General features: G+C 62.9%; 56 protein-coding genes and 1 pseudogene (1 of these 57 only partly in view). 30 read left to right on the top strand and 27 right to left on the bottom strand.

What is annotated here, in order from left to right; translation table 11 throughout:
• On the bottom strand, positions 1-43 hold the start of the coding sequence (uraD, locus tag AB0O81_RS07770) for a 2-oxo-4-hydroxy-4-carboxy-5-ureidoimidazoline decarboxylase (protein WP_363582937.1). Its footprint begins 488 nt before the window's first position; only the first 43 of its 531 coding nucleotides appear in the window; its start codon is at positions 41-43; the stop codon falls past the left edge of the window.
• Between the two features lie 176 nt (positions 44-219).
• On the opposite strand from uraD, the gene allB reads away from it, so the two are divergent.
• From allB to AB0O81_RS07745, 5 genes are read left to right on the top strand one after another with little or no spacing between them, the layout of a single operon-like run.
• Positions 220-1602, top strand: a complete 1383-nt coding sequence (gene allB / locus AB0O81_RS07765; protein ID WP_363582935.1) for an allantoinase AllB — start codon at positions 220-222, stop codon at positions 1600-1602.
• A 47-nt stretch (positions 1603-1649) separates the two neighbouring features.
• Positions 1650-2747: an acetamidase/formamidase family protein gene (locus AB0O81_RS07760; protein ID WP_363582933.1), complete on the top strand. Its 1098-nt coding sequence runs from the start codon at positions 1650-1652 to the stop codon at positions 2745-2747.
• Positions 2740-4428 (top strand): AtzH-like domain-containing protein, encoded by a 1689-nt coding sequence (locus AB0O81_RS07755; protein WP_363582931.1) that lies wholly within the window; start codon positions 2740-2742, stop codon positions 4426-4428. Before AB0O81_RS07760 ends, AB0O81_RS07755 begins: the two co-directional genes overlap by 8 nt.
• The gene (locus AB0O81_RS07750; RefSeq protein WP_363582929.1) at positions 4425-5642 is read left to right on the top strand and encodes an alanine--glyoxylate aminotransferase family protein; all 1218 of its coding nucleotides are present in this window, start codon (positions 4425-4427) and stop codon (positions 5640-5642) included. The genes AB0O81_RS07755 and AB0O81_RS07750 overlap by 4 nt, the downstream gene beginning before the upstream one ends.
• Positions 5639-6937, top strand: coding sequence for an allantoate amidohydrolase (locus AB0O81_RS07745; protein ID WP_363582927.1), 1299 nt, complete (start codon positions 5639-5641; stop codon positions 6935-6937). Before AB0O81_RS07750 ends, AB0O81_RS07745 begins: the two co-directional genes overlap by 4 nt.
• 158 nt (positions 6938-7095) lie before the next feature.
• Here AB0O81_RS07745 and AB0O81_RS07740 read toward each other — a convergent pair whose 3' ends face one another.
• The 14 genes from AB0O81_RS07740 to AB0O81_RS07675 all read right to left on the bottom strand — a co-directional run bounded on the left by AB0O81_RS07740 (position 7096) and on the right by AB0O81_RS07675 (position 23120).
• Entirely contained in the window at positions 7096-8505 is a 1410-nt protein-coding gene (locus AB0O81_RS07740; RefSeq protein ID WP_363582925.1) for a DUF222 domain-containing protein, read from the bottom strand.
• A 90-nt stretch (positions 8506-8595) separates the two neighbouring features.
• The gene (locus AB0O81_RS07735) at positions 8596-9795 is read right to left on the bottom strand and encodes a DUF697 domain-containing protein (protein ID WP_363582923.1); all 1200 of its coding nucleotides are present in this window, start codon (positions 9793-9795) and stop codon (positions 8596-8598) included.
• 275 nt (positions 9796-10070) lie between these two features.
• The gene (locus AB0O81_RS07730; RefSeq protein ID WP_363582921.1) at positions 10071-10976 is read right to left on the bottom strand and encodes an ABC transporter permease subunit; all 906 of its coding nucleotides are present in this window, start codon (positions 10974-10976) and stop codon (positions 10071-10073) included.
• Positions 10973-11779 carry an ABC transporter permease subunit gene (locus AB0O81_RS07725; RefSeq protein ID WP_363582919.1) on the bottom strand — a complete coding sequence of 269 codons (807 nt, stop codon included), beginning with the start codon at positions 11777-11779 and terminating at the stop codon, positions 10973-10975. The genes AB0O81_RS07730 and AB0O81_RS07725 overlap by 4 nt, the downstream gene beginning before the upstream one ends.
• Positions 11779-12600, bottom strand: a complete 822-nt coding sequence (locus AB0O81_RS07720) for an ABC transporter ATP-binding protein (protein WP_363582917.1) — start codon at positions 12598-12600, stop codon at positions 11779-11781. The genes AB0O81_RS07725 and AB0O81_RS07720 overlap by 1 nt, the downstream gene beginning before the upstream one ends.
• Positions 12601-12605: 5 nt before the next feature.
• Complete coding sequence (locus AB0O81_RS07715) at positions 12606-13709, bottom strand: ABC transporter substrate-binding protein (protein ID WP_363582915.1); 1104 nt, start codon at positions 13707-13709, stop codon at positions 12606-12608.
• Positions 13710-13833: 124 nt separating this feature from the next.
• The gene (locus tag AB0O81_RS07710; RefSeq protein ID WP_363582913.1) at positions 13834-15057 is read right to left on the bottom strand and encodes a Dyp-type peroxidase; all 1224 of its coding nucleotides are present in this window, start codon (positions 15055-15057) and stop codon (positions 13834-13836) included.
• Positions 15057-15650, bottom strand: a complete 594-nt coding sequence (locus tag AB0O81_RS07705) for a copper chaperone PCu(A)C (protein ID WP_363582911.1) — start codon at positions 15648-15650, stop codon at positions 15057-15059. The genes AB0O81_RS07710 and AB0O81_RS07705 overlap by 1 nt, the downstream gene beginning before the upstream one ends.
• Positions 15651-15684: 34 nt before the next feature.
• Positions 15685-16281 (bottom strand): copper resistance CopC family protein, encoded by a 597-nt coding sequence (locus AB0O81_RS07700; protein WP_363582909.1) that lies wholly within the window; start codon positions 16279-16281, stop codon positions 15685-15687.
• Positions 16282-16384: 103 nt separating this feature from the next.
• Positions 16385-16993 (bottom strand): hypothetical protein, encoded by a 609-nt coding sequence (locus tag AB0O81_RS07695; protein ID WP_363582907.1) that lies wholly within the window; start codon positions 16991-16993, stop codon positions 16385-16387.
• A gap of 18 nt (positions 16994-17011) precedes the next feature.
• Positions 17012-19765, bottom strand: a complete 2754-nt coding sequence (locus AB0O81_RS07690) for a molybdopterin cofactor-binding domain-containing protein (protein WP_363582905.1) — start codon at positions 19763-19765, stop codon at positions 17012-17014.
• Positions 19762-20586: an FAD binding domain-containing protein gene (locus AB0O81_RS07685; protein WP_363582903.1), complete on the bottom strand. Its 825-nt coding sequence runs from the start codon at positions 20584-20586 to the stop codon at positions 19762-19764. Before AB0O81_RS07685 ends, AB0O81_RS07690 begins: the two co-directional genes overlap by 4 nt.
• The gene (locus AB0O81_RS07680; RefSeq protein WP_363582901.1) at positions 20586-21944 is read right to left on the bottom strand and encodes an 8-oxoguanine deaminase; all 1359 of its coding nucleotides are present in this window, start codon (positions 21942-21944) and stop codon (positions 20586-20588) included. Before AB0O81_RS07680 ends, AB0O81_RS07685 begins: the two co-directional genes overlap by 1 nt.
• Before the next feature lie 63 nt (positions 21945-22007).
• On the bottom strand, positions 22008-23120 hold the full coding sequence (locus tag AB0O81_RS07675) for an XdhC family protein (RefSeq protein ID WP_363582899.1): 1113 nt from the start codon (positions 23118-23120) through the stop codon (positions 22008-22010).
• 49 nt (positions 23121-23169) lie between these two features.
• On the opposite strand from AB0O81_RS07675, the gene AB0O81_RS07670 reads away from it, so the two are divergent.
• Positions 23170-23739, top strand: a complete 570-nt coding sequence (locus tag AB0O81_RS07670) for an NTP transferase domain-containing protein (protein WP_363582897.1) — start codon at positions 23170-23172, stop codon at positions 23737-23739.
• Positions 23740-23747: 8 nt separating this feature from the next.
• On the opposite strand, the gene AB0O81_RS07665 is transcribed toward AB0O81_RS07670, so the two are convergent.
• Positions 23748-24674, bottom strand: a complete 927-nt coding sequence (locus tag AB0O81_RS07665) for a 2-hydroxyacid dehydrogenase (protein WP_363582895.1) — start codon at positions 24672-24674, stop codon at positions 23748-23750.
• 91 nt (positions 24675-24765) lie between these two features.
• Between AB0O81_RS07665 and AB0O81_RS07660 the strand changes: the two genes are divergently transcribed.
• Positions 24766-25203: a DUF1761 domain-containing protein gene (locus tag AB0O81_RS07660; protein WP_363583366.1), complete on the top strand. Its 438-nt coding sequence runs from the start codon at positions 24766-24768 to the stop codon at positions 25201-25203.
• A gap of 7 nt (positions 25204-25210) precedes the next feature.
• Here the strand turns inward: AB0O81_RS07660 and purQ are convergent, their stop codons facing one another.
• Complete coding sequence (gene purQ, locus AB0O81_RS07655) at positions 25211-25918, bottom strand: phosphoribosylformylglycinamidine synthase subunit PurQ (RefSeq protein WP_363582893.1); 708 nt, start codon at positions 25916-25918, stop codon at positions 25211-25213.
• Positions 25915-26163, bottom strand: a complete 249-nt coding sequence (gene purS, locus AB0O81_RS07650) for a phosphoribosylformylglycinamidine synthase subunit PurS (protein WP_363582891.1) — start codon at positions 26161-26163, stop codon at positions 25915-25917. The genes purQ and purS overlap by 4 nt, the downstream gene beginning before the upstream one ends.
• 271 nt (positions 26164-26434) lie before the next feature.
• Here purS and AB0O81_RS07645 point away from each other — a divergent pair, with 271 nt between their 5' ends.
• The 7 genes from AB0O81_RS07645 to AB0O81_RS07615 all read left to right on the top strand — a co-directional run bounded on the left by AB0O81_RS07645 (position 26435) and on the right by AB0O81_RS07615 (position 33695).
• Positions 26435-27715 (top strand): ABC transporter substrate-binding protein, encoded by a 1281-nt coding sequence (locus AB0O81_RS07645; RefSeq protein ID WP_363582889.1) that lies wholly within the window; start codon positions 26435-26437, stop codon positions 27713-27715.
• An 84-nt stretch (positions 27716-27799) separates the two neighbouring features.
• Entirely contained in the window at positions 27800-28828 is a 1029-nt protein-coding gene (locus AB0O81_RS07640; RefSeq protein WP_363582887.1) for a sugar ABC transporter permease, read from the top strand.
• Complete coding sequence (locus tag AB0O81_RS07635; protein WP_363582885.1) at positions 28825-29739, top strand: carbohydrate ABC transporter permease; 915 nt, start codon at positions 28825-28827, stop codon at positions 29737-29739. The genes AB0O81_RS07640 and AB0O81_RS07635 overlap by 4 nt, the downstream gene beginning before the upstream one ends.
• A 66-nt stretch (positions 29740-29805) precedes the next feature.
• Positions 29806-31248, top strand: a complete 1443-nt coding sequence (locus tag AB0O81_RS07630) for a GH1 family beta-glucosidase (RefSeq protein ID WP_363582883.1) — start codon at positions 29806-29808, stop codon at positions 31246-31248.
• 32 nt (positions 31249-31280) lie between these two features.
• On the top strand, positions 31281-32294 hold the full coding sequence (locus AB0O81_RS07625; RefSeq protein ID WP_363582881.1) for a LacI family DNA-binding transcriptional regulator: 1014 nt from the start codon (positions 31281-31283) through the stop codon (positions 32292-32294).
• A 109-nt stretch (positions 32295-32403) separates the two neighbouring features.
• Complete coding sequence (locus AB0O81_RS07620; RefSeq protein ID WP_363582879.1) at positions 32404-32946, top strand: thioredoxin family protein; 543 nt, start codon at positions 32404-32406, stop codon at positions 32944-32946.
• A complete protein-coding gene (locus tag AB0O81_RS07615; protein WP_363582877.1) occupies positions 32946-33695 on the top strand; it encodes a cytochrome c biogenesis protein CcdA in 750 nt (249 codons plus the stop codon). Before AB0O81_RS07620 ends, AB0O81_RS07615 begins: the two co-directional genes overlap by 1 nt.
• 38 nt (positions 33696-33733) lie before the next feature.
• Here the strand turns inward: AB0O81_RS07615 and AB0O81_RS07610 are convergent, their stop codons facing one another.
• Positions 33734-34639, bottom strand: a complete 906-nt coding sequence (locus AB0O81_RS07610; RefSeq protein ID WP_363582875.1) for a phosphoribosylaminoimidazolesuccinocarboxamide synthase — start codon at positions 34637-34639, stop codon at positions 33734-33736.
• A gap of 169 nt (positions 34640-34808) precedes the next feature.
• Between AB0O81_RS07610 and AB0O81_RS07605 the strand changes: the two genes are divergently transcribed.
• Entirely contained in the window at positions 34809-35996 is a 1188-nt protein-coding gene (locus tag AB0O81_RS07605; protein WP_363582873.1) for a mechanosensitive ion channel domain-containing protein, read from the top strand.
• 57 nt (positions 35997-36053) lie between these two features.
• On the opposite strand, the gene purD is transcribed toward AB0O81_RS07605, so the two are convergent.
• A complete protein-coding gene (gene purD, locus AB0O81_RS07600) occupies positions 36054-37319 on the bottom strand; it encodes a phosphoribosylamine--glycine ligase (RefSeq protein ID WP_363582871.1) in 1266 nt (421 codons plus the stop codon).
• A 65-nt stretch (positions 37320-37384) separates the two neighbouring features.
• Here purD and AB0O81_RS07595 point away from each other — a divergent pair, with 65 nt between their 5' ends.
• Together AB0O81_RS07595 and AB0O81_RS07590 are read left to right on the top strand one after the other, a co-directional pair.
• Positions 37385-37753: a sterol carrier family protein gene (locus AB0O81_RS07595; RefSeq protein ID WP_363582869.1), complete on the top strand. Its 369-nt coding sequence runs from the start codon at positions 37385-37387 to the stop codon at positions 37751-37753.
• A 38-nt stretch (positions 37754-37791) separates the two neighbouring features.
• Positions 37792-38115 carry a potassium transporter Trk gene (locus tag AB0O81_RS07590; RefSeq protein ID WP_363582867.1) on the top strand — a complete coding sequence of 108 codons (324 nt, stop codon included), beginning with the start codon at positions 37792-37794 and terminating at the stop codon, positions 38113-38115.
• A gap of 5 nt (positions 38116-38120) precedes the next feature.
• On the opposite strand, the gene AB0O81_RS07585 is transcribed toward AB0O81_RS07590, so the two are convergent.
• Entirely contained in the window at positions 38121-38726 is a 606-nt protein-coding gene (locus AB0O81_RS07585) for a zinc-binding alcohol dehydrogenase (RefSeq protein WP_363583364.1), read from the bottom strand.
• Between the two features lie 100 nt (positions 38727-38826).
• On the opposite strand from AB0O81_RS07585, the gene purM reads away from it, so the two are divergent.
• On the top strand, positions 38827-39975 hold the full coding sequence (gene purM, locus AB0O81_RS07580) for a phosphoribosylformylglycinamidine cyclo-ligase (protein ID WP_363582865.1): 1149 nt from the start codon (positions 38827-38829) through the stop codon (positions 39973-39975).
• A gap of 6 nt (positions 39976-39981) precedes the next feature.
• Complete coding sequence (purF, locus tag AB0O81_RS07575) at positions 39982-41442, top strand: amidophosphoribosyltransferase (protein WP_363582863.1); 1461 nt, start codon at positions 39982-39984, stop codon at positions 41440-41442.
• 140 nt (positions 41443-41582) lie between these two features.
• On the opposite strand, the gene AB0O81_RS07570 is transcribed toward purF, so the two are convergent.
• Entirely contained in the window at positions 41583-42143 is a 561-nt protein-coding gene (locus tag AB0O81_RS07570; RefSeq protein WP_363582860.1) for a DJ-1/PfpI family protein, read from the bottom strand.
• A gap of 123 nt (positions 42144-42266) precedes the next feature.
• Between AB0O81_RS07570 and AB0O81_RS07565 the strand changes: the two genes are divergently transcribed.
• The 3 genes from AB0O81_RS07565 (at position 42267) to AB0O81_RS07555 (ending at position 44798) form a co-directional block, all read left to right on the top strand.
• Positions 42267-43046 (top strand): IclR family transcriptional regulator, encoded by a 780-nt coding sequence (locus tag AB0O81_RS07565; RefSeq protein WP_363582858.1) that lies wholly within the window; start codon positions 42267-42269, stop codon positions 43044-43046.
• A gap of 71 nt (positions 43047-43117) precedes the next feature.
• Positions 43118-44359: an MFS transporter gene (locus AB0O81_RS07560; protein ID WP_363582856.1), complete on the top strand. Its 1242-nt coding sequence runs from the start codon at positions 43118-43120 to the stop codon at positions 44357-44359.
• A 70-nt stretch (positions 44360-44429) separates the two neighbouring features.
• Positions 44430-44798, top strand: coding sequence for a TIGR02611 family protein (locus AB0O81_RS07555; RefSeq protein WP_363582854.1), 369 nt, complete (start codon positions 44430-44432; stop codon positions 44796-44798).
• Between the two features lie 7 nt (positions 44799-44805).
• Here the strand turns inward: AB0O81_RS07555 and AB0O81_RS07550 are convergent, their stop codons facing one another.
• Complete coding sequence (locus AB0O81_RS07550; protein WP_363582852.1) at positions 44806-44988, bottom strand: DUF3073 domain-containing protein; 183 nt, start codon at positions 44986-44988, stop codon at positions 44806-44808.
• A gap of 156 nt (positions 44989-45144) precedes the next feature.
• On the opposite strand from AB0O81_RS07550, the gene AB0O81_RS07545 reads away from it, so the two are divergent.
• Positions 45145-45684: a universal stress protein gene (locus AB0O81_RS07545; RefSeq protein WP_363582850.1), complete on the top strand. Its 540-nt coding sequence runs from the start codon at positions 45145-45147 to the stop codon at positions 45682-45684.
• A gap of 24 nt (positions 45685-45708) precedes the next feature.
• Here the strand turns inward: AB0O81_RS07545 and AB0O81_RS07540 are convergent, their stop codons facing one another.
• On the bottom strand, positions 45709-46317 hold the full coding sequence (locus tag AB0O81_RS07540) for a PadR family transcriptional regulator (protein ID WP_363582848.1): 609 nt from the start codon (positions 46315-46317) through the stop codon (positions 45709-45711).
• Entirely contained in the window at positions 46314-47198 is an 885-nt protein-coding gene (locus AB0O81_RS07535; RefSeq protein WP_363582846.1) for a DUF4097 family beta strand repeat-containing protein, read from the bottom strand. The genes AB0O81_RS07540 and AB0O81_RS07535 overlap by 4 nt, the downstream gene beginning before the upstream one ends.
• A 168-nt stretch (positions 47199-47366) precedes the next feature.
• Here AB0O81_RS07535 and AB0O81_RS07530 point away from each other — a divergent pair, with 168 nt between their 5' ends.
• The gene (locus tag AB0O81_RS07530; RefSeq protein WP_363582844.1) at positions 47367-48125 is read left to right on the top strand and encodes a TipAS antibiotic-recognition domain-containing protein; all 759 of its coding nucleotides are present in this window, start codon (positions 47367-47369) and stop codon (positions 48123-48125) included.
• Between the two features lie 68 nt (positions 48126-48193).
• On the opposite strand, the gene AB0O81_RS07525 is transcribed toward AB0O81_RS07530, so the two are convergent.
• Positions 48194-48358 carry a hypothetical protein gene (locus AB0O81_RS07525; RefSeq protein WP_363582842.1) on the bottom strand — a complete coding sequence of 55 codons (165 nt, stop codon included), beginning with the start codon at positions 48356-48358 and terminating at the stop codon, positions 48194-48196.
• 239 nt (positions 48359-48597) lie between these two features.
• Here AB0O81_RS07525 and AB0O81_RS07520 point away from each other — a divergent pair, with 239 nt between their 5' ends.
• From AB0O81_RS07520 to AB0O81_RS07500, 5 genes are all read left to right on the top strand, one after another.
• Positions 48598-48867: a Rho termination factor N-terminal domain-containing protein gene (locus tag AB0O81_RS07520; RefSeq protein ID WP_363582840.1), complete on the top strand. Its 270-nt coding sequence runs from the start codon at positions 48598-48600 to the stop codon at positions 48865-48867.
• Positions 48868-48878: 11 nt separating this feature from the next.
• Positions 48879-49856, top strand: a complete 978-nt coding sequence (locus tag AB0O81_RS07515; RefSeq protein WP_363582838.1) for a DNA topoisomerase IB — start codon at positions 48879-48881, stop codon at positions 49854-49856.
• A 9-nt stretch (positions 49857-49865) separates the two neighbouring features.
• Positions 49866-50273 (top strand): CrcB family protein, encoded by a 408-nt coding sequence (locus tag AB0O81_RS07510; RefSeq protein ID WP_363582836.1) that lies wholly within the window; start codon positions 49866-49868, stop codon positions 50271-50273.
• Positions 50270-50659: a CrcB family protein gene (locus AB0O81_RS07505; protein WP_363582834.1), complete on the top strand. Its 390-nt coding sequence runs from the start codon at positions 50270-50272 to the stop codon at positions 50657-50659. The genes AB0O81_RS07510 and AB0O81_RS07505 overlap by 4 nt, the downstream gene beginning before the upstream one ends.
• 83 nt (positions 50660-50742) lie before the next feature.
• Positions 50743-54411 (top strand): efflux RND transporter permease subunit, encoded by a 3669-nt coding sequence (locus AB0O81_RS07500; RefSeq protein WP_363582832.1) that lies wholly within the window; start codon positions 50743-50745, stop codon positions 54409-54411.
• Positions 54412-54472: 61 nt separating this feature from the next.
• Here AB0O81_RS07500 and AB0O81_RS07495 read toward each other — a convergent pair whose 3' ends face one another.
• Positions 54473-55084 carry an antibiotic biosynthesis monooxygenase gene (locus AB0O81_RS07495; protein WP_363582830.1) on the bottom strand — a complete coding sequence of 204 codons (612 nt, stop codon included), beginning with the start codon at positions 55082-55084 and terminating at the stop codon, positions 54473-54475.
• A 293-nt stretch (positions 55085-55377) separates the two neighbouring features.
• Here AB0O81_RS07495 and AB0O81_RS07490 point away from each other — a divergent pair.
• Positions 55378-55950: pseudogene (locus AB0O81_RS07490) on the top strand (ATP-dependent helicase); the annotation flags it as partial.

Below are 55950 nucleotides of genomic sequence, written 5' to 3'. Positions count from 1 at the left end.
TCGCGTCGGCGGCGGCCATGACGTTGAAGTCGTCGATGTTCACAGGGCTCCTCTCTGGCTTTGACGCTACCGCCGGTAGTGACGCACGAAGTTTTCGTCAGGAAAAATTCTTGTTTCGTGCACTGCGGCAGCCGTGTTGCGATCGCGCGTTACACGGCTGAAACGAACGACGCGTGCAGCGGCAATATCGTAGGAGGCGAGCAATAGACAGGAGCCTCTGTGGTAGCCAAGCGAACCGTCCTTCGGGCGGGAAGAACGTATCTTCATGGGTACTTTCAGCCCGCGGCAATCGTCATCGAAGACCGTCGCATCGTTGACATCGTTTCGGTCGGTGCCAGAGTTCACGGTGCCAGCACCACCGTCGTGCCAGACGACGCCGTGCTGTTGCCAGGACTCGTCGACTCTCACGTGCACGTCAACGAACCGGGCCGCACCGAATGGGAGGGTTTTCGCTCGGCCACGCTTGCCGCGGCTGCGGGTGGCGTGACAACCATCGTCGACATGCCGCTCAATTCACTGCCGCCCACCACGACAGCTTCCGCCCTTGAGATTAAGCGTGCCGCGGCTGCGCCTGCGTCGTACATCGATGTGGGTTTCTGGGGAGGGGCGATACCCGAGAACCTCGGCCAGCTCGCGCCGCTTCACGCTGCGGGTGTGTACGGCTTCAAATGCTTTCTTTCGCCGTCAGGCGTCGACGAGTTTCCACACCTCGATCGTTCGGAGCTGCTTTCAGCAATGGAAGAGATCGCATCGCTCGGCTCGAAGATCATCGTGCACGCCGAGGACCCGGCGTTGCTCGCTGACCACGATGCGCTCGGCCACGACTACGACACGTTTCTCGCCACGAGGCCGGCAGCAAGCGAGGCGTCGGCGATCGAGACCGTGATCGACGGGGCGCGACGCACCGGGGTGCGCGCACACATTCTGCACCTGAGCGATGCCAGCTCGCTGCCGGCAATCCGCGCGGCGAAGGCCGAGGGCGTGGCGCTGAGCGTAGAAACCTGCCCGCACTATCTGACCATCGCTGCCGAGGAGATTCCCGATGGGGCGAGTGAGTTCAAGTGCTGCCCGCCCATCCGTGACGCATCCAATCGCGATCTGCTCTGGCAAGGGATCACCGACGGAACCATCGACGCCATCGTCAGCGATCACTCGCCCTCGACGGTCGATCTCAAGCGTTCCGGGAACGGCGACTTCGGACTTGCCTGGGGCGGCATTGCTGGACTGCAGGTCGGGCTGTCTGCAGTGTGGACCGAGGCGCGCAGTCGCGGCATTTCGCTCGAGAAGATCTTGCCGCTCTTCACGACCGGGCCAGCGTCTATCGCGGGCTTGCCGGGCCTCGGCGTGATCGAAATCGGGGCACCTGCGCACCTCGCGGTCTTCGGCATCGACGACCCATTCGTCATCGACGCCGACCGTCTGCTGCACAAAAACCCCATCACCGCCTATGACCGGCGCGAGTTGCAGGGCAAGGTTCGCCGCACCTGGTTGCGCGGACGCTCGGTCTACAACGTCACCGAGGGCGGTGCTGGCGAGGCTCCGCAATTTCGGGGTTTGCCGACCGGTAGATTGCTGACTGCCTCTGCGTCGACAGCGAACTGATGCCGTCACGACACACGAACGCAACAGCAATCGGCTTTGATGGGGGCATGAGCGTGCAGTTCGAAATCCTTCAGCCAGGGCAGGGCGCCATCGGCGGCGACCACTATCTGCCATCCACCCCTTCGACAGTGCGCTGGGGGAGGCTCCCCTGCGCGGCCGATGAGGCAGTGTTGAGAATCGCCGCCGGTGAGACGGTGACGATCGACACCATAAGCCACGAGGGCATTCTCGAAGACCAGGGTAAAGATCCCCTCGCCTACTTCACGGGCAAGGGGGTGGATGCTGATGACGTACTCGACGACGCCATTGCGGTCGCCCGCACCATGGCACGCGACACGCTCACGGATGGACCCCATGTGGTCACGGGGCCGATTCACGTTGACGGAGCGATGCCGGGCGATCTGCTGAAGATCACGGTCGTGACGCTGCTTCCGCGCGTGCCTTACGGCGTCATCTCGAATCGTCACGGCAAGGGTGCGTTGCCCGGTGAACTGCCCCGTGGCGAGCACAACGTGAGCGTGTTCACGCCCGTCGAGCAGCGCGAGAGCGGGCTCGTGGGTCTACTGCCCGTCACCGAGGGTGGCCCCCGGGTTGTGGAGTTTCCTCTGGCACCGTTTCTTGGAACGATGGGTGTGGCTGTCGCGTCTGACGTGCACCCCCACTCGGTACCGCCAGGAACTCACGGCGGCAATATCGACATCAACCTTCTTGTCGAAGGAACGGTGCTCTACCTCCCCGTACAGGTAGCGGGTGCACTCGCATACGTCGGTGACCCTCACTTCGCGCAGGGCGACGGCGAGGTTGCGCTGACGGCGCTTGAAGCCTCGTTGCGCGCCACCCTTCGATTCGAGGTGGTGCCCAAGGCCGAAGCGCTCGCCGAGTTTGGCGAGATCATCGGGCCGATGGTGCGCGCCGATGGCTACCTGGTGCCGACCGGCATGGACCCTGACCTGGGCGAGGCGATGCGCCACTGCGTGCGCGCCGCGCTCTCGCTGATCCAGGCACGCTGGGGTCTCGACGAGCACCTCGCCTACGCGTACCTCAGCGCCGCCACCGACTTCGACATCTCGCAGGTTGTCGACATCGTGTGCGGGGTACATGCCCGCATTCGCGAAGCAGACTTTGCAGGCATCGATCGTGGCTGATCTTCCAATCGGGGCGCCCTCACCCGCTTCGGCTCTCTATGGCGTTATCGGTGCTGCGGCAGTGCCCATCGACCTGCTGGCGGCGTTTGAGAAGTATGAGGCCGCGATTCTCGCCAACGACCTCGAGCATCTCGACGCGGCCTTTGCCCCCGGCCCCGACACCATGCGAGGCGACGCCGCCGGGCTTCTCGTGGGCCGTGATGCGATCTCGTCTTTCCGCAGCGCACGCGGCGGTGTCGCTACTCGAGTGATCGAGCGCATTGAGCATCGGCCGATGGGTGTGGATGCTGCGCTGCTCATCTCGGTGTCGCGATATGTCGACGGCGGCACCGGTTTGCAGACGCAGGTGTGGGAACGCGTCGATGGACACTGGCTGATTACGGCTGCTCACGTCACACCTCGCGCTCAGGCCTTCGACAAGTCGGTGTGGCGAATGGTCGGCGATCCGCTCTTCCAAGGTGCCTGGGAGGGCCCGCTTGCAGGGCTCACGGTTGCCGTCAAGGATCTGTTCACGATCAAGGGATACCGCGTCGGAGCGGGAAACCCGACCTACCTCGAAAGTCAACGCGCCGAGTCGACCACCGCACCCGCGGTCAGCGACCTGTTGCACGGCGGTGCGTCGCTGCGCGGCATCGCGCGCACCGACGAGTTTGCCTACAGCGTCGCTGGCGACAACGTGCATTACGGCACTCCGCCCAACGGCGCTCTGCCCGGCGCTCTGCCCGGAGGTTCGTCCAGCGGGCCGGCCACGGCCGTCGCGACTGGTCAAGCCGATGTCGGTCTCGCCACCGATACCGCCGGATCTGTGCGAGTTCCCGCTTCGTATCAGGGCCTGTGGGGTTTGCGCACAACTCACGGACTGGTGCCGCGCCAGGGGTTGTTGCCGCTTGCGCAGTCATTCGACACCGTGGGTTGGTTGACCCGCGACGGCGACACGTTGCGCCGTATCGCCGAGTGGTGCCTGAGCTACGACAGTTCGGAGTCGACTGAGAAGGTCTTGGGCGAGTCAGACGACGAACTGCCCTGGTGCTTCATCGTTCCCACCGAAGCACTCGCGAGTGCCGAACCGGCTACTGCTGAAGCCTTTGCCGAGATGCTCGCGGCCTTGGCCACCGTTGATGATGCGCCACTCGTCGAAGAAGTATCGCTTGGCGACCTCGACGACTACCTGACGCCTTTCCGCACCGTGCAGGGAGCGGAAGCATGGCGCAACAACGGCGAGTGGGTCGGCAAGAACGCTAACGCGCTTGGCGCCGCTGTCGCTGAGCGCTTCCGCACCGCTGCTGCCGTGACCGCAGAAGAAGAGTCGGCCGCACGCCAGACGCTGACTCCGCTCCGTGAGCGCTTGCACGGGGTGGTGCGAAATGCGGTGCTGCTGCTGCCAACGGTTCCTGGGCCTGCGCCGGCGCGCACCGCGACCGGTGAGCGTATCGACGCCTTGCGTGCCGCAACGCTGCGCATGACGACACCCGCCGCTGTCGGAGGGCTGCCCGCGATGTCGGTGCCGCTGCTCACCGTCGATTCCGATCTGGGCCGCGCCCCAGTGGGCGTCAGCCTCATTTCGCGCGAAGGAACTGATCTCGCGCTCGTGCGTCTCGCGCAGCGCCTCGCGGCAGCGCTTGATGCGGCACGTGCAGCATCCACTTCACTTTCTGCCGTCACCGAAGGAGACTTGGCATGATTCCCGGCCCCATTGACCCGCCCGCGCGCCTGCTCATGGGCCCCGGCCCCATTGCTGCGTATCCGAGCGTGCTTGAGGCACTCGGCGCTCCGCTGGTGGGACAGTACGACCCGTTCATGACTGCCACGATGAACGAGACACAGGAGCTCTATCGCGGCGTGTGGGCGACCAGCAACGAAGCGACGATGCTGGTGGACGGCACGTCGCGCGCGGGGATTGAAGCGGCGATTGTGTCGTTGATCCGCCCGGGCGATCGCGTTCTTGTGCCCGTTTTCGGCCGGTTCGGTCATCTGCTTGCCGAGATTGCCGAGCGTGCGATGGCCGAAGTTCACACGATCGAAGTGCCGTGGGGGCAGGTTTTTCCGGTCTCGGTGATCGAAGAAGCGATCGTGCGTGTGAGGCCCACGTTGCTCGCGCTCGTGCAGGGCGACACCTCAACCACGATGCTGCAACCGCTCGACGAGGTGGGTGCGATCTGCGCCGCGCATGGCGTGCTCTTCTACTCTGATGCGACCGCGTCATTGGGGGGCAATGCGTTCGAAGCCGATGCCTGGGGGTTGGATGCTGCCACCGCCGGACTGCAGAAGTGCTTGGGCGGCCCTCCCGGATCCGCCCCCATCACGCTGTCCGAGCGTGCCGTCGAGGTGATTCGTTCGCGAGGTCGGGTGGAAGCGGGCATTCGTGAAGACGGCGACCCCGAGGCCACTGACTTCGTGCGCTCGAACTACTTCGACCTCGGGATGATCATGGATTATTGGGGTCCGCGCCGGCTGAATCACCACACCGAAGCCACCTCGATGCTTTACGCGGCTCGTGAGTGCGCGCGAGTGATTCTGCTCGAAGGGCGCGACGCTGTGATTGAGCGTCACCGCATGGCCGGTGAGGCGATGCTCGCTGGTGTGCGCGCGCTCGGTTTTGTCACCTTCGGCGACCTTTCGCACAAGATGACCAACGTGGTGGCGGTCGAGATTCCCGAGGGCGTGCCCGGCGACGAGGCGCGTGGAGCGATGCTGACAGATTTCGGAATCGAGATCGGCACGTCATTCGGTCCGCTGCACGGCCGCGTCTGGCGCATCGGAACCATGGGTTACAACGCTCGGCAAGAGGCGGTGACGACGACGCTCGCTGCTCTCGAAGAGGTGCTTGCTCGCTACGGGGTGTCGGTGCCGGTTGGCGGTGGGGTCGACGCGGCGCTCGACGTGTACCGCGCATGACTCCCATGCTGTTGAGCGTTGAACGTGACGCGATTGCCACGGCCGCACGCCGGGTGATGGCGCGGTGCGACGAGCTTGCGCGCATGACCTCATCGACCGAGGGCATCGAGCGGGTGTATCTTTCGCCCGAGCACGCGAGGGTGAACCGGCTTGCTGCCGAGTGGATGCGTGAGGCGGGCATGTCGACGAGGCAAGATGCTGCAGGCAACCAGATTGGCCGTCTTGCCGGAGCATCTGGCCGTGATGCCCCCGCGTTGATGATGGGCTCGCACCTCGACACCGTGCCTGATGCCGGTCGCTTCGACGGGATCGTCGGAGTGCTGATGGCTCTCGAAGTGGTCAGGATGCTGCGCGTGCCGACCGCTGACGGCAGTTTTCGCTCGCCGTTTCCGTTCGCGCTCGAGGCGATCGCCTTCTCAGACGAAGAAGGCACCCGTTTCGGCAAGGCGCTGCTCGGTTCGTCGGCGGTGGCGGGCACGTGGGATGCGGAGTGGTGGAACCTCACCGACGAAGAGGGCAACACGCTTCGTGAGGCGTTTCGTGAGTTTGGTCTTGACCCCGGTCGCGTGGGCGAAGCCGCACGCAGGCCAGAAGAGTTGGTCGGCTACCTTGAGGCGCATATTGAGCAGGGTCCGCAGCTCGATGAGATGGGTGAATCGCTCGCAGTGGTCTCGTCTATCGCTAGCGCTCGTCGTTTTCAGCTGATCGTTGAGGGTGAGGCTCGTCATGCTGGCGGCACTCCCTATGACCGCAGGCGCGATGCGCTGTTGGGCGCGAGTGAGGCGGCGCTCGCCGTCGAGCGTATTTGCAGTTCTGAGCACCACATGGTCGGCACGGTTGGTCAGTTGGAGGCATACCCGGGTGCGGTGAATATCGTACCCGGCGAGGCGCATCTGTCGCTCGATTTGCGTGGCGAGTTCGATGGCACGCGCGACGCAGTGTGGACGAAGTTGAGTGCCGAGATCGACGCGATTATGGGTCGTCGTGGCCTGCGTTGGCAGGCGCGCGAAATTCACGCGGCGCCCGCGGTCTTCTGCGCTCCGCTGCTTCAAGACGTAGTGCGCGCGGGAATCATGTCGACACTGCCTGAGGGCGCCGACGACCCGGCATCAATTTTCAGTCGCGCGGGTCACGACGGCATGGCGATCGGTGCAATCACAGATGTCGGAATGCTGTTTCTTCGCAACCCCGACGGCATAAGCCACCACCCCGATGAGTCCGTCTCTTCGGGTGACGTGGCCCGTGGCATTCAAGCGCTCGCCGAGGCCGTACTGCAGCTGGGCGCCGACCGCTAGCGAGACGTCGGCGCAGGGCCCAACGAAGAGCTGCTGGGGCGTGCGGGTGAGGTGGCTGCACGTCGTCGTTGTCGCCGACCGAGCCAGCACTCCGCGCGACCGACACCGCTATCGGCGGTGGGCAAGTTCTGCGCCACGCGGTAAGCAATCGGTCTTCGTCAGAAAGGTGGCGGATCTGTTGAAGGAACGAAACGGAGGGTAGGCGTCGGAACGTCGATGTAGGTCTGCCCGCCAGGGCTGGCCCATTCGAGAGTGCCAGATCCTAGGTGGGTGATCTTCCACCCTCGCGCGTGCTTCAGGGTGTGATGTCGGCGACACAGGTGAGCGAGATTCTCGTGCTCGGTGGCTCCGCCGAGCGCAGCATCATGACTGTGATCGATATCGCACCGCCAGGTGGCCATGCGGCACCCCGGAAAGCGGCAATGCTCATCGCGCACGCGCAGCGTGCGCCGCAAGTCTCCGTTCGGCCGGTACCGATCGACGGCCAACACCGCCCCGGTGACCGGATGCGTCATGACGCGGTCCCAACCGGTGGCGGCTCCAGCCAGGCGCCGTGCGGTGTCGGCGTCGATTGGGCTTGCTCCGACTAGCTCAGCCCCGCGGTCGTGCACGCCAGCAAGCGTGAGTACCGGGACGATCACCTGCACGTGCGCTTTGATGCCAGCGAGACCGTCGCCCGCAGCCATCGGTGCTCCGTTGAGTGCGATATCGGCCAGCACGTCGGCGCGAAGCTGATCCATCGTTCTTGTGTCGGCGGGCAACGCGTCGGCGGTCGATGCGCCACGTGCACGTGCGCGTGCACGCGTACCAGCGCCAGCACCCTCATCGGTTCTGAACGCGCTCGAGGCGCACGCAGGGGAGTCGTCGTTCGAGGCATCATCGACAACGTCGGCCGCCGCGCGCATGGCTCGCGCCATCTCGGTGCACCGGTCGTAAATGCCGTGCGCGAGCACTGCCGGGCCGACGAAGAGCAGGTCGGCCATGCCATCTGCGGTGTCGCGCAGGAATACGCCGCGCTTCTTCCGCGCTTCACGGTGCCGCTCGGTAGTTGAGGTTGGCATCGCGGTTTCGGCTATTGCGCCGATGATGGTGCGCAGCCGACCGGCTGTTTCGATCTGAGCCCGGTCGAGTGCCATCTGCTCGAACGTGGCGCGAGCATCGGGGTCGTCAATCTGTGCACCTGCGGAGAGGATGACGTCGACGTGCGCGGGACTGATCCGGCCTTCGGCGAGAGCGGTGAAGGTGCCAAAAAACTGGTGAAATAGCGTCCACGCGTCAGACATCTTGCGCTGCACGACGTGATCGCTGACGCGAAGCGCTGCGGCAATCTCAGCGGCCGCGTTGCGCATTGGAATGTCGCGTTCGCGGCGGCGGCGGTCTTCGGGAAGCCGGCTGGTCTGCAACTCAGCGACTTCAAGAGCGGCAACCAAGAGCGTCGCTTGGCGCGAATGCAGGTTGGCGATCGACGCACTGATGTCGCGCAACGAACGAGCCAGATCGGCGAGCATCGCGTTCTCAGCCGGGAGTGGATCTTTAGCCGGAAGATCGTCTAGATCTGCGAATCGCATGACTACATTATCGCAGTAGCCTCAGACATTAGTTCGACTTGGTATCGGCACCTCACGATCGGAGGCGCGGTCAGCTAAGAAATCTGCGCATCAAGGCTTGGCGATCTTTTGTTCCATGATCTTGCGGACGACGTCGAGAAAGCTTGGCGCGTAGTCGCCCCACGATTCGCTGATGTTCTTGATATCGAGCTTTCCTGTGTGTACTTGCTCGCATAGCCGCATCCAGGCCTCACCTGTCGCCGCGGTCAGCGCGAAGGCCACGCTGGCGCCGATAACGCTGCCCGCTCCAGGAATCAGCTTGAGAAAGCTTCGCGCGAGTGCCTGGCCCGTGAACTGAACCCCAAGCTGCGCAAGGGCCCCAGCCGACATCATCGTCGTCAGTTCCAGGTCATAGATCGTCGCGATGCGGCCCATCATTGCGAGCTGAATGGGTGCGAGCGCGATTGAATCGGCTACGGGGATGGGCGTTGCCGCCGCCGCCGCAGCCATCCCGGCCGCGCCGGTGATAATCGGTCGCGCCAGCTCGCGTTTCCAGGGGAGGTTGAGGCGTTGCGCAATGCGAAAGGCATCCTTCTCGTCTTCAGGCGAGAGAGTGAGGGTCTCCGCAACGAGCTCACCGAGGCCGTGCCCCGTACCCTTTCCGTGTTTGTCGCGGGTAGAGGTGAGGATGATGCGTTCGTAGGGCACCGAGATCGGCATGCCGTTGTCGTGAGGCTCTTCCAGCCACGCGACGAAGTGCTGCAGATCTTTTGTCACAGTCCGCTTGCCTGTGATCGGGTTCTTGCCCCAGTCCACCTTGGTGAGGACGAGTATGACGGGGAGCCCTGCAGCGTCCAGTGCCTGAATCATCGCGATAGCGGCGGGCGTGAGTCTTGCGGCGTGAGACTCGACGCAGTACCAGACAACCGAGATCTGCTCGTTGGCAGGTCGATCAGCAATGATCTTCAGATGACTCTTGAGCTGGTCACCAGGAAGGCGGGTCGAGCCGATCTCGAACCCCTCGATGTCCCAAATGCCGAGCGAGTTGTCGTGGTAATACTGCACGCCACGGGTGACCGGCAGTCCCGTTCCCACTTTCGCCCAGTCGCGGCCGAACACGGCGTTGACAAGCGACGATTTGCCGACCCCTGAATCACCAATGATCGCGAGGTTGAAGCGGCCGTAGCGTGACTTTGCCTGTTCGGTGGCATCGAGGAACGCCTGATCGTCGATTGGCGGACTCGACGCGAGGTTGCGACGCCCGGCAGACGGCTCCCCGCTCTCGTTTTCTGGAGTGGTGGCAGCCATCATCGGGCGGACTCCGATTCGAGGGCGGCCAGCGCGAGCATTGCTCGCGTGCGAACACGCACGCCGGAAGACCCGCTGATGGGAATAGTGTCTGCCATGATCCTTCGAATTCTGTTCGCTACTGCGGTGTCGGCAGCGGCTTCAGTATAAGTTTCGTTGGTCGTTGCTGAGGGTAAGCCACTTCGGGTGCCGTGAGCTCGTGTTGTGGCCTCGCTCCTGGTAAACCTAAGCCGCCCTCCGTGCGAACACGAAGGGCGGCTTCAGTCGATGCAGAACGGTTACCGCTGGGCGGTGGTCATTCCCATGCGTTCGAGAACGATGTTCTCGACGATTTGCACGATGTTGTAGAGCAGCAGGGTGATCAGCGTGATGAGCGCGATCGACGCCCACAACTGAGTGAACTGCGCTTGTGCGTTGAACTTCAGGATCGCGCCGCCGATGCCCTGTCCGGTTGACAGCCACTCGGCGAGCAGAGCACCGGTGACCGCACCCGGCACCGACACGCGAGCTGCAGCGAACAGCGACGGACCCGCACCCGGCAGGCTCACCTTGCGCAGCAGCGTCAGGCGACCACCACCGAATACGTGAACGACGTCGAGGCTCTGCTGGCTGGCGCGGCTGAGGCCGAACAGAATGCTGGCAAGTGCGGGGAACAGCACCACAATCGTTCCGATCACGGCAACCGATGACACTGTGCCACGGCCGGTGATCAGGATGATTACCGGGGCGATCGACACGAGGGGGATGGTTCGCAACAGCAGCACGAGCGGCATAACGCCCGCTTCGACGGCCTTCGACAGGCTGAACAGCACAGCCAGCACGATGGCCGTAATCATTCCGAAGACGAAACCGATCGTCGAGTCGATGAGGGTCTGCCCTACGAGCGGCATCATCTGTGCGCGGTTGGCGGCAGCATCCTCATCGGTGAAAAGGAATGCCCACACGTCGGCGGGCCCCTTGGCGATATATGGCGAGATGCCGGTCAGGCTCACCACGGCCTGCCACAGCAACAGCACGACGGCGAACGTGATCACGGCGTTCATCACCGAGCGGCCAATGGTGCGTGAGAGCTCGCGGCGACGGTCAGCCTTCAGCTTCGCCTGCGCGGCAGGGTCAGCCTGAAGTGCAAGCTTGCCGGTTGGGTCAGCGGGTGGGTTGGCGGTATCGACGGTGTTCTTACTCATCGTGCTCCTCCTGAAACCCACGGCGTAACGAAGCGAACGATGAGTCCCACGAACCCATAGGCGGCGAGGGCGAAGACCGCACACAGCAAGAAGACCGACCAGACACCCGCGGCGTCGAGCTGGCCCTGCAGTCGAATGAGTGTCGGACCGACACCAGCCGTGATCGCGCCGAGGTATTCACCCAGTACCGCACCGAGGAACGCGGTAGGCACCGCGATCTGAAGCGCGTTCAGGATGGCAGGCAGAGCTGCAATCAAACGAACCTTGCGCATCTGCGTCCACGAGTTGCCGCCGAAGACGCGAACCACGTCAAGCGACGATTTGTCGGCCGACTTGAATCCGAGGATCGAGCCGACGACCGTGGTGAACACGCACACCAGCGCTGCCAAGAAGATCGCGGTTGCTGACGGGTCGCCCGGGCTTTTGGCTCCACCGAGAACGACGACCGAGATGCCACCGACCGCGACGATCGGAAGGCAATAGCTGACGACGGCGATCTGCGTGATAACCGTCTCAGTCTTCGGAAAGACCAGCACGAAAGCGGCTAGCACGAGCGCGATGCCGTTGCCCCACAGATAACCGATCGCGGCGGCGGTGATTGTCGGCTGAAAGACGCTCCAGGTGCCAGCAATATTGCCGTCGACGAACAGCCACGCGAAGACCGCCCAGGGCGAAGGCACGGGCGTGAAGCTGGTGCCTTCTTGAATCTGGAAAGCCGTAAGCGAGAAAAGCCACCACACCAGGACGAGAACGATGGCTCCGATGAAGCCAGCCGCCCAGCCCGGAATGCGCATGGTCTTCATCAGGCCTCGGCCTCCGCGCGACCGTCAGTGCCGAAGAGCAGCTCTGACGCGCGGTCGACATACGCATGGAATTCGGGCGTGCGCATCATGTCGGGCGTGCGCGGGCGAGGCAGATCGATCTCGATGATCTCTTTGATTCGACCCGGGCGCGGTGACATGACGGCTACACGGTCGGCGAGGAAGATTGCCTCGCTGATGCCGTGGGTAACCAGCAACGTGGTGGCAGGCTTCTCTGTCCAGATGCGCAGCAGCTCGAGGTTCAGGTTCTGACGCGTCATGTCGTCGAGAGCGCCGAAGGGCTCGTCGAGCAGCAGAACCGAAGGCTTGAGCACAAGAGCACGGGCGATGGATGCGCGCTGGCGCATTCCGCCTGACAGCTGCGAGGGCTTCGCATTGGCGAAGTCCTTCAACCCCACCAGGGCGATGAGCTCGTCGACGTATTCCTTGTCAACGGGCTTTCCTGCGACCTCGAACGGCAACTCGATGTTCTTGCGAACACTGCGCCACGGCAGCAGCGCGTGGTCTTGGAAGGCGATGCCGAGCTCACTGTCACTGCGCAGCTGGTCGGGTGTGTGACCGTCGACGAGCGCAGTACCGTGGGTCGGATGGTCGAGGGCGGCAAGGATCCGCAGGATCGTTGACTTGCCGCAACCCGAAGGACCGAGCAAGGCCAAGAACGACCCTTTGTCGGTGTGGAGGTCGGTGTCCTCCAGGGCAAGCAGGGACTTGCCTCCGCGCAGGGCGAAGGACTTGGAAACTCCTGAGATCTGGATACCGGTGCCCGTCTGGGCACCGGTATCCAGGTTCGACGAAATAGTCATAATCCCTACGGGAGGTAGTCCATCAGGTCAGGGTTCTCGGAGTAGATCTCGTCGATGATGGTGGTGTCGAAGAGCTGGTCAGCCGACAGGTCCCATCCCGAGGCGAGAAGCGAAGCGAGCGTCTGCGTCTGCAGGTCGTCAGAGATCGTGAACAGGCCGTTGGCCTCGGTCTCGTCGGTCGAGATCAGCAGTGCCTGAGCTTCGAGGCCAGCAGCGACCTTCTCGGGGTCGAGGTCGCCGAAGGTGAGGTCACCAGCGGCAGCCGACTCGTTGTAGTAGTCAACAACGAGCGAGACAGTGTCGTCGAGAGGCTCGGTGAACGTGTCTGTCCAGCCCTTGATCTCAGCGATCAAGAATGCCTTGAGCAGGTCCGCGTTCTCGGCGAGGTAGTCGTCGGTCACTGAGTAGGTTTCAGCAACGTAAGGAAGACCGTTCTCGGCGTAGGCGAGGTTCGTGACGGGGAAGCCCGCGAACTCAACCGTGATGGCTTCGTTCGTGAGGTAGGCCATGAATCCGTCAACCTCACCGTTGATGAGGGGCGTCGGGTCGAAGTCGACCGGAACGACGTTGACGTCTGCCGGGTCGATGTCGTTGGCCGTGAGCAGTGCTGCGAAGACCGACGAGTTCGAGTCCTGCACACCGATCGTCTTGCCGATCAGGTCGTCAGGCGTCATGATGTTTCCGCCCTCGGTGAGCGAAAGGATCGTGAACGGGTTCTTCTGGAACGTCGCGCCGATGATCTTCAGCGGTGCGTCCTGCTCGGCAACTGCGGCACCGACTGATGCGGCGTCGCTCAGTGCGACCTGCACGCTGCCCGAGAGCAACTTGGCTACACCGGTGTCAGGGCCGGCGATGCCGACGACGTTCTCGAAGCCGGCCTCGTCGTAGTAGCCGTTCTCGTAGGCGTAGAACTCGCCTGCGAACTCTTCGTTCTTGATCCACGAGTACTGAACGCTGATCTCGCCATATGAAGCGGCCTCTGCTTCACCGTCGCTCGACGACGAGGTGTCGTCAGACGACGCGGCGCAACCGCCGAGTACGAGTGCGGATGCTGCAAGTGCAGCAGCGACGACACCGATACGGGTCCGCTGCTTGTGATTATGTGCCATCGGGTTGGCTCCCCTTCGAAGGTGCAATGTGATCTGGCTGACGCTAGTCGCCGCACATTTCGGGGGTCGCTTGGCAATGTTTCGACAATGTGTCGAGGTGCCATGAGTCTCTTGTCGCGCGTTGTTAGGTGAGAAGGGTGTCGCCGATGAAGCCGCCTTCACTGCACCCGGGGGGAATGGCGAACACCGCAGAGCCGATCGGGATCGTCCATTCATTCAGCAGATCGAGGTCGTCAAGCCGCTTCTGAATGGGCGTGAATTGCTTCTCGACGTCGGCCTGGAACGACACGAAAATGAGCCCGGAGTCTGAGATCTCGTCGCCAGAAGGCGGGATGTCGTAGTTGTACCCGCGGCGGAAGATGCGTTCATCAGTGTTTTCTGAGCGCGCGCGTCGCATATGCGAGAACTCCGGAATCACCGGAAACCCGATGGCATTCGTTGCTTCGAAGTCGGGTTCGTCGAACTCTTCTGTGCCGGTGAGGGGCGCTCCATTGCTGAGCGTGCGCCCCATCGACTGCTCGCGTCCGGTGCGATCGAGCTTGTCCCAGGTGTCGAGCGTCATGCGCACCCGGCGGATAACCGCGCTCGTGCCGCCAGCCAACCAGCCGGTGGTGCCCCAGACGAGCTGATCAAAGTCGGTGGTACCGGGTATCGGATTTGCGGTGCCGTCGACCTGGCCGAACAGATTTCGCATGGTGGTTCCGGGCGCTACCGAACCGTAGGCGCGGCGGAAGCCATGCTGAGTCCAGCGCACCGAGGCGAAGCTGCGAGCATCTTTCAGCAGCATTCTGGTGGCGTGGGCGACGGTCAAGGAGTCATCGGCTGCGATCTGAATCAGCAGGTCTCCGTCACTCAGCTCGGATTGAAGCTGATCCACAGCGAACGCCGGCAAAGGAGCGAGCCACGACGGTGATTCGCCGCCGGCTCGTGCCACGAGCTCGGGCCCGAAACCGAATGTGATGGTGAGGCGAGCGGGAACGACGGCGAGCTCGGGTTCTGAGTCCGCGAGTGCTGCCCTGCCTTGCGTCAACCGAGCGGCGTCGTCGGTGAGCACGCGCATCATGCGCTGCAACGCCGAGCGGTCGGTGCTGTCGAGCAGATCGAGGCCGATGAACGTCGCGTGGGCCTGCGCATCGGTGTCGATTCCGGCTTGATGCACCCCATAGAACGGCACGATCTCCGTGCCGTTGAGGGGGGTGGATGCTGCGGCTGGGGGCGTGTGAGACGAGTTGAGGGCGTAGTCGATGCCGACTGCAGCCGCGGCGCCGACGCCGGCGACGGCTCCTCCGAAGAGGAACTGTCGCCGGGTCGAGCCGGAACGAGGCTCGCCCTTATCGGGCTTGCTCATCAGTGATCGTGATCCTCGTGGTCATCGTCTTCGTCCATGTCCATGTCTTCGTCCATGTCCATGTCCATGTCCATCTCGTCGCCCTCGTACGTTTCGTTCGCGCCCGAGTAGTCCTTGACCGGTGCGGTGAACTCGTACGTGGAGTCATCGGAGAAGGTCAGGGTAAAGGTCGCTTCTGCGCCTGCGACGAGGGGCTCGGTGACGTCCATCAGCATGAGGTGGTTGCCGCCGGGTGCGAGCTCGAGAGTTTCGCCCGCAGCAACGGTGAAGCCGCCCTCGATCGGGCTCATCACCATCTCGCCCTCGTCGTTAGCAAGAGTCTCGTGCAGTTCGTACATGCTCGACGCATCCCCACTTACCGAGACGACGGTGATCTCGGCGTCGGAGTCATTGGTGAGTTCACCGAATGCGGCCGACATGCCCGACTCGGCTGACTTCACCCATGCGTCGGTCATCGTGACCGAGTCGCCAGCGGTGGTGGCATCGACCGCATCAGATGTTGAATCGGCCGATGTCGTCGAGCAACCCGTCAGAACGAGAGCTGCTGCGGCGAGAAGAACACCCAGGCGGGTGGTGGTGGTGCGAGTAATCACAGGAAGACCTTTCAAGAGAAGTTTGGCAACGCGATCAGTCGTCGGAGTTGCCAGAGCGGGCGTTTTTTGTGCGCCCGCGAATGAGATGGATGCTGACGAAAACAGCGGCCGCTGCGACCGCTCCGCCAGCGGCAACCAGAGCTATGCGAGTGCCGCTCTGGGTCTGCTGTGTGCTCTGAACTTCTGTGGCGGTGTTCTCTACGCTGGTAGCGGTGTCCTCGGCCTCGGCATCGGGATCGCTTTCGCGGACGAACGGCTCAGCACCGTCAACCGTGAATGGGATCAGACCGCTGATCGGGTGGCCGTCGCCCGAAACTACTCGCCACCGGATTTCGTATCCAGCCGCAGGCATTTCAGGGTCTAACGCCGCGCTGACCGTGGCCTCATCGACCGTGGGTTCGCCGAGAACCCAGTCATGTCCAGACGAGTCGACCACGATAAGGGCAGCGCCCATGGTGAGTACCTCTGCCGAGAACGACAGCGTAATTTCTGCGGGCGCTTCGGCGACGTCTTCGCCCGATGACGGAGAAGACGACTGCAACTCGTCGTGTGCCACCGCCGGAGCGGCGATCGCGAGCGACGCCAGCACTGCCACCACTGCGGTGACAACGGCAATCTTGATGCGGTGCATCGAATACCACCCTTCGGCACCCGCGTGGGGTGCCACCCCGCGTCGTGTCCGACGCGGCAAGAACTGTCGCACCGCCAAAGAAGAGGCGGTCGACATGAACAGTTCAGAGCGTGGAAAGAACCGGGGGGCCGCGATATTGCAGCGCTGAGCGCTGGGGGACAGACGACACGTGCCAGGCGCTGCGGTCAGCAGCCGGGCGAGCGAGCGGAGCGGTGAAAGCAAGAGCGACGGGCAGCTGAATACGCCGCCGCACCCACGACACGGCATAGCCGGCAAGAGTACGCAGGCGCATCACGGCGCGCTCGCCGCGGTAAAGAGCGGCGGCCGTGATGAGCGCGGCCACGCCATGACCAATCCACATTGCCGCATCGGCGGGCACCACCGACTCGGCACTCGCACCGACCGGCAGAAGCTGCACCGCGTTGTGTACGTGGCCCGTGGCTGCCTCACCAGCAGACGACGTGCTTCCCAAGATGAAGAGCGTATGGAAGAGGAACTGGCTGATGGCGACACTGAGGCTGAGCCTCAGCAGCGACAGGCTACGGCCCGCCAGTACCGTGCAGACCATCGCCGAAAGCACCCACGGCACGCCGATCCCGAGCCAATGCGGCATGGCACCGCCAGCCGCGACGTGCGACAGCAGGGCGACAAACGTTGCCACCGACGCAGCGACGACGCCGCGTGCAACGCGGGGTGCCCTCGACTGACGCATGCTCCTATTCTTGCAGGCTCATTGGTCGGCGTCACTCTGCGCCAACCGCCATACCCTTTCGCGCGTGAAAGGCTGCTGAAAAGGCCGCTGCCCGATGGCGCGCGCAATCGCGTTGCCGATCGCCGGAGCGACAGGGTTATAGGGCGACTCGCTCATTGATTTCGCCCCGTGAGGCCCAACGCTGTCGTGCGTGTCAGCAAAGTAGACCTCCGTTTCGGGCACATCAGCGAACTGCGGCACCCGATAGGTGCGAAAGACGGGGTTCTGCACTGCGCCGTGTTCCACGACAACCTCTTCATAAAGTGCACTGCCGATGCCCTGCGCAGCACCGCCTTCGACCTGCCCGCGCGCCTGTGCCGGATTCATCAAGAAGCCAGCATCGGCAGACTGGATCGACTGCAGCACGCGAACCGACCCGGTCTCGGGATCCACCGCGACGCGTGCCGCGTGCACGTTGAACGACAGTGACCGCTCTTCGCCCGATGCGCTTCCGTTTGCCACAAGTCCCTCGGCGGTGCGCTGATCGGCGGGTGCCGCGCGCACGATGTCACGAAACGACACCAGCGTGTTGCCCGCGAGTACTCCCTCGGGCGTGAGCTCGGTGGCATCTGAACCGGTGATCTTCGTGGCGAGCGCCAGCATCCTTGTGCGCAGCGCTTCGCATGCGATCTGCAGTGCCTTGCCAGCAGCGGTGATTCCGGCGGAAGCGAACGCGCCGGTGTCATGCGACACCAGATCGGTGTCGCTCGCGCGCAGTTCGACACGGTCAGCGCTCGCGCCCAACGCGGTGGCGGCGATCTGGCGGTGCACGGTGCTTGTGCCATTGCCGAACTCGGCCGTTCCCACCGATACCGCAAAGGTTCCGTCCTTGTGCAGGGTTGCCGTGGTGTTGGCGTAGTGCCCGCCTGGGGCCATTGCCGCGATCAGTGAGATCGCCATTCCTTCGCCCACAGCCCAGCCCTCAGGCGCCGTGACCCCGTTGCCTGCACGCAGCGCACTTTCGGCGAGGTCGAGGCACTGGTCAAGGCCGTAGCTGCCCCAGACGATGCCCTCTTCGTGCTCGTCGTGCACCGTCAACAGTGGATCGCCTTCACGCACCGCGTTGATGCGACGCACGTCGAAGGGGTCCAACTCGAGCGTCTCAGCGAGCATGTCCATCGCTGACTCGACGCCGAGGATCACCTGCCCGAGGCCGTAGCCGCGGAACGCTCCTGAGGGCACATTGTTGGTGTACACAGCTTCAGCGTCTATTCGTTTGACGGGGCTGTTGTAAACGTTCACCGACTCGGCGCAGCCATGGAACATCACGCCAATGCTGTGGTTGCCGTAAGCGCCAGCATCCGTCAACACATCGATCTTCATCGCCGTCAGCACGCCCGCAGCGGTCGCGCCGAGCGTCACAGCAACACGGAACGGGTGCCGTACCGACGATCGTCGAAATTCGTCGGAGCGAGCGAACTCGTAGGCCACCGGACGACCGGTTCGCAAGACCGCAAGCGCCACGAGGTCTTCGGTGAAGAGCTCCTGCTTGCCGCCGAACCCACCGCCCACCCGAGCAGCGAAGACGCGAACGCGGTCTTTGGGCAGTGTGAACAGCTCAGCAAGTTCGTCGCGCACGAGAAACGGCACCTGTGTACTCGAGCGAATGACCAGTCGACCATCATCATCGAGCCAGCCGAGGGCGCCATGTGTTTCAAGTTGCGCGTGTGAGACTCGACCCGTTTGCCATGTTCCGCTCACCGTCGTGTCGCTCGCGGCAAGGGCCGCATCGACGTCGCCGCCGATTCCGCCGTGAAGCGCGGCGATGACGTTGCGCGAGGCATCCGCCACTCGGTCCTCGGGCGTGCGGTCGGGGTGGAGCAGTGGCGCACCGCTTTGGCGGGCGGCATCCGGCTCAAAAACAGCGGGCAACAGCTCGTAGGTCACGCGCAGGGCGGCGCACCCGGCCTCAGCGGCTTCGGCTGTCTCGGCGGCCACGGCAGCGACGCGCTGGCCGATGAAGCGAACGGTGTCATCGAGCAACCGCGTGTCGTCGGGGTCGTCTTCACGGTGTTCGTGTCGCGCGGTCGAGAACCGACGCGTGGTGACATTCTCGTGGGTGAATATCGCGATGACGCCGGGCACCGCGGCGGCGGCATCGGTGTCGATCGCGGTGATTCGAGCGTGAGCGTGAGGAGAGCCCACCACGCGCAGAGTGAGCGCGTCCGTAGCCATCTCGGTATCGAACGTGTACGGCTCAAGTCCCTGCACAACCCGTCGAGCGGGCTCTGGTGTGTTTGAAGCGCCGACGCCCAGAGCGGGCGATGCTGCGCCCGGCGCCGCGCCGGTGGCCCGCACTGGCCCAAGCACCGATTCGGTGATCGCCTCGCGAATGGGCCGATAGCCGGTGCAGCGGCAAAGGTTGCCCTTCATCTTGCGATCCAGATTGGGCAAGTCGTCAGCGCACAGGGTAGACGCTGTGACGCTCATGCCCGGAGTGCAGAAGCCGCACTGGAAGCCGAAGTTGCTCACGATGGCTTCTTGCACGGGATGCAACTCGCCCGCGGGGGCGAGACCTGCGGCAGTGGCTACATTCATGCCCTCGGCCCGCATCGCGGGAATGATGCAGGAGTGCACCGGAACTCCGTCGACGAGCACCGCGCACGCACCGCAATCGCCCGCGTCGCAGCCCTTCTTCACTTCGTGGTGGCCGCTCTCGCGCAATAGTGTGCGCAGACATTGGCCGGCGCGCGGGTCGGCCTCAACAGGACTGCCATTTACCTCGAACTTCATGCTGTGAGCTCCTCACGAATACGCTCGCCGAGCACCATGCTCACCGCGCGTCGCCAATCAGCGCTGCCCAGCGGGTCGGAGTAGTAGCCAGTTGCTGCGGCGATCGCCGTGCGTAGCGTCGTCGCGTCGGGAAGCGAGGTGAACCGCAGCACCACTGGTCGTTCTACGGCTGCGGTGATGACGAAGACTGACGACCCGTCACGGTCTTCGCGGCCGGTGACGACCGAACCGGAACGCCCAAGCTCAGCGAGGGCAATCTTCTTCAGGTGCGCACGAGAGGTCAATGCCGATTCCGGAATATTGATGGCACGCAGCACTTCACCGGGAGCGAGACAGGTGACTGCGTTACCCGTCACGAGGTCACTTACGGGCATTGTGCGCATGCTGCCGTCAACACCCCAGACTTCCGCGATCGCGTCGAGCCCTACGGCAAGTGAAGTCATCGCGCCAGCCGGGAACGCGCGGCAGATGTTGCCTCCGACCGTGGCGGTATGCCAGATCTTGAACGAGGCGAGCAGGGCGTCTGCGGCCTCGGGAATGATGGAGGCGGCGATCCACGTTTCAGGCAACGTGAGCTCGTGTCGGCCCTCGGCCCACGCGCGGAGTGTGGCAATGGTGCAGGTTGCGCCGATGCGAAGACCGGTGTCGGTGATCTCGAGGTCGGGCCAGCCGAGCGTTGTCAGGTCGACGAAACCGGTCGTGGCCGGCTGTGGCTCGCTCATCAACCACGTGCCGCCACCCATGAAAACCTCACCTGGCGCGAGCGCGAGATCGTCGCGACTGATGGCGCGCCGAAAGTGCGAGACGGTGACGATATCCATCAGAGGCGCTCGGCCAGAGCGAGCGAAGCTGCGGCGACGGAACGCGCGAGCACACTCTCGTCAGCCGTGATGAGGGTCTGTTCTTCGACCACTGTGTTGCCGCCGACGAGCAGTCTCTTCAGCGGGGGAAGCGCACCGAGCCCGAGTGCCGCGACCGGGTCGATGATGCCGGCGTGCTCGATGGTGTCGACGCGCCAGACCGCAATATCTGCAAGCTTTCCTACTTCGAGTGATCCGATTTCGGCATCGCGACCGAGCACTCGGGCGCCTCCGATCGTCGCGATGCGTAGGCCATCGCGCACGCTCATCGAATCGGCGCCAGTGCGCAGGCGGTTCATCAGCACTGACTCGCGAATCTCGATGCCAAGCTGTCCCGACTCGTTTGACGCGGCGCCGTCGACACCGAGGCCCACCGGAACGCCGGCGCGCAGCAGGTCGACGACGGGAGCGATACCCGCAGCAAGCCGCGCGTTTGACGAAGGACAATGGGCCACGCCCGTGCCTGTGGCGGCGTAGCGAGCGATTGCAATGTCATCGAGATGCACACCGTGTGCCATCCAGACATCGTCGCCAAGCCATCCGAGGTCTTCGAGGTACTGAGTGGGCGATTTGCCGAAGTGCTCTTGGCAGTAGGCGTCTTCTTCGACGGTTTCAGACGCGTGGGTATGCAGACGCACACCCAGCGATCGAGCCAGCACGGCCGACTCGCGCAATAGTTCGGCCGTCACCGAGAAGGGTGAGCAGGGTGCGATCGCAATCTTGACCATCGCGTCGCGTGAAGCGTCGTGGTACTGCTCCACCGCCTCTTGCGAAGCGCGAAGCGCAGCATCCGTTGTTTCGACCGCAAAGTCGGGCGGCAGGCCGCCCTGCGACGCGCCAAGATCCATCGACCCGCGCGTCGCATGCAGACGCACGCCAACCGTCGACGCGGCATCGACAAGGGCGCCGACGATGTCGCCGGATCCCTGGGGGAACACGTAGTGGTGGTCGCCCACGGTAGTGCAACCGGAACGCGCGAGTACGGCCATTGCACCCGCCGCGCCCGCACCAGTGAGGTCTGCGTCAATGCGCGACCACAGCGGGTAGAGGGTGGTCAGCCAGTCGAACAGAATCGAGTCTTGGGCATAACCGCGAGTCAGCCACTGGTAGAGGTGGTGATGGGTATTGACCAGACCGGGAGTGACCAAGCAACCCCTTGCATCGATGGTCTCTGCCCCTGCGCGCCACTCAGCGGGAGCCGTGCCCGCGCCGACAGCAGCGATGACGCCACCGTCGATGACCACGAAGCCGGTGCCGTGCTCAGTGCCGAGTGGGTCAACGGTCGCAATGTGCCCGTTTTCAATGATGGTGCGGTTCATGGTGGTGCTCCTGCGGGTAACGAGAAGTTCGTCGGGTGGTGTCGCTATGAGGTTGTGGCGTCGCTATGCGGTTGCGGTGCGTGAGGGCACATCGCACGAAGGGGCCGTGCGCAAGAGGGTTCTGTGCAGTGGACCGATGCCGTCGCGAAGCGGCGCGCCTGAGCCGCCGTGCCGGGCGGCGACGATTTCGGCAAGCACCGACAGCGCGGTCTCGTCAGGGGTCGAACCACCAAGATCGAGTCCTAGGGGCGAGTGCAACCTCGCGAGGTCGACATCGGAGACGCCCTGCTCGCGCAACAAACCTGCCCGCACATTGACGGTGCTGCGCGCGCCCATCGCGCCGACGAAACCGACGGGCATCGACAGCGCAGCGCGCAATGCGGGTATGTCCTGCCTCGTGTCATGCGTCAAAACGCATATGGCTGTTCGCTCGTCGATGTCATCGGGTTGCAACCCTGCCAGATACTCGTGAGGCCAACCAGTGACCCGCTCGGTTGCGCCGGGGAATCGTTCCGCGGTCACCAGCGAGTCCCACGCATCGCACACTGTCACTGAGTACCCCGAAACCGATGCCACCCGGCACAGGGCGGCGGCATGTTCGCCTCCACCCAGAATGATCAGTCGCGGCGGCGGCGCGGAGGCAAGAATGAGAACGTCAGAGCCGGCATATGCTCCGGGAAGAAGGGCGCACTGGCGCTCGCGCAGAGCATTGTCGAGGGCAGCGTTGCTCGCTGTGTCGATCACGGTTCCCAGGGCATCCATGGCCAATATGCGACCCGCACTATGGCCTGAAATGATCAGGCCTACAGCGGTAACCCGGTGCGCCTCGGCTGCTTCGAGCGCGCTGATCGCTGCCGAGTCATCGGAGCGCAACGGGTACGCGATGACGTCGACGCTGCCACCGCAGGCAAGGCCCGCGGCGTGGGCGGCGTCGTCAGTGAAGCCGAACTGTGCCGTCTGTCCGGTGCCGGAGGCGATTGCGGTGAGCGCCAGCATCCCGGCGTCACTTTCTACACAACCGCCCGAAATCGAACCGATGATGGCGCCAGATTCAGTGACTGCCATCGAGGCACCCAGTCCGCGCGGTGCGCTGCGGGCCACGCCCGTGATCGTCACAATTGCGACCGATTCGCCGCTGCGCAATACGGACAGCACGTCTTTCGCGAGTTCGAACATGACCCCCACGCTAATTACCGTGTGTTTCGGACTCGATACGCTGTCGTAAATGTGTGAACCGGTCAGAGTCTGTGGATTGGTGCTCGCCGCGGGCGCTGGCACCCGCTACGGCCTGCCCAAGGGCCTCGCCCGAACCGACGATGACACGCCCTGGGTGCACCTATCGATAGCGATGCTCCACGACGCCGGGTGCGACGAAGTCATCGTGCTCGTGGGCGCTCGTGGGCAAGAAGTCGGTCTGCTTGTGGGCGAGCGGGCACGAGTTGTCGAGGTGCCCGACTGGGCTGACGGGCTCTCGGTCACAATTCGCGACGGACTGCAGGCTGCGGCGGGTTGCGATGTTGCCGTGATCACGCCGGTTGACACTCCCGGTGCTGCAGCGGGCGCGGTGCGCCGAGTGATCAGCCACCTCGATGCGCAGCCACGATCAGCGCTTGTGCAGGCAATGTACGGCGATAGGCCAGGCCATCCGGTGGCGGTGGGGCGAGAGCACTTCGAGCCGCTCGCGCGTGCACTCGTCGGCGACAGTGGAGCCCGCGCCTACCTCGCCGCTCACGCGGCGACCGAGGTGGACTGCGCCGATCTGTGGTCAGGCGCCGACATCGACACTCGTCACTAGCCCTGCTGTCAACCGTCGATCACGATATTCAGCGGCTCTTCGCCAGCTGCCAACCGGTCAATCTGTGCCTTCACCAGGCGTGCGATGCGAGGGCGCATCGCACTGGAGTTGCCACCGACGTGGGGTGCAATCAGCACACCGGGTTGATCCCAGAGTGGGTGCCCCTCGGGGAGCGGTTCGGGGTCGGTGACGTCGAGGGCCGCTCGAATGCGCCCTCGGCTGGTGTGTTCCACCAGCGCGTCGGTGTCGATGAGTGGACCGCGGCCGACGTTCACCACGAGTGCACCGTCGGGGAGGGCTGACAAGAAGGCGTCATCGACGATTCCGCGAGTGGCGTCGCTCCCGGGAAGCGAGATGACGACGATCTCAGTCTTGCGCAACAACTCTGGCATTTCAGCAACCGCACTCACCGGCATGCCATCTTCAACGCGAGCGCTCGATGCCACGGCGAACAGGTCGACCTCGAACGGCTTGAGGCGAGCGGCAATCGCCTTGCCCACGCCGCCGTAGCCGAGCAGCATGACTCGACGATCAGCGAGGCTCTCCGCGTTGTGTGAAAGCCAGCGGCCCTCGTCTTGGGCGCGCACGAAGTCGGGGATGCCGCGCTGTGCGGCGATCACTAGCCCGACAGCCAACTCGGCCGTGGAGGCTTCGTGCACAGTTGCGGCATTGGCGAAGCGCATGCCGCTCGGAAGAATCTCACGCACTCCGTCATAGCCGATCGACTGGCTCTGAACGAGACCCACGTCTACACCGTCAAGGCGCGACAGCATGCTCGACATCGACATGTAGGGTGGCACGACGAGGTCGATGCGCTGTGCGGGTGCGGGAGAATTCATCGCCCATACCCGCAACTCGACGCCGTCGGGCATGACGCCAAGATCGGTGGCGAGTTGGTCGCTGGGAACGGTCACGAAGATCGATGGGGTGCTCACCCTTCCACGCTAGCGGCGACTGGCCTACCGCGGCGCATGCTTGAGCGCTACTCTCGCGATACGGCTGACAAGTCGCACAAGGAGGCGCATGATGGTTCCCGAGATCAACTACTGGGCCGTGATTCTGGCCACGCTGTCGACAATGGTCGTCGGCTCGATTTGGTACACCCCGAAGGTATTCGGCACACGCTGGGCGAAGCTCGCCCATCTCGATCTGAATCGTGAGCTGACGCCATTAGCGGCGATGATGCCAATCATCGTCACCGTGTTAGTCAGCTTCGTGTCTGCGTGGGTGCTCGCTGGGGTCACGACGATCACATGGCACTTCTACGGCGGTAGTTACCTGCTCGTAGCGCTCGGCACCGGTGCGGTTCTGTGGGCCGGTTTTACGGCCGCGCGCTTCATCACGCACGACGCTTTTGAGGGCCGGCCAACATCGCTCACCGTGATGAACATCGCGCATGAACTGGTGACCGTGTTGGTGATGGCCATCATCATCGGCGTGTGGCCGCCCGCGGGAACGGTGTAGCCGGCGGCTATGCGGATGCGCCGACGACGGCCGAGATCGCGGAGGTGAAGAAACCGAGTCCGTCGATGCCCGAGCGCATGGCGGCTGGCGTGTTGGGGCCGAAGCCTTCCTCCACTGCGTGCTCGGGATGTGGCATGAGGCCCACGACATTGCCGCGCTCGTTGGCGATGCCGGCGATATCGCGCAACGAGCCGTTGGGGTTCACGCCCGCATAGCGGAATGCGACGAGCCCCTCACCCTCAAGACGGTCGAGTTCATCATCGGCAGCAATGTAGCCACCATCTGCATTCTTGAGCGGAATCACGATTTCTTGACCAGCACTGAAGTCTGAGGTCCACGCCGTGGACGTGCTCTCGACGACGAGCTTCTGGTCTCGGCGGATGAACTGTTGGTGCGCGTTGCGAATGAGGCCGCCTGGCAGCAGATGCGCTTCGACCAGCATCTGAAAACCGTTGCAGATTCCCAATACGGGCATACCCTTTGCCGCAGCAGCTTTGACCTCGACCATGATCGGTGCGAGCGCGGCGATTGACCCAGCACGCAAATAGTCGCCATAGCTGAACCCGCCGGGTAGTACGAGAGCGTCGACGCCGTCAAGGTCATGTGAGCCGTGCCAGAGGGCTACAGGGGTGGCGCCGGCAATCTCAATTGCGCGCTGTGCGTCACGGTCGTCTAGCGAACCGGGGAACGTGATGACCCCGATACGGGTGGTCACGCCACGACCTCGATGCCGACGACGTCTTCGATCACCGAGTTCGAGAGAATCTCGTCGGCGACGCGCTTTGCCTCGGCGAGCACCTCGTCGGTGACTTCACCATCAACGGTGAGCTCGAATCGCTTACCGATGCGCACCGAGGTGAAGTCTGAGACTCCCAAACGTGAGAACGCGCCTGAGACAGCCTTTCCCTGAGGGTCCAATAGCTCGGCCTTGGGCATGACGTCAACGACGATAGTGGGCATTAAAGGCTCCGGAAGTCGCGGAAAAGGGAACGCTGCAAGTCTACGTCGCGCCGCGGGTACGCACTGTCTCGGTGACGAAGTGGCCAATCTCGGAGTCGTAATCAAACTGTGACCGAGCGATGGGAGCGCTCCCTTGACTTTCGTGGGAGCGCTCCCGTACCGTGACAGGTGTCCGGTGGGAACGCTCCCACGGCAACGTGGCCAAGACAAAAGTGCCTAGCCGCAAACCTTGCAACACATATCCGACCCTGACAAACACAAAGGAGTGACAGTGAACTCTCGAGCCTTCCGCAGAAGCGCAGTGGCCGTCGCCGCTTTTTCAGCTTCCGCTATCGTCCTCGCCGGCTGCGCTGGTAGCAGCGATGACGCATCGACCGATTCGGGTTCTTCCGACGAGGAAATTACCCTCACGATCGCCACGTTCAACGACTTTGGCTACACCGATGAGCTCCTCCAGGAGTACATGGACGCCAACCCGAACGTGACCGTCGTGCACAACCGTGCCGCCGAGTCCGGTGACGCCCGTGCCAACTACTTCCAGAAGCTCGGCAAGGGCGGCTTGGCAGACGTTGAAGCAGTCGAGATTGACTGGTTCGCCGAAGCCATGCAGTACTCCGATCTGCTCGCCGAAGCTCCTGACAGCGTCAAGGGACGTTGGCTCGACTGGAAGGAAGCCGCGGCAACCGATCCTGACGGTCGTCTGGTCGGCTTCGGAACCGACATCGGCCCGCAGGCTATCTGCTATCGCGCAGACCTCTTCGAAGAAGCAGGCCTTGTCTCTGACCGCGACGAAGTTGCCGCTCTGTTCGAGGGCGACTGGAACAACTACCTCGACGTTGCAGACGAATACATGGCTGCCACGGGCAAGCCCATGATCGACTCGGCCAACTCGGTGCTCCAGGGCATCGTGAACCAGCTCGAGTACACCTACACCGAGCCCGACGGCGCCGTTATCGCGACGACCAACCCCGAGGTCTCCGCTGCATACGAGCTCGTCACCGAGCGTGCGATCCCCAACTCGGCATACGCCGGTCAGTGGTCGGATGACTGGTTCGCTTCGATGGCCAATGGCGAATTCGCCACCATGCTGTGCCCGGGCTGGATGCTCGGTGTGATCTCGGGCAGCGCGCCCGACGTCGAAGGCTGGGACATTGCTGATGTCTTCCCGAACGGTGGCGGCAACTGGGGCGGCTCTTACCTGACCGTTCCTGCAGACGGCGCCAACGTCGAGGCAGCTCTTGATCTGGCTGACTGGCTGACCGCCCCCGACCAGCAGGTCGCAGCGTTCGCTGAGGCTGGCACCTTCCCGAGCCAGCTCGAGGCGTACGAAAACCCGACGCTCACCGATGCAACTGACGAGTACTTCAACGACGCTCCCACCGGCCAGATTCTCTCTGACCGCGCCGAGGCCGTGACGGTTGCTCCGTACAAAGACGCCGTGTACTTCCAGTACCACGACGCTCTCCAGAACGCAGTGACTCGCGTCTTCGACGGAACCGAAGATGCAAACACCGCGTGGAACACCTGGGTCGCAGAGGTCGAAGCCTTCTGATGATCTGAATTGGTGGGGGCCGCGCCACGCGGCGCGGCCCCCACTGTTCTTCCCTCTGCCCGATCAGCCTCTATGGAGTCTCACGTGACCGCGACCGACACCCGCGCCCAGACGTCACCGGCATCGCCCGGTCCACGTGCCGGGCAGCCAAAGCCCCCGCTCTCTTTCAAGAACAAGATGAGTCGGTGGGACCTCAAATTCGCACCGTACGTCTATATCTCGCCGTTCTTCATCATGTTCGCGATCGTCGGGCTCTTCCCGATCGCGTTCACCGCGGTCATCTCGTTCCAAGAATGGGACCTCGTTCGAAACACCGGCTCATGGGTCGGATTCGAACAGTACGTCTGGATCCTCAATGATCCGAAGTTCTGGACGTCACTTCGCAATACCTTCAGCATCTTCTTGCTCTCGTCCGTGCCGCAGCTGGCGCTCGCGATCTTCATCGCCGCCATGCTTGACCGCAACATTCGGGCGAAGACTTTCTGGCGCATGAGTGTGCTTCTCCCCTTCGTGATGGCGCCCGTCGCCGTTGCCCTGATCTTCAGCAACATGTTCGGCGACAACCACGGCCTTGTGAACAACATCCTCGGCAGCATTGGTATCGCACCGATTGCCTGGCACGTTGACCCGTTCTGGAGCCACATCGCCATCGCGACGATGGTCAATTTCCGCTGGACCGGCTATAACGCACTGATCCTGCTGGCTGCGATGCAGGCTGTTCCTCGCGAGTTCTACGAAGCGGCCACCGTCGACGGCGCTGGCGCGTTCCGCCAGTTCTGGAGCATCACCCTCCCGTCGCTCAAGCCCACACTGATCTTCGTGGTGATCACCTCGACCATCGGTGGCCTGCAGATCTTCGACGAGCCGCGCATGTACGACAACGTCGGCGAGGGTGGAGCAGCCCAGCAGTGGCTCACCATCACGCTGTACCTCTACAACATCGGTTGGGGCGACTTCAACTTCGGTCGCGCTGCCGCGCTGGCCTGGATTCTGTTCATCATCATCCTGGTCATCGGAATGATCAACCTCCTCATAACTCGTCGCCTCGTACGCGATGAAGGAGGGCGTGGCGTTAAAACTCCGCGCCGTGGACGCAAGGGAGTCAAGCGATGAGCACCAATACCCCGCCCCTGGCGATCATGGAAGAAAGCATCCCCAACGATGCGATGTCCCCGCGCAAGAACCGCGCGCGAAAGATTCGCGGGATGCGTCCCGGATTCTGGGTCTACGCAGGACTCGGCGTGGTCGTCGTATCCGCGATCTTCCCGTACTACTGGTCTTTCCTCATCGGCTCCGGCGATGCATCCACGATCAACGATCCGAACATGTCGTGGTGGCCCGGCGGCAACTTCATCGACAATGCGATCTCGGTTGTCAACGACCCCGCGGTCAACTTCTGGTTGGCGCTGTGGAACTCGATCTACAGCTCGACGATCATCGCGCTGTCCGTGGTCGTGTTCTCGACTCTCGCGGGCTGGGCATTCGCAAAGCTCAAGTTCCGCGGCGGACCAGCACTGCTGGCCTTCGTCGTCGCGACCATGGCTGTTCCGATGCAGCTGGGTGTCGTGCCGCTGTACATCCTCTTCTCAGAGTGGGGCTGGACCGGAACGATCGGCGCGATCATCGTGCCGGCACTGATCACCGCTTTCGGTGTGTTCTGGATGACTCAGTACCTTACGCAGAGCGTTCCTGACGAGCTAATCGAGGCCGCCCGCGTTGACGGAGCCTCGCAGATCCGCACTTTCTGGACCGTTGGAGTCGTCGCTGCGCGACCCGCGGCAGCGATGCTCTTCCTCTTCACCTTCATCAACGCGTGGAACCAGTTCTTCTGGCCCTTCATCGTGCTAGACCGTTCGAGCCCGACCCTTCCGGTCGCGCTTTCACTGCTGCAGTCGAACTACTTCGTCGACTACTCGGTGGTGCTCGCCGGTGTGCTGCTTTCGACCATCCCGCTTCTTATCCTGTTTGCCTTCGCTGGCAAGCAGCTCGTGAGTGGCATCATGGCCGGTGCGGTCAAGGGCTAACACTGCCTTTCTGCCACAAGCACGCTTTCTCCTCCCCGATACACCTCAAGGAAGGACGCCGTCCACATGACTGCGACTACCCCCCGCGAATTCCCGTCGAACTTTCTCTTCGGAGCCGCGACCGCAGCCTTCCAGATCGAAGGAGCGGCTCATGAAGACGGCCGCCGTGATTCGATTTGGGACGCGTTCTGTCGAGTGCCAGAAGCAGTGATCAACGCTGACAACGGCGATGTGGCGTGCGATCACTACCACCGCTATGAAGGTGACGTCGCGCTGATGAAGTCGATGGGTCTGCAGACCTATCGCTTCTCAACGTCGTGGGCGCGAGTGCGCCCCGACGGTGGCGCAGTAAACGATCAGGGGGTCGACTTCTACAAGCGACTGGTCGATGAACTGCTCGACGCAGACATCTTGCCCTGGTTGACGCTGTACCACTGGGATCTGCCGCAAGCGCTGCAAGACGAGGGCGGCTGGGCGAACCGCGATACGGCTGAGCGCTTCACCGAGTATGCGCTCACGATGCACGACGCCTTGGGTGACCGCGTCAACGTGTGGACCACTCTCAACGAGCCTTGGTGCTCGTCGTTCCTCAGCTACACCGCCGGTGTTCATGCACCCGGGCACTACAGCATCGAAGAGGGCACGCTGGCTGCTCATCACCTGTTGTTGGGGCACGGACAAACGGTGCGCGAACTGCGCGCTCGTGACTCGTCCCTGAACCTCGGCATCACGCTCAACCTCACGGTCGCTGATCCGGTAGATCCTGAGAGCCCTGCCGATGTCGACGCCGCGCGCCGTATTGACGGCCAGTTCAACCGGTGGTTCCTTGACCCGATCTTCCGCGGTGAGTACCCGGCTGACATTGTCGAAGACATCAGAGGGGTGGATGCGGCAGCGATCGATTCGTTCGAGAAGGCCGTGCGACCCGGCGACCTTGACATTATTTCGACCGCGATCGATTCGCTCGGCGTCAACTACTACCACGGTGAGTTCGTGGGAGGGGAGGCTCCCGAAGTCGCGCCCGCCGCGGGCGACGCTCCCACCAATCGTGAGAGCGCGCCAGCGTTCCCTGCGTCGCAGAACATCCACTGGCACGAGCGCGGTCTCGATCGCACGTCGATGCACTGGGAGATTCAGCCCGAGGGGCTTACCCGCCTACTCAAGCGCGTTTCCGACGAATACAGCGCACCGAAGGGCGTGACGCTCTACGTCACCGAGAACGGTGCAGCCTTTGACGACGAGCGCGTCGTCGACGGCGGCGAGGTGCGTGTGCACGACGCCGATCGGGCCTCGTTCCTCACCGGTCATCTCGGCGCAATCCTTGACGCGATTGACGCGGGAGTCGACGTGCGCGGCTACTTCTACTGGTCGTTCCTCGACAATTTCGAGTGGGCCTGGGGCTACGAGAAGCGCTTCGGCATCGTTCGCGTCGATTATGACACCCAGGAACGCACTGTCAAGGACAGTGGACGTGAGTACGCCCGAGTGATTGGGGCGCGCGCGCTCTAACGCGCGACTAGCATCGCATTAAAGGAGCTGTCATGGGCATAGAGACGGTGCGTGACGCCGCCACGATCGAAGAGGTTGCCGCAGCAGCGGGCGTCTCTCGGTCGACGGTATCGCGCGTTGTCAATGGCTCAACAGCGGTCAGCCCCGAAGCGCTTGAATCAGTGCAGCGGGCAATCGCAGCGTTGAACTACGTGCCCAATCGCGCCGCTCGTTCGCTCGCAAGCCGACAGACTCACGCGATCGCGCTGATCGTTCCCGAAGACACGACGCGTTTCTTCGGCGATCCGTTCTTCGCCGCGGTCGTGTCTGGCATCCATTCGCGGCTGAGTCGGTCGAACTACGTGATGAACCTCTTCATTGCGAGTGATGACCCCGGTGACAAGACCACCAGCTATGTGCGAAGCGGCGCGGTGGATGGCGCGATTATCGTCTCGCACCACACCAGCGACCTTTTCATTGACCGCATCGCCAGCGCGGTGCCAGTCGTCTACGGCGGCAGGCCCGTACGTGAACGCGAACAGGATTACTACGTTGATGTCGACAACGTGCGTGGAGCTCATGACGCGACGACGTACCTGATCGAGTCGGGCTATAAGAGAATCGCGACGATCACCGGGTCGCTCACCATGCCCGCGGGCGTTGACCGGTTGCAGGGTTTTCGCGATGCCCTCGCCAAACACGGTCTCGATGAGATCGCGGTCGAGCCGGGCGGCTTCACATCAGAGGGCGGGGCAAACGCGATGCGTCGTATGCTCGCGCGTGATGCGCGGCCAGACGCCATGTTCTGCGCGAGTGATCTGATGGCGCAGGGCGCCATGGGTGTGCTCGCCGCCGCCGGCATGCGGGTTCCCGATGACATCGCCATCATCGGCTTTGATGACTCACCCGTCGCGCTTACGGTCGAGCCGCAACTGACGACGATGCGCCAGCCCTCGTTCACTCAAGGTGAGCAAATGGCAAACGTATTGCTCGATCGTCTTGCAGGCAACGACCCGCGCCACGTTACGATCCTCGAAACCGAGCTCATCCTTCGTTCCTCGGTGTAGCGGACGCATTCCGCAATGCGTGCGGCGGCGGCTTGCCCACGCGAGAGCGTGTGCACTTCGTAATACCCTCGTCAGCCATTGCGCATGCACCGCGGGGGAGGATAGAAGCATGAAGAGTGGAGCTGTAGTCGGACTGGTCATTGCAGGCGTGCTTGTGCTGGGTGTAGGCGGCGCAGTTGCCGTCTCGCTCACGAACGGTGACGAGAGCGAGACCGTCGCCGTCACGACCCCGTCGCCCGTAGAGACCGAGATGGTCGTTGACGACGTGAGCGATGACGATATGACCGAAGAGCCGACCGACGAGTCAGCGGGTGAAGCCGAAACCGACAGCGTGACTCCTGGCGCGTACGTCGAGTACAGCGAAGCTGCGCTCGCATCAGCCGAAGGCACCCCGGTGCTCTTCTTTCACGCCACGTGGTGCCCGCAGTGCCGCGCCCTCGACGAAGACATTCTCGCCTCGGGTGTGCCCGACGGAATCACGATCTTGAAGGTCGACTACGATTCGAACCAGGAACTTCGTCAGCAGTACGGGGTAACCCAGCAGACCACCCTCGTTGAACTCGACAGCAATGGTGAAGCGCTCACTACCTTCATCCCGTATGAAGACCCGTCGCTTGACTTCGCGCTTGCCGGTCTCGGTCTCACCGGCTGATGCTTGCTCTCACCCTGGTGTCGTTCGCCGCTGGCGTGCTCACCGTTCTTGCGCCATGCGTTCTTCCGTTGCTTCCGGTGATTGTCGGGGGCACGGCCGTGCGCACCGGTTCAGATGCGAAGCTCGCAGACAAGCAGTGGTTCCGCCCGCTCATCATCGCGGCATCTCTCGCCGTCTCGGTGGTCGCGTTCACCCTGCTGCTGAAGGCGACCACCGCTTTGCTAGGCATTCCCGCGTGGATCTGGCAGTCGATCTCGGGCATCATTGTCGCGGTACTAGGTCTGACGATGCTCTTTCCCATGGTGTGGGAGCGCCTGACGGTGCGCTTCGGGTGGCAAGCCGGTGGCGGTCGGCTGCTCGACGCGAGCTACCGCAAGGGCGGCCTCGGCGGTGACATTGCGCTCGGCGCAGCGCTTGGGCCCGCGTTCAGCAGCTGCAGCCCCACCTATGCGCTCATCATCGCGGCCGTGCTCCCCGCGTCGTTCGGTCTCGGCGTTGTGTATATCTCGGCGTATGCCATCGGGCTTGCTCTCGCACTGATGGGCATTGCGATTGCCGGCACGGCGCTGGTGCGAAAGCTCGGCTGGCTCGCAGACCCGCACGGAGTCTTCCGTCGGGTTATCGGTGGCTTGCTGGTTCTCGTGGGAGTCGCAGTGGCACTCGGATGGGACCGCCTCGTGCAGACCTGGATGCTTGAGCAGGGCTGGTATGCCCCGATCGAGAACCTTGAGCGGATGCTGCTGGGCTGAGCGCAGTTTGCCACTCGTGCGCGCCGGCCCGGTGGGCGTCAGCGACTGGTGAGCATTTCGATCAGCTCTCGGTAGCGCGCGGTGGTGCGCTCAACGATCTCGACGGGCAGCTCCGGGGGAGTGCCCTCCTTGTTCCAGTTGGCTGCAAGCCAGTCACGCACGATCTGCTTGTCGAAGCTGGCCATGCGCTCCTTGGGCGTGGTGCCCGATGCCCAAGCCGCAGCATCCCAATACCTCGACGAATCGCTCGTGAGCACTTCGTCGGCCAACGTGAGTACGCCATCCGCATCGGCACCGAACTCAAACTTCGTGTCGGCAAGGATCAAACCGTGCGCTTCTGCAAGAGCCGCGGCGCGTTCGTAGATTTCGAGCGAGGTGTCTCGCAACGCGGCCGCCGCGTCTGGTCCCACGAGTTCGACAGTCTGCTCGTACGAGATGTTCTCGTCGTGCTCACCCATCGGGGCTTTATAGGCCGGGGTGTAGATCGGTTCCGGCAGTCGGTCCCCGTCATTCAGCCCTTCCGGCAGAGCGATGCCGCATACGGTGCCGCTGGCCTGGTACTCGGCCCAACCAGAACCGGTGAGATAACCACGCACCACGCATTCGACGGGGTACATCTGCAGACCGCGCACGTGCATCGACCGACCCGAGACCGCACCGGGAATGTCGTTCTCGCCGTCGGCGACGAGGTGATTCGGGATGCTGCGCCCGCCGTCGAGACCGGCAAGCTGGGCAAACCACCACATGCTGAGGGTCGTGAGCAGCTCGCCCTTTCCGGTAATTCCAGGGCTGAGTACATGGTCAAACGCGCTGACTCGGTCACTGGCTACCACCAGCATCCGGTTCGAGACCTCACCGTCGGCGAGCTCGGCGGGAACGTAGAGGTCGCGCACCTTTCCTGAATAGACGTGCTTCCAGCCGGGCAGATCAGTCTCGTTCGTCACTCGCCCATTATTGCCGCATCTGTTCACGCGCGTTGGTTTGGTCGTGCTCGTCATCGCTGTGATCTGGTGACTGATGCAAGCAATAGCGGGCCGCAAGTCGTAGTGCTTCGTGGCTTCCCGTGTCGGACGCTAGGGTAGAACACCCTTTCAGCCCGGCAGGAGGAGCACCTTGTTCGAACTGAAGTCATGGCTCGGTCTCACGATCGTGTTGAGCATTGCACTGATCGCCGCGGTAGTGGTTGCTCTCGTGGTCGCGGCAGCGCTCAAGCGTGTTTCGCGAAAGAAGCGCTGGCCTGCCACCCTTTCTGCGACGGTACGTGCACCCTTCAGAGTGCTGATCGTCGTCGTTGCGTTGTGGATCGCATTTCTACTTTCGTGGCCCGCGCCTGATTCTTCCGAAACGGTAGCGCATGGGCTCGTTATCACGACCATCGCCGCAGCCGCCTGGTTTATCAGTGCAGCGATCTCGTTCGGGTTCGGTGTTGCGATGGCACGGTTGCCACTGGGCACGAAAGACAATCTGGTCGCTCGGCGCCGGCAGACGCAGCTCACGCTGATCCGCCGACTGCTCGTCGCTGTGGTGGTCGTTTTTGCCGCTGGCGCGATTCTCGTCACCTTTCCCGCTCTCGCAACGATCGGCACAAGCTTGTTGGCTTCGGCGGGTGTGGCAGGGATCGTGGCGGGCCTTGCCGCTCAATCGACGCTCGCCAGCGTGTTCGCGGGGGTGCAGATCGCTTTCAGCGACGCTGTCCGCGTTGATGACGTGGTGGTCGTCGAGGGCGAGTGGGGTCGCATCCAGGAGATCACACTGACCTATGTGGTCGTGCACATCTGGGACGACAGACGGTTGGTGTTGCCGTCGACGTACTTCACCACCACGCCGTTCGAAAACTGGACCCGCCGCTCAAGCGAACTCCTGGGTTCTGTCGAGTTTGACCTCGATTGGCGGGTGAGGCCCTCTGAGATGCGCGAACAGCTCGACCTCGTTCTTGAGCGCACCGATTTGTGGGACCGACGCGCCAAAGTGCTGCAGGTGACAGAGGCGGTGAACAACACTGTGCGGGTGCGCATTTTGCTGACGGCCGTTGATGCACCAACGCTGTTTGATCTTCGCTGTTTTGTGCGCGAGGAGTTCGTCGAGTGGTTGCACGATAAGAAGGCCGCTCTGCCGGTTTCTCGCGTGCAACTCGTGAGCGAGCCAGTCCTCGAAGAGCCGAGTCCCAGCCCAGAGTCGAGCGACCAGCACTCCGGTTTGTTCACGGGATCAGCCGAAGGTGAAGAGCGTGCCGAGCAGTTCACCGGATCAATCACCACAATCGACGCAGACGAGGCGGCCCGCTGGAACAGCGAGCGCTAGAACGCCTCGTAGGCAAGTCGCTCAGGCCATGTCGGCCTGGGGTGGCCCTGTATCGGCTCAGACGACCTTTGCCGCGATATCACCGCGAAACTGGCCGCCGTCGAGCGTGATCTTGCCCAGAGCGTCATATGCGAGCGCGCGTGCTTCAGCGAAGGAGTCTGCGGCGGCAACGACGCTCAGCACTCGACCGCCGGTCGCGATGAGTGAGCTTTCGCTATCGGTGGTGGCCGCGTGGGCGATATGCACGCCTTCGGCCGATGCTGCAGCATCCAGGCCCCCGAGTGGGCGACCGGTGACGGGAGCCTGCGGGTAGCCTTCGCTCGCCAGCACCACGGTGATGGCCGCGTCAGTCGAGAACGACGGGCGCGCGAAGTCTTCCAGATGACCCGACGCGGCCGCCAGCAGCAGTTCCGAGAGCGGGTCGATCAGGCGGGGCAACACGACCTGCGTTTCGGGGTCACCGAAGCGCGCGTTGAACTCGATGACCTTGATGCCCTGCTCGGTGAGGATCAAGCCTGCATAGAGAAGACCGATGAACGGCGTGCCTTCGGCGTCGAGCTGACGGATCACAGGCTCAGCGACGTCGCGAGTGACCAAATCGACAAATGCCGCTTCGCTGCCGAACTGCTCGCCCAGCCACGGCAGAGGTGAGTAGGCGCCCATACCGCCGGTGTTCGGACCCTCGTCGCCGTCGAGAAGACGCTTGAAGTCTTGGGCGGGGCTGAGCGGCAACACGTGATCGCCGTCGCTGAGAAAGAACAGCGACACCTCGGGGCCAGAGAGAAACTCTTCAACCAGAACTGCGCCGGTCGGCAGGTACGTATCGGCGTGTTCAAGGGCCGCGGCGCGATCGTCGGTCACGATAACGCCCTTGCCGGCAGCGAGCCCATCGGCCTTCACGACGTAGGGCGCGCCGAACTCGTCGATCGCCGCCTCGACCTCGGCACGGGTGACAGCGCGCGACGCGCGGCCGGTGGGAACGCCCGCGGCATCCATCACTCGCTTGGCGAACGTCTTGGATCCTTCAAGCTGTGCGGCAGCCTTGCCCGGACCAAACACCGGAATACCGCGCTCGCGCAACGAGTCAGCAACGCCGGCGACGAGGGGAGCTTCGGGTCCGATCACCACCAGGTCGATCGAGTTCTCAAAGGCGAACGTGGTGACCCCGGCCGGCGAGTTGGCATCCAGTGGCACCAACGTGGCGTCTTGCGCAATGCCCGCATTTCCCGGAGCGGCGAAGATATCGTGAGCGGCCTCCTCTGCACGAAGAGCGAGGATGATGGCGTGCTCGCGCGCGCCCGAACCGAGGACCAGAATCTTCACCCCGCAAGCCTACCGATCCTTGCTCGCCCGCACAGGCTCTGAGAATTCGGGCGTAGCGTGGGCCCATGCCACGCAGCATCTCTACCGCCGACGGGCGCTCCGCGTTGGAGGCCGTGCGAATCGCCTCTGCGTCGAGTGCGGTCCCCGCGCGCACTGACCTCGCTACCGCGGTGCGCTACCTTTTGCAGCTGCTCGCAGAGAAGGCGCCTGGCCACAGTGTGGAGGTGCGCGTGCCGCCGTTCGGTGCTGTGCAGGTGGTTGAAGGACCACGTCACACTCGCGGCACACCACCGAACGTTGTTGAGATGGAGCCACTTACCTGGATCGCGCTGGCGACGGGTCAACAAGAGTGGATGGATGCTACGGCCGCCGGCCGCATCTCGGCATCGGGAGTGCGCGCCGACGTCTCTGACCTGCTGCCGTTGCGCCCATAGCTGGCGCGCTCACGCGCAGTCGGTGGGACAATAGGAGCATGGCTGAGCACGTTGACGACCACATCGAGACCGTTCGCGTGCGTCGCGCTCCCAAGATGTCGGTGTTCCTGCTGCTCGGAGCGGCGCTCGGAGTCTTCGTCGCGATGATCTTGACCTTCGCTTTCGATGGTTCCGATCAGGCGAGCCCCAACACCGGTTTTGTATATTCGCAGATGCAGGTCTTCGGATTCGTCACGCTGATCTGCGTGCCGATCGGGATCGCGCTCTTCGGTTTCATCGCCGTGATGCTCGACCGGCGGGCATCACGCCATGCTCGTGACGTAGTCGTTGACCACGAAACGGTCCGAGGCGAGAGCGAATAGAACGCTCAAGCCAGTTCGGCAATGATCGGGTTGATCGCGGCATCGAAAGCGACGACATCTCCGCGAAGCCCGTCAGTGACGGCGATCGTGAGCGAACCGACCCACCACAGTCCGCGCTGGCTCAGCGGCAGCACCTGAACGTTGAGCTCGAACGAATGCGCGCGGCGGCCCACTTGTCGCTCGTATTCCGCGATCGCACTCGCATATGCGCGGTAGCTGACACCGCTTCCTACGTCTTTTCGATAGCGCGCGTGCGCTGATTGCGCGAACGCGAGCGCTTCACTCGCGTGGGGCAGCGCAGCATCCCTCAGTTCAGAAGCACCATCCGCGGGCAGCGCCAGCAGAGTTTCGTATCCGTCGACCAATTCGAGCGGAACCGGGGAATGATGCATCTCAGGCTCGATGGTCATCTCCCAGAGAACTCGCCATTGCGCCTCGAGTTCAGCTTGACCGGAACGCGCTCCGTCGTCCGTGGGCGGAGCGACGCCGCGCAGATTCGGCAGCTCATCGGGGTAGCGAATGCCGAGCACCTGGCGCAGATAGAGGGCAAGAAGAACCGGCTGACCGGCGTCTTCGCGGATCAGCCATTCCGGCATTCCGGTGCCACCCATGCGGCCATTGTAGGGGCGCATGTGCGAAGGGTGCAGAAGTTGAGCGCTTCAGAGCGGGAGATCGCATCGACTCCCTCGCCGACCCGGGTAGTCTGGAGCCGTGGTCACCCCTTCTCGTGATGCCTCTGCGAACCCCTATGCGGCCGCTGGCGTAGATACTGCTGCCGGCGATCTTGCTGTTGAACTGATGAAGTCTGCCGTGCGCCGCACGCACGGACCCGAGGTGCTCGGTGGCGTCGGAGGCTTCGCAGGCCTCTTCGATGCCAGTGCACTGCTCGGCTACACCAAGCCGCTGCTGGCAACCAGCACCGACGGCGTAGGCACCAAAGTCGCAATCGCCCAAGCAATTGACAAGCACGACTCGATTGGGCTCGACCTCGTTGGCATGGTCGTCGACGACATCGTCGTTGTGGGAGCGAAACCGCTCTTCATGACCGACTACATCGCGTGTGGCAAGGTTTTTCCGGAACGCATCGCAGACATTGTGCGCGGTATTGCGCAGGGCTGCTCCGAGACGGGCACTGCGCTCGTCGGCGGTGAGACTGCGGAACATCCCGGTTTGCTCGGTGTGAACGATTACGACGCTGCGGGCGCGGCGACGGGCGTGGTGGAAGCTAATCAGGTTCTCGGCGCCGAGCGCGTGCAGAACGGCGACGTTGTGCTGGCGCTCGCCTCGAGCGGCCTGCACTCGAACGGATACTCGCTGGTGCGCCACATCGTCGCCAGCGCGGGTATTCAGTACGGCGACCGCGCGGTCGACCTCGGCAGCAGCATCACCTGGGGTGAGGCACTTCTTGAGCCGACGCGTCTGTATACGACCCCTCTGCTTCACCTCATCGAAGGTCTGGGCGACGCGGTGCACTCGCTGAGTCATGTCACCGGAGGCGGAATCGCCGCCAACCTGGCACGGGTGCTGCCGCAGAACACCTGGGTCGACGTGGACCGCTCGACGTGGTCGCCACCAGCTACCTTCCGTGTGCTGGCAGACCTCGGCGGCCTCGATATCGAATCAACCGAAGGCACCTGGAACCTGGGGATCGGTTTTCTCGCAGTTGTGTCTGCAGACCAAGCGGATGCGGCAATCGCTGCTCTCGTGCGCGATGGCATTCACACGTGGCAGGTAGGCGTGGTGCGCACCGATGCACTTCCCACGGGAGAATTTGAGCAGGGGGCGAAGGGTGTGGACGGCGGAGCTGTTCGACTCGTCGGTTCTTACGCAGACGGCTCGGCCGTGAACGGAGCAGAGTAATCCCAGATGTGCGGAATCGTCGGCATGATGGGGCGTGGATCTGTCAACCAAGAGATCTACGACTCCCTTCTTCTTCTGCAGCACCGGGGTCAAGACTCCACGGGAATTGCGACCGCTGAGCCCAGCGGTGTGTTCCACGTTCACAAAGAGCGGGGGCAAGTGCGTGAAGCCTTCCGCACCCGCGACATGCGAGTGCTGCTCGGCAACATTGGTCTCGGCCACGTGCGCTATGCCACGAAGGGCACTGCGTCCAGCGAAGAAGAGGCCCAGCCTTTCTACGTCAACGCGCCCTATGGCATCGTGCTGGTGCACAACGGAAACCTCACCAATACGCGTGAACTGACCGAGGTGCTGTTCCGCAAAGACCGTCGACACCTCAACACGACCTCTGACACCGAGTTGCTCGTCAACGTGCTGGCCAACGAATTGCAGGCATCGATTTCGGGTGACGAACTGGTTCCTGAGCAGCTCTTCGACGCCGTCTCGCGGGTGCACGATCGGGTGGAAGGCTCATACGCGGCCATCGCCCTGATCGCGGGCTACGGTCTCTTGGCGTTTCGCGATCCATTCGGCATCCGGCCCTTGATTCTTGGCACCCGCAAGCATGAAGATGGCACCTACGAGTGGGTTGTAACGAGTGAATCGCTCGTGCTCGAAAACGGTGAGTTCGAGGTAGTGCGCGATGTGCTTCCCGGTGAGGCGATTTTCGTCGACCTTGAGGGACACCTTCACACCATGCAGTGCGCAAAAGAGACGCAGCTGGCACCGTGTTCGTTCGAATACGTCTACCTTGCGCGCCCTGACTCGATCATGAACGGCATCTCGGTCTACGAAGCCCGCTTGCGCATGGGTGATCGACTCGCAGACACGATCGCCAAGCACTCACCGGTCGACGAGATCGATGTCGTGATGCCAATTCCCGACTCCTCACGGCCTGCCGCGATGCAGGTGGCCCGCAAGCTCGGAATTGAATACCGCGAGGGCTTCTACAAGAACCGCTATGTCGGCCGCACCTTCATCATGCCCGGGCACGCGGTGCGCAAGAAGAGCGTGCGTCAGAAGCTCAACGCGATGTCGAGTGAGTTCAAGGGCAAGAACGTGCTGCTGATCGACGACTCGATTGTTCGTGGCACGACCTCCAAAGAGATCATTCAGATGGCACGCGATGCGGGCGCGAAGTCCGTCGCCTTCGCGTCAGCGGCGCCGCCGGTGCGGTACCCGCACGTCTATGGCATCAACATGCCGTCGCGCCACGAGCTGGTCGCCCATGGCCGCACGATTCCAGAGATCGCCGAAGAGCTCGGTGCCGATTACATGGTGTACCAAGAGGTCGATGACCTGAAGGCCGCCATTCTCGAGGGCTCGGACGTCGACGATCTTGACATGAGCTGCTTCGACGGTCGCTACGTCACCGGCACCGTGTCAGACGAGTACCTCGCCTGGGTCGAGGGCGCTCAAGAGTCCTAGCGGCGCGCTGCGCTGCTGACGCGCCTCCTGTGCGCCCGCTGCGCGCCCGCGCCTGATGCCGAAACTAGGCTCCGTGCACGAGACATGTTGCACAGCGTCTCGTTTCGCGCACGAAACCTAGTCTCGATGAATGTGACCGGCTATGCAGAAGCGCCGTCGAGCACTTCGAGGAACGCCTTCATCCACGTGCCGTTGTCGGGCCAAGCGCGCGAACTGACCAGGTTGCCGTCGACGACAGCTCCGCCATTCTCGAAGACACCGCCTACAACCTCGACGTCGATTGCAAGCTCCGGGTACGCGGCCGAGGTGCGTCCTTCTAGTACGCCAGCGGCAGCGAGCAGCAAGGGACCGTGGCAGGTCGCTGCCACGGGATTGTTCTTCTCGAAGAAGTAGCGAACGATTCGCTTGGCTTCTTCGTTGTTGCGCAGGTACTCGGGGGCGCGGCCACCGGGCACGACGATGGCGACATAGTCGGCGGGGTCAACATCTGCGAGAGCGATGTCGGCGTCCCAGGTGTGCCCGAGCTTCTCGGTGTAGGTGGCGAAGTCGTCAACGAAGTCATGCACGACGAACTGAAGCTTGCGCTTTTCGGGGGCGCCGATGTGCACTTCATAGCCGGCTTCTTGCAGCCGGTGCAGCGGATAGAAGACCTCGAGGGTTTCGGCGGCATCGCCGGTGATGATGAGAATCTTGCTGGTCATGGTGGTTCCTTTCACGACAACGTTGTGTGCGGTTCCAGGGTGCGCCCCGCCTGGTTGTTGATGCGAGGACGATTCTCACGATGTGCGAAACACATTCGAAGTACACAGGCCTACACTGACCGTATGAGCACGACGAAGAGCTCTCGAGACAGCGCTGGCATTCGCTCGGCTGATCGAACACTCGCGATATTGGATGCTGTGGGCTCGGCGCCCGACGGACTCACCGCCGCAGAGCTCTCGCACGCCCTCGCGCTGTCGCCTGCGACGACGTACCGGCTGCTTGCGACCCTTCAGGAACACGATTACCTCGTTCGCTCCCGCGAATCGCGCTACATTCTGGGCCGCGCCGTTGACGAGCTGGGTCGTGCGGTGCGCGCGCAGATCCTCGCCACGCCTGACGCGCGACGGGTGTTGTCAGGCATGAGGGATGCTGCGCGAGCACCCGCGTACCTTACGGTTTTTCGCGGTGACGATATCGCAGTGGCGCACGTGGCTGACTCCGCGCAGCATCCACGAATTGGGCAACTTCACGTGGGATTCGCCGAGTCGGCACACATCACCGCTTTTGGGAAGATCATGCTGGCAGAGAAGGATGCTGCTTCTCTCACGCGGTACCTCGATCGCCACGGTGCCCGCGCGCTGACCGCCCACTCGATTACAAACGAAGCCGCACTGCGAGAGCAGCTTGATGAGGTGCGCGCGCTGCAGATCGCGACCGAGGTGGAAGAGTACATGCCGAAGCTGGCATGTATTGCAGCGCCGGTGCGCGGGCGCAGCGGCCGCACCATCGGGGCAGTGTCGGTTTCGACCACCGCCGAAGACTTCGCTTCGCGAGCGCATGACTTAGAACGCATCGTGCGCCGGGGAGCGTGGCACGTGGCTAGCGCGAGCCCGGGGGTGTAGTCCTCGCTGAAACGCAGGGGGCGTGCAGCCCGCGCGAAGCGGAGTGAGCGGGCGGGCTTAGGGTGGGACGAGTGAAACCTGCCCCCACGCGCCCGCTGTGGCAGGGGCGTTCACTCGCCCTCGTCGGCATTCTGCTGTTGGCCTTCTCGTTGCGATCTGCGGTGGCGTCGCTATCGCCACTGTTCGACTACATCGAGCGGGACTTCACACTCTCGGCGTCCGTCATCGGGCTGATCGCCACTGTGCCACCCGTGTGCTTCGCCGTCTTCGGCCTGTTGACGCCAGCTTTCGAGAGACGGCTTGGCCTCGAACCACTCGCAGTGCTCGCATTCTTCATCGTGGCGCTGGGGCTGGTAGCCCGTAGCTTCGCTACCAATGCGATGCTGATGCTTGCGGGAACGACGATCATCTTCGCGGCCATTGGGGTGGCGAACATTCTGTTGCCGCCGTTGGTGAAACGCTACTTTCCCGACCGGATTGGACTGATCACCGGGCTCTATTCGGCCACGATGGCAGTGTCGACATTCCTTCCTCCCTTGATTGCCGTTCCCGTGGCAGACACGACCAACTGGCGCGCGTCGCTCGGGATGTGGGCGCTCTTCGCCCTGATGGCGACAGTGCCATGGATCGCGTTGATCTCGCGTGCACGTGCCAGCACTCGAAACCTGGACCAGTCAGCCGATGTCGAACCGCCCAACCCTCGGGTGTTTAGCCGCATGCTCAGGTTGCCCTCGGCGTGTGCGCTCATGGTGGGGTTCAGCGCCGCAGGGGTGGTGGCCTACACATCGTTCTCTTGGCTACCGCGAATGCTCGTCGACACGGCAGGCGTGACGCCCGTCGCCGCCGGCGTGCTGCTTTCGTTGTTCGCGGCGGTTGGATTGCCCGCGTCACTGGTGGTGCCGTTGCTTGTCGTCCGGTACCACGCTACGCGGGCGCTCTACGGGATCGCCGTCACAGCAGGTTTGGTCGGTATTGCAGGTTTGCTCTGGGCTCCGGCGCTCGCCCCCTGGCTATGGGTGCTGATGCTGAGTGGACCCACCCTGCTCTTTCCGCTCACACTCGTTCTGCTCAATGTGCGCACCAGCACGCATGAAGGCGCAGTCGCGCTCAGTGGCTTCGTGCAGAGCGTTGGCTATGGCCTGGGTGCGGTGTTTCCACTGACGATCGGACTGATTCACGAGGCCACTGGGTCATGGACGATCCCGCTGATCATGCTTGCGCTGGCCGTGTCGGCGGCGGTCCCGGCTGGGGTGGTGGCATCGCGACGTCACACCGTCGAGGAGGAATGGGAGCGCAAGCACGGCGCGTGGTGATCGGGTAGCGCACATGAGGTGGACGGCAGACTCCCAGTGGTTTCGCGAGCTGCATTGTTAGCGTCGCGCCATGACGCACGAATCCCTCGCCATCGAGCGCAGCATTCGCGCCGACATCGCAGCGGCCGAGCGAAGCGATCGTCCTGTTCGCCAGCTCATGCGCAGTGCGCGTGGGTGGATAGCTGAGCACCCTCGGCTCGAATTCGCGTACCGTGTCGCCGTTGCGGTTGCCGGTAGCGTGCTCGCCGTCGCTGGGCTGATTCTCGTTCCGCTACCGGGCCCAGGGTGGCTCGTGGTGTTCCTCGGACTTGCCGTGCTGGGCACGGAGTTCTACTGGGCACACCGAATCGCGCTATGGCTCAAGAGCACGCTTGATCGCTTCTGGCAGTGGTGGAAACAACGCCGAGCGCTACGAGCCGCGCGCCGAACACGCGCGTAGAGGGTTGCTAGGCCCGCTCTAGTTCGTCTTCATCCTCGTCGGCGTAAAGATCCGCCCACTTGTCGACGTACTGGTCTTCCTCGGGGTGCCCCAGTTCTCTTTCGAGCGCTGAGGTGTTCAAACTCGGGCTGTAGGACTTGAGCTCACGAGCGATCTTGGTGTGCTTTGCCTTCTGACGGCCACGACCCATGCGAGACCCCCTCATTTCTGAGCTGCGGGCGGTGCGAGTGCCCGCTTCAACGTTGGTCGGCTGTAAGCCGGTAAGAGTAGCATTCAGAATAACACGGAGCCTCCGCACTTCGGCGGTTCCGCCTGCTTGAGTACGCGGTGTCGAAGGAGCCCACACATGACGAACGACGCACCCGACCCTACAAACCAGCCGACTGATGACGAATCAGTGCGCGGTGCGGTCATTGTTGGGATCATTCCTGATCAGTCACCGAGAGTGCTTAAAGAGGCAGCACGCTATGCCGGTCTGCTCGGCGCGCCACTGTTGATTGTTCACGTCGATGTCACGCGCTTCGTGACCTATGAAGACCCTGACGGCTACGTTCATTCGGCTCCGATCGATATCAACATCGCCGCTGGCGATAGTGATCTGGTCTTGGTGCACCAAGCGGCAGCCGAGGTGCTGGCTGACTCGAGCGTGGACTGGAGCGTGCGCCAGCTCGTAGGGGATCCCGCGATGGCGATGAAACACCTTGCTGAGCAGGTCGACGCCAAGCTCATTGTCGTCGGCACCCGCAAGCGGGGGCTTGGTGAGTCGATTCGTGAGTTCTTCACTGGCTCAGTGGGCGCGAGACTCGCTCACCGTCAACACCGCACGCTCTTGGTGGTGCCGCTCGGCGAAGCAACGCCAGACGACGAAGAGATCTGGCCCGCCTGACCGATTACTGGCCCGCTCGGGTGACTAGCCCTGCAGTGCCCGGGTGAGGGTCTGGCCTGCTTCGTCGAGAGCAGCTTCGAGCGCACTCACCGTTTCTGCATTCAGGTTTCCACCCCGTGCCACGTGTGAACGCAGGTCGCCGCGCACCCGACCACGGAATTCGTTGATGATGCTGTCGGCGCGGTTGAGCTGCTCTCGGCTGCGTCCACGGGCATCGTCGGCAGGTGGTGTTTCACGGGCTGAGTCCTGCTCCTCGCGGCTCGCCGCGGCGAGATCTGCGCGCAGGCTGCGCATCGCTTCGCGCACATTGCCCCGGACTTCGTCGGCAATCAGCCGCACCGAGTCAGTGAGTCCGGCTTCGATGCCCTCAAGATCGCTGGCTCGGGCAAGTACTTCTGCGTGGCCTGCGTCGGTAATGGCATAGACGGTTTTGCGGCCGTCCACTGACTTTGACACAAGGCCTTCTTCTTCGAGCTTTGCCAAGCGAGGATAGATCGTGCCGGCACTCGGGGTATAGGTTCCTCCGGTGCGGTCAGACAGCGCCTGGATGATGTCGTACCCGTGGCGGGGGCCCTCGTCGAGCAAGTTGAGCAGGTACAGGCGCAGGTCGCCGTGTGAAAAGACGGGACTCATCGCTGATCCTCCGATGCAGGATCAGAACCTTCTTGCTGCACGGCGGGCGCAGCATCCGGACCTGTTGGTGTGCGTCGAAGAACGGTGACATCTCCCGAGACGGAGTTTGCACGCACGTCGACAAATGATCCGCTGAGTTCGCCGACCGAACTGACGAAATTGGTGGTTGGCCCCGTGCCTTGGCCGGACCGCACGTGGCCATCAATCTGCACTCGGCCGCTCACGCTGCGCACAACGTAGTTCGCCGGGTAACCCTCGTCGAGGCGGATGGTGGTTGTGCCGCCCACCGTGTTGAGGTTTATCGCCTGCACCGGTCCGTCGGAGTCGATCAGAATGCCACCCGAGACGGTGTCTGCGGTGGCCTTTCGAAGCGTTCCTGTCGCCGCGACGTCGCCCGACACCGAGTTGGCGTTCAGCGAGCCGATCACGCCGCGTGCGTTGACGTCGCCCGAGACCGCGTTGACGCTGACGTCACCCGTAATGCCGTCAACGATGATGTCGCCGCTCACGGTGTTGAGGCGCGCGTCGCTTTTGATCCCCGCCACGAGGGCGCTTGCGCTGACGACGCCAAGGGAGAGGGCGACCTCACGGGGGACTGCGACGCTGATCTCGGCTTGCGGCCCGCCGGATCCGAAGTTTCGGAAGACCTCGAGAAAGTTATCCCACCGCAGCTGAGGGTGGTCAATCTCGAGCACGTCGCCAGAGACCTCGATGCGCAGATCTTTGATCGTCACGCCGTGAACTTCAATACGCGCACCCGGTTCATCGTGTGCAACGACGTCGATTTGGCCTCCAACGAGACCGATCTTGAGCGAGCGCACAGATTCGATCTCGATCACGCGCGTTTCGCCCGGGTGGATGATCCACTTTTCCAGGGTCATGGTGACACTCCAAGGGTGAGGGGGTGAAGATCGCGATATATCGCGTCAAGTCAGGATAACACGATATATCGCGACTTTCGAGAATGATTCAGGCTCGGGGCTTGACTTTGACGTTGCGTCAACCTTTAGCGTGAAGATTGTTCATGCCAACGGGAGAGGAGATCCGCCATGACATCGTGGTCGATCCAGCAGGTCGCCAAGATTGCCGGCACCACCAGTCGCGCCCTGCGCCACTATGGCGAGATCGGCCTGCTGAACCCGTCGAGCATCGCGCACAACGGATATCGCTACTACGACGAGCAGTCGCTGTTGCGGTTGCAGCGGATCCTGCTGCTTCGTGATCTGGGCCTTGGGCTGCCTCAGATCGCGGAGGTGCTGGATCGCGAGGTGCCAGAAACCCTCGCGCTCGAAAACCACCTCGCGTGGTTGACCCAGGAACAAGACCGGCTCGCCCGACAGGTCGCGTCGGTGTACACCACGCTCAACGCTCTGAGAGGAGGTGAAGAACTAATGGCAGAGAAGATGTTTGATGGCTTCGACCACACGCATTACAAAGACGAAGTCGAGCAAAGATGGGGCACGAAGGCCTACGTCGACAGTGACAATTGGTGGCGCTCAAAGTCGAAGGACGAGCAGGCGACGTGGAAGCAACGCCTGGCCGATCTCAACAACGATTGGATTAGCGCAGCGGAAGCGGGCATGAAACCTGAAGGTGCAGAAGCGCAGGCGCTCGCAGAGCGCCACGTCCAGTGGCTGCGGGCAACGCCTGGCGCCCCGAGTGACACCAAGGCATACGTAATGGGCCTCGCCGACATGTACGTCGCTGACGATCGGTTTGCTGCGAACTACGCCACCGCGTCAGGTGGAGTGGCTGGCGCAGAGTTCGTGCGTGATGCACTTCACGTGTATGCGAACAGGCACCTATAGCAACAGAAACGGCGAATGCCGCGACCTGGGGGAGTCGCGGCATTCGCCGTTCTTCGCTGGAGTCGGAGCTAGCCGACCTTCTTTCCGCTGATGAGTCGGAATAGCAAGGCGATGAGGGCGATCACGCCCACGATCAGGGCGACCCAAAGCAAGAAGCCAAGTGCTTCGCCAAGGCTTCCAACGATGGCCAGTACGACGGCAATGACAATGATGATGATCAATGCGAGATTCATGGAGGGTGCTCCTTCTCTTTCGCAACCACAGACAGGGAGTCCCGCGGTTGATGCCTCTTGGGCACGCAGATGACTCTTTCATGTGCGAAAAATACATGCGTGGGGGTTGCGCTCACTATCCCGATAGTGCTAGAGCCAACCGCAATAGGGGCATGCTTCAGATCTGTCAAGCCCCTGGCTGCTCCCTCAGCGTCTTCGTAATGTCGAACTGATGAGCCGATTGCGCGAATGGGGGAGCTATGCCGAAAGGCCGGGGATCAAACAGCCTGAAGGATGCGGGGCTATACGAAGAGTTGCGCGATGACGGGGCGTCTAAAGAAAAAGCGGCACGGATTTCGAACGCTGCCGCCCGCGACGGGCGCAAGACGGTAGGCCGCCGAGGTGGCGAGTCAGGTTCATACGAAGACTGGACGGTCGGCGAACTGAAGAGCCGCGCGAAAGAACTCGGTCTCAGTGGATACTCGCGCAAGCGAAAAGCGGAGCTCACCTCAATGCTTCGCGACCACTGAACGGTCGTCCCGTGGTGAGACTCACGCACGTTCGTCCACTGGACGATCGTGGCTATAGAAGAGTGCGTGCGGGTAGCGGCTTTCGCTACATCGACGAGCGCGGCCGGCCGGTCAGTTCTCGTCACGTTGATCGAATTCGGGCGCTCGTCATTCCGCCTGCGTGGCAGAACGTGTGGATCAGCGTGCGCGCTGATGGTCACATTCAGGCAGTTGGCACGGATGGCGCAGGGCGCAGACAATACATCTATCACCCCGAGTGGAGTGCGGGTCGCGATCGCGGAAAGTTTGCGCGTGCCCTCTTGCTCGCTGAATCGTTGCCACGAGCTCGCGCCCGTGTGACCGTCTCGTTGCGTCGACCTGACCTTGATCGTGAACGCGTGCTTGCCACCGCATTTCGGTTGCTTGACCAGGCGGCTCCACGAATCGGGTCGGAGCGCTATCTAGTCGCGCATGGCAGTCGAGGGCTCACTACGTTGCAGCGTCGAGACGCGAACGTGGTTGGGTCGCGCGTGTCACTCGTCTTCCCCGGCAAGAGTGGCAAGCGTCAGTCACTCGAGGTCAATGATGAGGATCTTGCCGAGGCGATGGCGCTCCTCGCCACCGGACGCTCACGGTCTGCGCTTTTGGCGTGGCAACGAGGACGTCGACGAGTCGCGCTCTCGCCGAACGATGTGAACGAGTACGTGCGGGTGCTCACCGGCGGGCGCTTCACTGCGAAGGACTTTCGCACGTTGCGAGGCACAATCCTCGCGGCTGAGGCGCTCGCGCATATCGGTGAGGCGGACTCGACGTCAGCTCAAAAACGTGCCGAGCGGCTCGCCGTAAACGCCACAGCAGATGCGCTCGGCAACACACCCAGCGTTGCGCGCGGTTCATACATCGATCCGCGCGTGTTCAAGCGCTACCGTGACGGGCATCTGCTCGATCTATCGATCACACCTGAGAAGGCGATACGCGCACTGATCACGCCCCACCGCTCACTGCAGTAGCGTGGCAAGATGCCGCAACCGGTCGAACTGCGCGTATTGGGACTGGTGATCCTCGGCGGTGCCGTCGGAGTGCTGGCCCGAGCGGCGGTGATTCTTCCTCTCGCCGATGCCCCGGCCGTGCCGTGGGCGACATTCGCAGTGAACGTGGCCGGATCGTTGCTTCTCGGCTTTGTCGTCGGAGTATTGGGTGATGAGTTTCCCCGGTGGCGTGCTTTTCTCGGCACCGGGGTGCTCGGCGGCTTTACGACCTACAGTGCCTTCGCGGTTCACTCGGTGCAATTGAGTCCCACGCCGCTCGTTGCGATCGTGCTTATGAGCGTTTCTTTGTTCGCGGGAGCTTGCGCTGCGCTGGCTGGCATTGTCTTTGGCCGTCGAGCGCGCCCGAGCGCCGCCCTCGAACCGGAGACTGCAGAGTGAGCGCGTCGCTTCTGTTGTGGCTGGCGCTCGCCGGAGGTCTTGGCGCTGGTGCCCGATATGTGATCGACCGCCTGCTTCCCGCCCGCGACGGCGGCTTCGCGTGGGGTATCTTTTTCGTCAACGTCAGCGGCTCATTTGCCCTCGGAGTGCTCACGGGGCTCGGGTCTGCCGTAGCATCCGACCTCGTCGTCATTCTGGGGGTGGGGCTCCTCGGCGGGTACACGACCTTCAGCACGGTTTCCGTAGAAACGGTGCTGTTGGTCGAACGTCGTCGATGGGTGGATGCTGCCGGCACGCTATTCGGGACGTTGGCGCTCGCGGTGGGGGCTGCTGCATTGGGTTATGCACTTGCAACCTGGATTGCGACTCTCACCGAATCCTCATGAAACAATAAAGGGCCGATACACTCCCGTATCCACCTGACGTCGCTCGAACGTCAGGTCTGCATGACCGTCAGTTAAGGCCCTCTGTGTCGAACCTCGCCATCCTGAGCCTCAAGAACCGCGCCCTGATCGCTCTGGTGACAATTGTCGCCGCGCTCTTCGGTGGAATCGCGCTTACGAGCCTCAAACAAGAACTCATCCCTTCGATCGAGTTCCCGGCCGTCATCATCATCTCGACCTACCCCGGTGCATCGCCCGATGTGGTCAACAACGATGTGTCGACTCCAATCGAAGAAGCGATCCAGGGGGTGCCTGGTCTCGAATCCACCACCGCGACGAGCACGACCAACGCATCAGTGGTGCAGGCATCGTTCGCGTACGGCACTGATCTCGGAACCGCTGAGCAGAAGCTGACGCAAGCGATCAATCGCATCTCGAACCAGCTCCCCGACGATGTCGATCCGCAGGTGATTCTCGCAAGCATCGACGATCTGCCGGTTATCCAGATCGCAGTGACGGGCTACGACGATCCCGAGACCATTCAGGCTGAGCTTGAAGCCAGCGTGATCCCCGAGCTCGAAGATGTCGATGGCGTCAACGCGGCGGGAATCGTCGGTGGTGTCGGGCAGCGCGTCACGATAACGCCAGACCAGGCAGAACTGGCCGCAGCTGGCTACAGCCAACAGGCGATCACTGATGCGCTGGAACAGAACGGCGTGCTCTTCCCCGGTGGCCAGATCACCGAGGGCGACGAGACTCTCACCGTTCAGACTGGATCGAAGCTGACCAGTGTCGAAGATGTTTCGGCCCTGCCGCTGGTACCCAGCACAGCAGAGCAGTTGCAGGCGGATGTGGTCACGATCGGCGACGTTGCCTCGGTGGAGCAAGAGCAAGATCCTGTCACCAGCATCTCGCGTGTTGATGGCGAGCCCGCGCTGACAATCGCGATCACGAAACTTCCCTCAGCGAACACCGTCGACGTGTCTTCCGGTGTGCTGGCGATTCTGCCCGATCTCGAAGAGTCGCTGGGTGGTGCGACATTCACCGTTGTCTTCGACCAGGCGCCTTATATCCAGGAGTCGATCGATACTCTTGCGAAAGAGGGAATGCTCGGCCTCATCTTCGCAGTGCTGGTCATTTTGGTTTTCTTGCTCTCGGTACGCGCCACGCTTGTTACGGCGATCTCGATCCCGACAAGTGTGTTGATCACCTTTATCGGTATCCAAACATTCGGCTACTCGCTGAACATCCTGACCCTTGGTGCTCTCACCATCTCGATCGGTCGCGTCGTTGATGATGCCATCGTCGTTATTGAGAACATCAAGCGCCACTACGTCGGGGATGCCGACAAGAAGGCGTCGATTCTGCTGGGTGTACGTGAGGTGGCCTCGGCTATCACCTCGTCCACTCTGACGACCGTCGCGGTCTTCTTGCCGATCGCCTTCGTCGGCGACGTGACCGGTGAGCTGTTCCGTCCATTCGCCCTGACCGTCACGATCGCGATGACCGCATCGTTGCTCGTTGCGCTGACGATCGTCCCGGTGCTCGCCTACTGGTTCTTGCGCCCCGGAAAGCCGCTGCTCGACGAGAACGGTCAGCAGATCGACCCCGAGAATCCGTCAGCTCCGCTCAGCCGCCTGCAGCGAGGCTACGTGCCGATCCTTGGGTGGACCCTCAAGCATTCTTGGACGACGTTGCTTCTCGCCGTGCTGGTGCTTGCGGGAACCGTGGCCGTTGCGCCATTCATGAAAACCAATTTCTTGGGTGACAGCGGGCAGAACACCTTCACGGTGACTCAGGATCTTGGTCCGGCGCCAAGCCTCGAAACTGAAGAAGCGGCAGCCGAGCCCGTCGAAGCTGTGCTCTTGGGTATCGATGGCGTCGAAACGGTGCAGGTATCGATCGGCACAAGCGGTTCGGCACTTGCGGACGCCTTCTCGGGCGGCGGCTCGGGTGTCACTTACTCGGTGACTACTGACCCCGGCTTTGACCAGGTAGAGATCCGCGAAGAGGTCACCGAAGCTGTTGCAGACCTTGACGACGTCGGAACTGTCACCGTGGGCTCCTCGCAGGGCGGATTCGGCGGCAGCGATATTGCCATCGACGTCACCGCTCCCGACGCATCGACCCTGCAGGAGGCGACTGACGCAGTCGTGGCCGCAGTCGAAGACCAAGACGGCATTGGCCAGGTATCAAGCAACCTGTCGTCATCATTGCCATACATCGCGGTTGAGGTTGACGCCGACGCGGCCGCGGCGGTGGGTCTGTCTGAGGTTGCCGTTGGGGCGATCGTTTCCAACACCATGCAGGCTCAGTCGATCGGCACGGTAGAAGTCGACGACACGGCTTTGACCGTCTACCTTGCTGCAGCGGAGAGTCCGCAGACTCTTGACGAGCTTCGTGAGTTGAGCATTCCCACCGCGGTCGGAGTCGTTCCCCTTGAAGAAATCGCGAAGGTCGAGAACAGCTTCGGTCCGGCGTCGATCACTAGCGAAGGCGGACAGCGCACGTCGACCGTGACGGTGACGCCGTCGACCGACGATCTCGCGGCCGCAACGACGACCGTGACTGAAGCGTTGGAAGACGCAGACCTGCCAGCATCGGCGGATGCCGAACTCGGCGGCGTGGTCACGCAGCAGCAGGATGCATTCACGCAGCTAGGCCTGGCGATGCTCGCGGCCATTCTGATCGTGTACATCATCATGGTCGCGACCTTTAAGTCGCTGCGTCAGCCGCTCCTGTTGCTCGTGTCGATTCCCTTCGCTGCGACCGGCGCGATTTTGCTGCAGATTGCAACGGGCGTTCCGCTCGGTGTCGCTTCGCTGATCGGCGTGCTGATGCTGATCGGCATCGTTGTCACGAACGCGATCGTGCTCGTCGACTTGGTCAACCAGTACCGCGAGAAGGGGCTCACCTCTCACGACGCAACCCTCGCTGGTGGTGCTCGACGACTGCGGCCGATTCTGATGACTGCCCTCGCGACGATCTTCGCGTTGACGCCTATGGCGATGGGTATCACCGGGCAAGGTGGCTTCATCTCGCAGCCACTTGCGATCGTTGTGATCGGTGGACTCATCTCGTCGACAGTGCTCACCCTGCTGGTACTTCCCACGCTCTACAACCTCGTGGAGGGAGCAAAGGAACGCCGCGCCGAGCGCAAGCGCCGCCGCGATGACGACGCCTCGGTCACCGGTGGTGAAGGTGGTGACGCGCCTGAGACTGGCGCTGCGCTTGCCGCTGGCGGGGCTTCGGCTGTTGCCGTTGCTCCACCTGAGACACGACGCGAGCGGCGTGAACGAGAGCATGCTGAGGCGCTTGCCGCGGCCAGCGCATCCGCTGAGCCCGAGCAGACGCTCGATACCGTCGGTGTCGACAGCGCTACTGTTGCCGCAGCCGCCGTCGAGCCAGACGAGTCGGTGACCGAGAACGGAGAAGGCAGCGGCAACGCTCTTGCTGAAGACCCCATCGATGCAACTGATGATGAGGCTGCTGCACAAGACGAGGAAGCCGTCGACGCGGTAGATGCGGAAGCTGCCACTGCGGAATCGTCGGAGCCCGAACCCGTCGACCACGGCGAGTCTTTCGTCGAGGTCGATTCGACCGACGAAGTAGAGCCCGCACTCGATGACTCGGGTGATGATGCAGACTCGGTCGAGAACGCATCAGACAACGAGATCGTCGACAGCATTCCCGAGTGGAGTGAAGATTCACCCTCAGATGGCTCACCTAGTGACCAGAACGATCACCGCGAATGAGCGATGAAAAGAGGGCTGCGTGATCACGCAGCCCCCTTTTTTACTGTTGCGATGAAGGTTCCTAGGAGTTGCGCTGCAACCAAGGTCGAAGCATGCGTGTGACCCAGGGCAGTACGAAGTAGGTCATGACCGGGGTGAGCATTACGGTCGCCAGCAGAATGCGCAATACCAGCGGCCATTCTTCGAACCCCGGCACGAAGCCGAGTGCCCACGAGGTGAGCAGGTTCATCGGAAAGAAGCCGATCCAGATGACGATTGCTTGTTTCCACCGGGGCGGCGCTACCGGTATTGGCTGCTGAACCGGGCCGGTGCTCACTGCCTCGGCAGCACGAGCGTCGACGTGCGTTGCGGCCGCGGCATCGAACCACCCCTCGATGCCCGTTCGCCGTTCCGCGCGCACCTCGTTTGCGAAGGCACGACCACTGTCGAGCCACCACTCGCGCTGCGAAGACTGCTCCCATTCTTCGAGGGTCGCGAGATCGCGGAACCGGTACAGCATGTACCAGAGGTCGCTTGTTTCGCCGGCACGTACCCAACCGGATCCCAAGAATCCGGGAAAGGCCGTAGCGAGGTCGGTACCTGCCTGCATCCAGCTTGTGGCTTCGCGCGTGCGGGTGGGGTCGATGCGTCGTTCGATGGCGACGGTGATGGAGTGGGCGTCGAGTTCTGCCATGCCAACCATTCTGCGTGCAGTGAGAGCTGTGGCCGTCCATAGCGATGCGGAGCCAGTTCTCAGGTGCCTCCGCTAGGCTCTCGGAGTCGGCTCTGGACACCGCGACGTGCGCGGGTTTTGGGTTTGTGAGTCCAAGGGGCCGATGGTTTAGACGCTTCCGTCTTTACGACCATCACGTTGAATGGCCCCCGGCCGACGATAGTCCGGGATACTCCGTGCCGCTGAGGCGGCTAGCGTTTGTGCGCGATCTGTGGAGCGCTGTTCTCAAGAGAACAACCCAGAAGGACACCACCATGCCTAAGAGCAAGAAGCCTGCCGGCGGACGCCCCGCCAAGAACTTTGAACCGCGCTACGGCGCGACCACCAGCTATCAGGACCGCAAGCGCCGCCCCGGTGAGTCATCGAACGGCACCCAGGGAAGCAAGAGCCCGAGTCACCGCGGCTATCGACCCGCAGAGTCTTCGGATGGCGCGCCCAAGCGTCGTTGGAACGCGCAAGAGCGTGCTGGCCGTGACGAAGCGCGTGGTATTCGCACTCACGCCGGGTCTGACCGCGGGCCCCGTCGTGATGACCGCAATGATCGCCCGAATCGTTCGTATGACGATCGCGCTCCGCGTCGTGATGACCGTAGTGATCGTCCGAATCGTTCGTATGACAGCAAGGCTCCGCGTCGTGATGACCGTAGCGATCGCCCTGCGCGTTCCTACGACAACAAGGCCCCGCGTCGTGATGACCGTAGTGATCGTCCGAATCGTTCGTATGACGATCGTGCTCCGCGTCGTGATGACCGTAGCGATCGCCCTGCGCGTTCCTACGACAACAAGGCCCCGCGTCGTGATGACCGTAGTGATCGTCCGAATCGTTCG

This window comes from Microbacterium sp. NPDC076911 (assembly GCF_040687125.1).
Classification (GTDB): domain Bacteria; phylum Actinomycetota; class Actinomycetes; order Actinomycetales; family Microbacteriaceae; genus Microbacterium.
The sequence above is the reverse complement of the archived record's forward strand: the minus strand, read 5'-3'. Positions and strand labels throughout refer to the sequence as shown.

What these genes read in the sequence shown, in the direction of transcription:
- AB0O81_RS07695 (WP_363582907.1), bottom strand. Translation starts at nt 16,993, where the DNA reads ATGCGTCAGTCGAGGGCACCCCGCGTTGCACGCGGCGTCGTCGCTGCG.
- AB0O81_RS07735 (WP_363582923.1), bottom strand. Translation starts at nt 9,795, where the DNA reads ATGATGGCTGCCACCACTCCAGAAAACGAGAGCGGGGAGCCGTCTGCC.
- AB0O81_RS07590 (WP_363582867.1), top strand. Translation starts at nt 37,792, where the DNA reads ATGGCTGAGCACGTTGACGACCACATCGAGACCGTTCGCGTGCGTCGC.
- AB0O81_RS07520 (WP_363582840.1), top strand. Translation starts at nt 48,598, where the DNA reads ATGCCGAAAGGCCGGGGATCAAACAGCCTGAAGGATGCGGGGCTATAC.
- AB0O81_RS07540 (WP_363582848.1), bottom strand. Translation starts at nt 46,317, where the DNA reads ATGAGTCCCGTCTTTTCACACGGCGACCTGCGCCTGTACCTGCTCAAC.
- AB0O81_RS07585 (WP_363583364.1), bottom strand. Translation starts at nt 38,726, where the DNA reads ATGGGTGGCACCGGAATGCCGGAATGGCTGATCCGCGAAGACGCCGGT.
- AB0O81_RS07715 (WP_363582915.1), bottom strand. Translation starts at nt 13,709, where the DNA reads ATGGCACATAATCACAAGCAGCGGACCCGTATCGGTGTCGTCGCTGCT.
- AB0O81_RS07725 (WP_363582919.1), bottom strand. Translation starts at nt 11,779, where the DNA reads ATGAAGACCATGCGCATTCCGGGCTGGGCGGCTGGCTTCATCGGAGCC.
- AB0O81_RS07720 (WP_363582917.1), bottom strand. Translation starts at nt 12,600, where the DNA reads ATGACTATTTCGTCGAACCTGGATACCGGTGCCCAGACGGGCACCGGT.
- AB0O81_RS07620 (WP_363582879.1), top strand. Translation starts at nt 32,404, where the DNA reads ATGAAGAGTGGAGCTGTAGTCGGACTGGTCATTGCAGGCGTGCTTGTG.
- AB0O81_RS07745 (WP_363582927.1), top strand. Translation starts at nt 5,639, where the DNA reads ATGACTCCCATGCTGTTGAGCGTTGAACGTGACGCGATTGCCACGGCC.
- AB0O81_RS07525 (WP_363582842.1), bottom strand. Translation starts at nt 48,358, where the DNA reads ATGAATCTCGCATTGATCATCATCATTGTCATTGCCGTCGTACTGGCC.
- AB0O81_RS07545 (WP_363582850.1), top strand. Translation starts at nt 45,145, where the DNA reads ATGACGAACGACGCACCCGACCCTACAAACCAGCCGACTGATGACGAA.
- AB0O81_RS07760 (WP_363582933.1), top strand. Translation starts at nt 1,650, where the DNA reads ATGAGCGTGCAGTTCGAAATCCTTCAGCCAGGGCAGGGCGCCATCGGC.
- AB0O81_RS07680 (WP_363582901.1), bottom strand. Translation starts at nt 21,944, where the DNA reads ATGAACCGCACCATCATTGAAAACGGGCACATTGCGACCGTTGACCCA.
- AB0O81_RS07495 (WP_363582830.1), bottom strand. Translation starts at nt 55,084, where the DNA reads ATGGCAGAACTCGACGCCCACTCCATCACCGTCGCCATCGAACGACGC.
- AB0O81_RS07690 (WP_363582905.1), bottom strand. Translation starts at nt 19,765, where the DNA reads ATGAAGTTCGAGGTAAATGGCAGTCCTGTTGAGGCCGACCCGCGCGCC.
- AB0O81_RS07510 (WP_363582836.1), top strand. Translation starts at nt 49,866, where the DNA reads ATGCCGCAACCGGTCGAACTGCGCGTATTGGGACTGGTGATCCTCGGC.
- AB0O81_RS07615 (WP_363582877.1), top strand. Translation starts at nt 32,946, where the DNA reads ATGCTTGCTCTCACCCTGGTGTCGTTCGCCGCTGGCGTGCTCACCGTT.
- AB0O81_RS07660 (WP_363583366.1), top strand. Translation starts at nt 24,766, where the DNA reads ATGGTTCCCGAGATCAACTACTGGGCCGTGATTCTGGCCACGCTGTCG.
- AB0O81_RS07630 (WP_363582883.1), top strand. Translation starts at nt 29,806, where the DNA reads ATGACTGCGACTACCCCCCGCGAATTCCCGTCGAACTTTCTCTTCGGA.
- AB0O81_RS07700 (WP_363582909.1), bottom strand. Translation starts at nt 16,281, where the DNA reads ATGCACCGCATCAAGATTGCCGTTGTCACCGCAGTGGTGGCAGTGCTG.
- AB0O81_RS07675 (WP_363582899.1), bottom strand. Translation starts at nt 23,120, where the DNA reads ATGTTCGAACTCGCGAAAGACGTGCTGTCCGTATTGCGCAGCGGCGAA.
- purS (WP_363582891.1), bottom strand. Translation starts at nt 26,163, where the DNA reads ATGCCCACTATCGTCGTTGACGTCATGCCCAAGGCCGAGCTATTGGAC.
- AB0O81_RS07685 (WP_363582903.1), bottom strand. Translation starts at nt 20,586, where the DNA reads ATGGATATCGTCACCGTCTCGCACTTTCGGCGCGCCATCAGTCGCGAC.
- AB0O81_RS07570 (WP_363582860.1), bottom strand. Translation starts at nt 42,143, where the DNA reads ATGACCAGCAAGATTCTCATCATCACCGGCGATGCCGCCGAAACCCTC.
- AB0O81_RS07635 (WP_363582885.1), top strand. Translation starts at nt 28,825, where the DNA reads ATGAGCACCAATACCCCGCCCCTGGCGATCATGGAAGAAAGCATCCCC.
- AB0O81_RS07555 (WP_363582854.1), top strand. Translation starts at nt 44,430, where the DNA reads ATGACGCACGAATCCCTCGCCATCGAGCGCAGCATTCGCGCCGACATC.
- AB0O81_RS07670 (WP_363582897.1), top strand. Translation starts at nt 23,170, where the DNA reads ATGTGTGAACCGGTCAGAGTCTGTGGATTGGTGCTCGCCGCGGGCGCT.
- AB0O81_RS07530 (WP_363582844.1), top strand. Translation starts at nt 47,367, where the DNA reads ATGACATCGTGGTCGATCCAGCAGGTCGCCAAGATTGCCGGCACCACC.
- AB0O81_RS07750 (WP_363582929.1), top strand. Translation starts at nt 4,425, where the DNA reads ATGATTCCCGGCCCCATTGACCCGCCCGCGCGCCTGCTCATGGGCCCC.
- AB0O81_RS07740 (WP_363582925.1), bottom strand. Translation starts at nt 8,505, where the DNA reads ATGCGATTCGCAGATCTAGACGATCTTCCGGCTAAAGATCCACTCCCG.
- AB0O81_RS07535 (WP_363582846.1), bottom strand. Translation starts at nt 47,198, where the DNA reads ATGACCCTGGAAAAGTGGATCATCCACCCGGGCGAAACGCGCGTGATC.
- AB0O81_RS07730 (WP_363582921.1), bottom strand. Translation starts at nt 10,976, where the DNA reads ATGAGTAAGAACACCGTCGATACCGCCAACCCACCCGCTGACCCAACC.
- AB0O81_RS07595 (WP_363582869.1), top strand. Translation starts at nt 37,385, where the DNA reads ATGCCACGCAGCATCTCTACCGCCGACGGGCGCTCCGCGTTGGAGGCC.
- AB0O81_RS07710 (WP_363582913.1), bottom strand. Translation starts at nt 15,057, where the DNA reads ATGAGCAAGCCCGATAAGGGCGAGCCTCGTTCCGGCTCGACCCGGCGA.
- AB0O81_RS07565 (WP_363582858.1), top strand. Translation starts at nt 42,267, where the DNA reads ATGAGCACGACGAAGAGCTCTCGAGACAGCGCTGGCATTCGCTCGGCT.
- AB0O81_RS07550 (WP_363582852.1), bottom strand. Translation starts at nt 44,988, where the DNA reads ATGGGTCGTGGCCGTCAGAAGGCAAAGCACACCAAGATCGCTCGTGAG.
- purF (WP_363582863.1), top strand. Translation starts at nt 39,982, where the DNA reads ATGTGCGGAATCGTCGGCATGATGGGGCGTGGATCTGTCAACCAAGAG.
- AB0O81_RS07625 (WP_363582881.1), top strand. Translation starts at nt 31,281, where the DNA reads ATGGGCATAGAGACGGTGCGTGACGCCGCCACGATCGAAGAGGTTGCC.